The organism is Streptomyces sp. NPDC104761 (assembly GCF_055583445.1).
The window spans coordinates 253,330-309,554 of the sequence record NZ_JBVJNZ010000007.1 but is presented as its reverse complement, the minus strand read 5'-3'; the positions used below and the strand labels follow the sequence as shown (position 1 = coordinate 309,554).

The 56,225-nt window shown below is 72.4% G+C and carries 52 protein-coding genes and 1 pseudogene (3 of these 53 cut by a window edge); 27 read left to right on the top strand and 26 right to left on the bottom strand.

Annotated elements, in window-relative coordinates; all coding sequences use genetic code 11:
- Window positions 1-21: the end of a damage-control phosphatase ARMT1 family protein gene (locus ACZ63F_RS21275; protein WP_469712901.1), read on the top strand. Its footprint begins 1,140 nt before the window's first position; the window shows 21 of its 1,161 coding nt (coding positions 1,141-1,161); the start codon falls outside the window, past its left edge; its stop codon occupies window positions 19-21.
- On the opposite strand, the gene ACZ63F_RS21270 is transcribed toward ACZ63F_RS21275, so the two are convergent.
- Window positions 1-1,258 carry the 5' portion of a cytochrome P450 gene (locus ACZ63F_RS21270; RefSeq protein WP_469712900.1) on the bottom strand. It extends 8 nt beyond the left edge of the window, so 1,258 of the gene's 1,266 nt are visible here — the first part of the coding sequence; the start codon lies at window positions 1,256-1,258; its stop codon lies beyond the left edge, outside the window. The two genes, ACZ63F_RS21275 and ACZ63F_RS21270, sit on opposite strands and share 29 nt — an antisense overlap.
- Before the next feature lie 181 nt (window positions 1,259-1,439).
- On the opposite strand from ACZ63F_RS21270, the gene cyc2 reads away from it, so the two are divergent.
- Window positions 1,440-3,602: a germacradienol/geosmin synthase Cyc2 gene (gene cyc2, locus ACZ63F_RS21265; RefSeq protein ID WP_469712898.1), complete on the top strand. Its 2,163-nt coding sequence runs from the start codon at window positions 1,440-1,442 to the stop codon at window positions 3,600-3,602.
- Window positions 3,603-3,912: 310 nt separating this feature from the next.
- On the top strand, window positions 3,913-5,691 hold the full coding sequence (gene murJ / locus ACZ63F_RS21260; RefSeq protein ID WP_469712896.1) for a murein biosynthesis integral membrane protein MurJ: 1,779 nt from the start codon (window positions 3,913-3,915) through the stop codon (window positions 5,689-5,691).
- A 41-nt stretch (window positions 5,692-5,732) separates the two neighbouring features.
- On the opposite strand, the gene ACZ63F_RS21255 is transcribed toward murJ, so the two are convergent.
- Complete coding sequence (locus ACZ63F_RS21255; protein ID WP_469712894.1) at window positions 5,733-6,467, bottom strand: CTP synthase C-terminal region-related (seleno)protein; 735 nt, start codon at window positions 6,465-6,467, stop codon at window positions 5,733-5,735.
- 95 nt (window positions 6,468-6,562) lie between these two features.
- Between ACZ63F_RS21255 and ACZ63F_RS21250 the strand changes: the two genes are divergently transcribed.
- From ACZ63F_RS21250 to ACZ63F_RS21235, 4 genes are all read left to right on the top strand, one after another.
- Window positions 6,563-7,447, top strand: a complete 885-nt coding sequence (locus ACZ63F_RS21250) for a LysR family transcriptional regulator (RefSeq protein ID WP_469712891.1) — start codon at window positions 6,563-6,565, stop codon at window positions 7,445-7,447.
- A 91-nt stretch (window positions 7,448-7,538) separates the two neighbouring features.
- Window positions 7,539-8,093 carry a PDZ domain-containing protein gene (locus ACZ63F_RS21245; RefSeq protein ID WP_469712889.1) on the top strand — a complete coding sequence of 185 codons (555 nt, stop codon included), beginning with the start codon at window positions 7,539-7,541 and terminating at the stop codon, window positions 8,091-8,093.
- Between the two features lie 189 nt (window positions 8,094-8,282).
- Window positions 8,283-9,410: an aminopeptidase P family protein gene (locus ACZ63F_RS21240; RefSeq protein WP_351961955.1), complete on the top strand. Its 1,128-nt coding sequence runs from the start codon at window positions 8,283-8,285 to the stop codon at window positions 9,408-9,410.
- Between the two features lie 62 nt (window positions 9,411-9,472).
- Window positions 9,473-10,429 carry an aminoglycoside phosphotransferase family protein gene (locus tag ACZ63F_RS21235; protein WP_469712887.1) on the top strand — a complete coding sequence of 319 codons (957 nt, stop codon included), beginning with the start codon at window positions 9,473-9,475 and terminating at the stop codon, window positions 10,427-10,429.
- Between the two features lie 38 nt (window positions 10,430-10,467).
- Here ACZ63F_RS21235 and treZ read toward each other — a convergent pair whose 3' ends face one another.
- Entirely contained in the window at window positions 10,468-12,213 is a 1,746-nt protein-coding gene (treZ, locus tag ACZ63F_RS21230; RefSeq protein WP_469712885.1) for a malto-oligosyltrehalose trehalohydrolase, read from the bottom strand.
- A 176-nt stretch (window positions 12,214-12,389) separates the two neighbouring features.
- Here treZ and ACZ63F_RS21225 point away from each other — a divergent pair, with 176 nt between their 5' ends.
- The 3 genes from ACZ63F_RS21225 (at window position 12,390) to ACZ63F_RS21215 (ending at window position 14,864) form a co-directional block, all read left to right on the top strand.
- Complete coding sequence (locus ACZ63F_RS21225; protein WP_469712883.1) at window positions 12,390-12,941, top strand: FHA domain-containing protein; 552 nt, start codon at window positions 12,390-12,392, stop codon at window positions 12,939-12,941.
- Between the two features lie 184 nt (window positions 12,942-13,125).
- Entirely contained in the window at window positions 13,126-14,451 is a 1,326-nt protein-coding gene (locus ACZ63F_RS21220) for a M14 family zinc carboxypeptidase (RefSeq protein WP_469712881.1), read from the top strand.
- Window positions 14,448-14,864, top strand: coding sequence for an SSI family serine proteinase inhibitor (locus ACZ63F_RS21215; protein ID WP_469712879.1), 417 nt, complete (start codon window positions 14,448-14,450; stop codon window positions 14,862-14,864). The genes ACZ63F_RS21220 and ACZ63F_RS21215 overlap by 4 nt, the downstream gene beginning before the upstream one ends.
- 48 nt (window positions 14,865-14,912) lie before the next feature.
- On the opposite strand, the gene ACZ63F_RS21210 is transcribed toward ACZ63F_RS21215, so the two are convergent.
- The 3 genes from ACZ63F_RS21210 to glgX form a co-directional block, all read right to left on the bottom strand.
- Complete coding sequence (locus tag ACZ63F_RS21210) at window positions 14,913-16,172, bottom strand: M14 family zinc carboxypeptidase (RefSeq protein ID WP_469712878.1); 1,260 nt, start codon at window positions 16,170-16,172, stop codon at window positions 14,913-14,915.
- A 273-nt stretch (window positions 16,173-16,445) separates the two neighbouring features.
- Window positions 16,446-18,797 carry a malto-oligosyltrehalose synthase gene (gene treY / locus ACZ63F_RS21205; RefSeq protein ID WP_469712876.1) on the bottom strand — a complete coding sequence of 784 codons (2,352 nt, stop codon included), beginning with the start codon at window positions 18,795-18,797 and terminating at the stop codon, window positions 16,446-16,448.
- Between the two features lie 159 nt (window positions 18,798-18,956).
- Entirely contained in the window at window positions 18,957-21,065 is a 2,109-nt protein-coding gene (gene glgX, locus ACZ63F_RS21200; protein ID WP_351961962.1) for a glycogen debranching protein GlgX, read from the bottom strand.
- Window positions 21,066-21,262: 197 nt separating this feature from the next.
- On the opposite strand from glgX, the gene ACZ63F_RS21195 reads away from it, so the two are divergent.
- From ACZ63F_RS21195 to ACZ63F_RS21180, 4 genes are all read left to right on the top strand, one after another.
- A complete protein-coding gene (locus tag ACZ63F_RS21195; protein WP_469712875.1) occupies window positions 21,263-22,078 on the top strand; it encodes a Tat pathway signal sequence domain protein in 816 nt (271 codons plus the stop codon).
- A 64-nt stretch (window positions 22,079-22,142) separates the two neighbouring features.
- Entirely contained in the window at window positions 22,143-23,483 is a 1,341-nt protein-coding gene (locus ACZ63F_RS21190) for a copper amine oxidase (protein ID WP_469712874.1), read from the top strand.
- A gap of 102 nt (window positions 23,484-23,585) precedes the next feature.
- Window positions 23,586-24,827: an SAV2148 family HEPN domain-containing protein gene (locus ACZ63F_RS21185; RefSeq protein ID WP_469712872.1), complete on the top strand. Its 1,242-nt coding sequence runs from the start codon at window positions 23,586-23,588 to the stop codon at window positions 24,825-24,827.
- Between the two features lie 115 nt (window positions 24,828-24,942).
- Entirely contained in the window at window positions 24,943-25,662 is a 720-nt protein-coding gene (locus ACZ63F_RS21180) for an exonuclease domain-containing protein (protein ID WP_469712870.1), read from the top strand.
- 97 nt (window positions 25,663-25,759) lie between these two features.
- On the opposite strand, the gene ACZ63F_RS21175 is transcribed toward ACZ63F_RS21180, so the two are convergent.
- On the bottom strand, window positions 25,760-26,623 hold the full coding sequence (locus ACZ63F_RS21175; protein WP_469712869.1) for a phosphotransferase enzyme family protein: 864 nt from the start codon (window positions 26,621-26,623) through the stop codon (window positions 25,760-25,762).
- Window positions 26,624-26,822: 199 nt separating this feature from the next.
- Here ACZ63F_RS21175 and ACZ63F_RS21170 point away from each other — a divergent pair, with 199 nt between their 5' ends.
- The 3 genes from ACZ63F_RS21170 to ACZ63F_RS21160 are packed head-to-tail and all read left to right on the top strand — an operon-like array spanning window position 26,823 to window position 29,844.
- The gene (locus ACZ63F_RS21170; protein ID WP_469713083.1) at window positions 26,823-27,737 is read left to right on the top strand and encodes a carbohydrate ABC transporter permease; all 915 of its coding nucleotides are present in this window, start codon (window positions 26,823-26,825) and stop codon (window positions 27,735-27,737) included.
- Window positions 27,734-28,567 carry a carbohydrate ABC transporter permease gene (locus ACZ63F_RS21165; protein ID WP_469712867.1) on the top strand — a complete coding sequence of 278 codons (834 nt, stop codon included), beginning with the start codon at window positions 27,734-27,736 and terminating at the stop codon, window positions 28,565-28,567. Before ACZ63F_RS21170 ends, ACZ63F_RS21165 begins: the two co-directional genes overlap by 4 nt.
- Window positions 28,567-29,844, top strand: coding sequence for an ABC transporter substrate-binding protein (locus ACZ63F_RS21160; RefSeq protein WP_469712865.1), 1,278 nt, complete (start codon window positions 28,567-28,569; stop codon window positions 29,842-29,844). The genes ACZ63F_RS21165 and ACZ63F_RS21160 overlap by 1 nt, the downstream gene beginning before the upstream one ends.
- A 75-nt stretch (window positions 29,845-29,919) precedes the next feature.
- Here the strand turns inward: ACZ63F_RS21160 and ACZ63F_RS21155 are convergent, their stop codons facing one another.
- Window positions 29,920-32,166 carry an MMPL family transporter gene (locus ACZ63F_RS21155; protein WP_469712863.1) on the bottom strand — a complete coding sequence of 749 codons (2,247 nt, stop codon included), beginning with the start codon at window positions 32,164-32,166 and terminating at the stop codon, window positions 29,920-29,922.
- A gap of 394 nt (window positions 32,167-32,560) precedes the next feature.
- Between ACZ63F_RS21155 and ACZ63F_RS21150 the strand changes: the two genes are divergently transcribed.
- Window positions 32,561-33,112 (top strand): DUF1697 domain-containing protein, encoded by a 552-nt coding sequence (locus tag ACZ63F_RS21150; RefSeq protein WP_469712861.1) that lies wholly within the window; start codon window positions 32,561-32,563, stop codon window positions 33,110-33,112.
- Between the two features lie 59 nt (window positions 33,113-33,171).
- Window positions 33,172-34,188, top strand: a complete 1,017-nt coding sequence (locus tag ACZ63F_RS21145; protein ID WP_469712859.1) for a ketopantoate reductase family protein — start codon at window positions 33,172-33,174, stop codon at window positions 34,186-34,188.
- 295 nt (window positions 34,189-34,483) lie between these two features.
- On the opposite strand, the gene ACZ63F_RS21140 is transcribed toward ACZ63F_RS21145, so the two are convergent.
- The 15 genes from ACZ63F_RS21140 to ACZ63F_RS21070 form a co-directional block, all read right to left on the bottom strand.
- Window positions 34,484-35,224 carry a sirohydrochlorin chelatase gene (locus tag ACZ63F_RS21140; RefSeq protein ID WP_469712858.1) on the bottom strand — a complete coding sequence of 247 codons (741 nt, stop codon included), beginning with the start codon at window positions 35,222-35,224 and terminating at the stop codon, window positions 34,484-34,486.
- A 5-nt stretch (window positions 35,225-35,229) separates the two neighbouring features.
- On the bottom strand, window positions 35,230-36,108 hold the full coding sequence (locus ACZ63F_RS21135) for an ABC transporter permease (protein WP_469712856.1): 879 nt from the start codon (window positions 36,106-36,108) through the stop codon (window positions 35,230-35,232).
- Complete coding sequence (locus ACZ63F_RS21130) at window positions 36,095-36,880, bottom strand: ABC transporter ATP-binding protein (RefSeq protein ID WP_469712855.1); 786 nt, start codon at window positions 36,878-36,880, stop codon at window positions 36,095-36,097. Before ACZ63F_RS21130 ends, ACZ63F_RS21135 begins: the two co-directional genes overlap by 14 nt.
- A 35-nt stretch (window positions 36,881-36,915) precedes the next feature.
- On the bottom strand, window positions 36,916-38,025 hold the full coding sequence (locus ACZ63F_RS21125; RefSeq protein WP_469712854.1) for an aliphatic sulfonate ABC transporter substrate-binding protein: 1,110 nt from the start codon (window positions 38,023-38,025) through the stop codon (window positions 36,916-36,918).
- A gap of 231 nt (window positions 38,026-38,256) precedes the next feature.
- A complete protein-coding gene (locus ACZ63F_RS21120; RefSeq protein ID WP_469712853.1) occupies window positions 38,257-39,600 on the bottom strand; it encodes a sulfate adenylyltransferase subunit 1 in 1,344 nt (447 codons plus the stop codon).
- A gap of 2 nt (window positions 39,601-39,602) precedes the next feature.
- Window positions 39,603-40,541, bottom strand: a complete 939-nt coding sequence (gene cysD / locus ACZ63F_RS21115; RefSeq protein ID WP_469712851.1) for a sulfate adenylyltransferase subunit CysD — start codon at window positions 40,539-40,541, stop codon at window positions 39,603-39,605.
- Window positions 40,538-41,074 (bottom strand): adenylyl-sulfate kinase, encoded by a 537-nt coding sequence (cysC, locus tag ACZ63F_RS21110; protein ID WP_352366263.1) that lies wholly within the window; start codon window positions 41,072-41,074, stop codon window positions 40,538-40,540. The genes cysD and cysC overlap by 4 nt, the downstream gene beginning before the upstream one ends.
- A 92-nt stretch (window positions 41,075-41,166) precedes the next feature.
- Window positions 41,167-41,877 (bottom strand): phosphoadenylyl-sulfate reductase, encoded by a 711-nt coding sequence (locus ACZ63F_RS21105; protein WP_469712849.1) that lies wholly within the window; start codon window positions 41,875-41,877, stop codon window positions 41,167-41,169.
- On the bottom strand, window positions 41,874-42,053 hold the full coding sequence (locus ACZ63F_RS21100; protein WP_351328653.1) for a hypothetical protein: 180 nt from the start codon (window positions 42,051-42,053) through the stop codon (window positions 41,874-41,876). The genes ACZ63F_RS21105 and ACZ63F_RS21100 overlap by 4 nt, the downstream gene beginning before the upstream one ends.
- On the bottom strand, window positions 42,050-43,744 hold the full coding sequence (locus tag ACZ63F_RS21095) for a nitrite/sulfite reductase (RefSeq protein ID WP_469712848.1): 1,695 nt from the start codon (window positions 43,742-43,744) through the stop codon (window positions 42,050-42,052). Before ACZ63F_RS21095 ends, ACZ63F_RS21100 begins: the two co-directional genes overlap by 4 nt.
- Window positions 43,745-43,870: 126 nt before the next feature.
- Complete coding sequence (locus tag ACZ63F_RS21090; protein ID WP_309500612.1) at window positions 43,871-43,954, bottom strand: putative leader peptide; 84 nt, start codon at window positions 43,952-43,954, stop codon at window positions 43,871-43,873.
- 92 nt (window positions 43,955-44,046) lie between these two features.
- On the bottom strand, window positions 44,047-44,637 hold the full coding sequence (locus ACZ63F_RS21085; protein WP_469712847.1) for a GNAT family N-acetyltransferase: 591 nt from the start codon (window positions 44,635-44,637) through the stop codon (window positions 44,047-44,049).
- Between the two features lie 43 nt (window positions 44,638-44,680).
- A complete protein-coding gene (locus ACZ63F_RS21080; protein ID WP_469712846.1) occupies window positions 44,681-46,015 on the bottom strand; it encodes a hypothetical protein in 1,335 nt (444 codons plus the stop codon).
- A gap of 209 nt (window positions 46,016-46,224) precedes the next feature.
- Window positions 46,225-47,487, bottom strand: a complete 1,263-nt coding sequence (locus tag ACZ63F_RS21075) for a GAF domain-containing protein (RefSeq protein ID WP_469712844.1) — start codon at window positions 47,485-47,487, stop codon at window positions 46,225-46,227.
- A gap of 347 nt (window positions 47,488-47,834) precedes the next feature.
- Window positions 47,835-49,472 (bottom strand): acyl-CoA dehydrogenase family protein, encoded by a 1,638-nt coding sequence (locus ACZ63F_RS21070; RefSeq protein ID WP_469712841.1) that lies wholly within the window; start codon window positions 49,470-49,472, stop codon window positions 47,835-47,837.
- Between the two features lie 127 nt (window positions 49,473-49,599).
- Here ACZ63F_RS21070 and ACZ63F_RS21065 point away from each other — a divergent pair, with 127 nt between their 5' ends.
- Complete coding sequence (locus ACZ63F_RS21065) at window positions 49,600-50,748, top strand: YihY/virulence factor BrkB family protein (protein WP_469712840.1); 1,149 nt, start codon at window positions 49,600-49,602, stop codon at window positions 50,746-50,748.
- Window positions 50,749-50,889: 141 nt separating this feature from the next.
- A complete protein-coding gene (locus ACZ63F_RS21060) occupies window positions 50,890-51,558 on the top strand; it encodes a helix-turn-helix domain-containing protein (protein ID WP_469712839.1) in 669 nt (222 codons plus the stop codon).
- On the opposite strand, the gene ACZ63F_RS21055 is transcribed toward ACZ63F_RS21060, so the two are convergent.
- Window positions 51,544-51,942: a VOC family protein gene (locus ACZ63F_RS21055; RefSeq protein ID WP_352366245.1), complete on the bottom strand. Its 399-nt coding sequence runs from the start codon at window positions 51,940-51,942 to the stop codon at window positions 51,544-51,546. The genes ACZ63F_RS21060 and ACZ63F_RS21055 overlap by 15 nt on opposite strands.
- A 128-nt stretch (window positions 51,943-52,070) precedes the next feature.
- Here ACZ63F_RS21055 and ACZ63F_RS21050 point away from each other — a divergent pair, with 128 nt between their 5' ends.
- From ACZ63F_RS21050 to ACZ63F_RS21035, 4 genes are all read left to right on the top strand, one after another.
- A complete protein-coding gene (locus ACZ63F_RS21050) occupies window positions 52,071-52,619 on the top strand; it encodes a membrane lipoprotein (protein ID WP_469712837.1) in 549 nt (182 codons plus the stop codon).
- 31 nt (window positions 52,620-52,650) lie between these two features.
- Window positions 52,651-53,301, top strand: coding sequence for a ThuA domain-containing protein (locus ACZ63F_RS21045; RefSeq protein ID WP_469712836.1), 651 nt, complete (start codon window positions 52,651-52,653; stop codon window positions 53,299-53,301).
- Between the two features lie 160 nt (window positions 53,302-53,461).
- Window positions 53,462-54,328, top strand: coding sequence for an isocitrate lyase/PEP mutase family protein (locus ACZ63F_RS21040; protein WP_469712835.1), 867 nt, complete (start codon window positions 53,462-53,464; stop codon window positions 54,326-54,328).
- Window positions 54,325-54,582, top strand: a complete 258-nt coding sequence (locus ACZ63F_RS21035; RefSeq protein WP_469712833.1) for a hypothetical protein — start codon at window positions 54,325-54,327, stop codon at window positions 54,580-54,582. The genes ACZ63F_RS21040 and ACZ63F_RS21035 overlap by 4 nt, the downstream gene beginning before the upstream one ends.
- A 93-nt stretch (window positions 54,583-54,675) precedes the next feature.
- Here the strand turns inward: ACZ63F_RS21035 and ACZ63F_RS21030 are convergent, their stop codons facing one another.
- Window positions 54,676-54,882, bottom strand: coding sequence for a hypothetical protein (locus ACZ63F_RS21030; protein WP_388717353.1), 207 nt, complete (start codon window positions 54,880-54,882; stop codon window positions 54,676-54,678).
- A 30-nt stretch (window positions 54,883-54,912) separates the two neighbouring features.
- The gene (locus ACZ63F_RS21025; RefSeq protein ID WP_469713097.1) at window positions 54,913-55,035 is read right to left on the bottom strand and encodes a hypothetical protein; all 123 of its coding nucleotides are present in this window, start codon (window positions 55,033-55,035) and stop codon (window positions 54,913-54,915) included.
- Between ACZ63F_RS21025 and ACZ63F_RS21020 the strand changes: the two are divergent.
- Window positions 55,003-55,834 (top strand): annotated as a pseudogene (locus tag ACZ63F_RS21020) (alginate lyase family protein); the annotation flags it as partial. The gene ACZ63F_RS21025 and the pseudogene ACZ63F_RS21020 overlap by 33 nt on opposite strands.
- Window positions 55,835-55,944: 110 nt before the next feature.
- On the top strand, window positions 55,945-56,225 hold the beginning of the coding sequence (locus ACZ63F_RS21015) for a carboxylesterase/lipase family protein (protein ID WP_469712831.1). 1,279 nt of this gene lie beyond the right edge of the window; the window shows 281 of its 1,560 coding nt (coding positions 1-281); the start codon lies at window positions 55,945-55,947; the stop codon falls past the right edge of the window.

Sequence of the window (56,225 nt, the reverse complement as noted above, 5' to 3'; positions counted from 1 at the left end):
GGTGCATCGGCAGCGACTTGAGTCCGTTGATGAAGTTGGACACGAGCCGTCCGGCGGGACCGGCCGGCTCCAGGACGGCCGGTGCCTGCGCGTAGAGCGTGCGCAGCTGGAGCCGGGCGAAGTGGGCTCCCAGGCAGACGTGCGGCCCGTCCCCGAAGGACACGTGCGGGTTCGGCGCCCGGGTGAGGTCGAGGCGGTCGGGCCCGGTGAAGGCCCGCTCGTCGCGGTTGGCCGAGGCGTGCAGCACGACCACCTTGTCGCCCCTCCGCATGCGCCGACCGCCCAGCTCGGTGTCCCGCGTGGCGGTACGGCGGAAGGTCAGCACGGGGGGATGCCAGCGCAGCAGCTCGTCCACCGCGCTGTCCGGGGCGATCCTTCCCGCACGCAACAGGCGGTAGGACTCCGGGTGTTCGGCCAGCGCCAGCAGTCCGCCGGGGGCGGCCGAGCGCACCGTGTCGTTGCCCGCGACGGTCAGCAGGAAGAAGAACATCTCCAGTTCGCCGTCGGCGAGTTCCGGGTCGTGGGCGAGCGCCGTCATGACGTCGTCGGCCGGGTGCCGGCGCTTGTGCGCGGCGAGTTGCCGGGCGTACCCGAACATGTCCCTGAGCATCGCGGGCGACCGCGGATTCACCGGCCTGCCCTCGCCGTCGAGCACCCCGGGGCCGGCCTCGTCCGGGTCCTGGTAGCCGATCACCCGCCGCGTCCAGTGCAGCAGCAGGCCCCGGTCGCTCTCCGGGACACCCAGCAGATCGGCGAGGTTGAGCAGCGCGTACTCGTCGGTGACGGCGGCGACCAGGTCCACCGTGCCGTCCCCCGCCCGGGCCGTCGCCAGCGCCCGGGCGAAGAGGGTCCGCGCCCGCTCCCGCACCACCGCCCCGAACCGCTCGATCCGTCCCGGAGTGAAGGCCCGGCTCACCGTCCGCCGCAGCCGCCCGTGCTGCGGCGGATCCTGGTTGAGCATCATGCGCCGGATGAACGGCAGGTCCTCCGGGTCCGGATCCCGGATCTGGGTCGCGCCGAGCCGTGACGAGTACGTCCCCGGGTCCTTGAGCACCCGCACCACGTCCGCGTGCCGGGCCACCGCCCAGAACCCCGGTCCGGCCGGCCACCCCAGCACCTCCGGCTCCCGCTGCCAGGACACCGGGTGGTGGTCGCGCAGGACGCGGTAGTCGGCGTACGGCACGGCGACCGCGTACCGGCGTGGATCGAACACATCGGGTACGGGTGGGGCTTCACCGCCGCCGGCGGAGAGGGTCATGCGACCACGGTGACCCGTGCGGCGGGGCCGGGCAAGACGGTACGGCCGGGCGAAGGAGCCCGCAGGCGCCGGGGCATGCTGCAAAGGAGGCCGTGCGCGGAATCCACGCCGGTTCACGCGATGGTGTGATCATGTGCCGTGCGGTGGATGGCCCTTGTGGCGCGCGGGTAGGGCCCCGGCCATGACGCAGCCGTTCGAACTCCCGCATTTCTACATGCCGTATCCCGCGCGGCTCAACCCGCACCTGGAGGAGGCCCGGGCCCATTCCACCGAGTGGGCCCGCGAGATGGGCATGCTGGAGGGGTCCGGGATCTGGACCCAGGCCGACCTGGAGGCACACGACTACGGCCTGCTGTGCGGTTACACCCACCCCGACTGCGACGGCCCCGCCCTGTCGCTGATCACCGACTGGTACGTGTGGGTGTTCTTCTTCGACGACCACTTCCTCGACATGTACAAGCGCACCCAGGACCGCGCCGCGGGCAAGGCCCACCTCGACCGGCTCCCGCTGTTCATGCCGCTCGACCCGGCGACGCCGGTACCGGAGCCGCAGAACCCCGTCGAGGCGGGCCTCGCCGACCTGTGGGCGCGCACGGTGCCGTCGATGTCGGTCGACTGGCGGCGGCGCTTCTCGGTCGCCACCGAGCACCTGCTGAACGAGTCGATGTGGGAGCTGTCCAACATCAACGAGGGGCGGATCGCCAACCCCGTCGAGTACATCGAGATGCGCCGCAAGGTCGGCGGCGCCCCCTGGTCGGCGGGGCTGGTGGAGTACGCGACCGCCGAGGTGCCCGCCGTCGTCTCCGGCTCGCGGCCGCTCAGGGTGCTCATGGAGACCTTCGCGGACGCCGTGCACCTGCGCAACGACCTGTTCTCCTACCAGCGCGAGGTGGAGGACGAGGGCGAGAACAGCAACGGCGTCCTGGTCCTGGAGACCTTCTTCGACTGCACGACCCAGGAGGCCGCGGACGCGGTCAACGACATCCTCACCTCCCGGCTCCACCAGTTCGAGCACACCGCCCTCACCGAAGTCCCGGCCCTCGCCGCCGAGAAGGGCCTCAGCCCCGACCAGGCGGCCGCGATCGCCGCCTACACCAAGGGCCTGCAGGACTGGCAGTCCGGCGGCCACGAATGGCACCTGCGCTCCAGCCGCTACATGAACCAGGGCGCCGTTCCCACCTCGCCCTGGCAGCGGCTCACCGGCCCCGGCACCTCCGCCGCGGACGTCGGCGCCCTACTGGCCGCGGCGGCTGCCGAGCGCCTGCGCGCCTACACCCATGTGCCCTTCCAGCAGGTCGGCCCCTCCCTCCTGCCCGACTTCCACATGCCGTACGAGGTCGAGCTCAACCCGCACCTCGACGCCGCCCGGCCCCGGCTGACCGCCTGGATGCACGGCACCGGCATGCTGTCCGAGGGCGTCTGGGACGAGGACCGGCTCGCCGCCTCCGACCTCGTGCTCTGCGCCGCGGGACTCGACCCCGACGCCGGCCCCGGGGAACTCGACCTCAGCGCCCGATGGCTGGCCTGGGGTACCTATGCCGACGACTACTACCCGCTCTGCTTCGGCACCCGCCGCGACCTGGCCGGCGCCCGGCTCGCCACGGCCCGCCTCTCCGCCTGCATGCCCCTCGCCGACGAACCCGTCCCGGTACCGGTCACCGGCATGGAACGCGGCCTCGTCGACCTGTGGGCCCGCACCACCGCCGGGATGGGCCCCGAGGACCGGCTGGCCCTCAAACGGTCCGTCGACATGATGACCGAGAGCTGGCTCTGGGAGCTGTCCAACCAGCTCCAGCACCGCATCCCCGACCCCGTCGACTACCTGGAGATGCGCCGCTCCACCTTCGGATCGGACCTCACCCTGAGCCTGGCCCGCCGCGGCCACGGCCCCGCGATTCCCCCGGAGGTGTACCGCAGCGGCCCGGTGCGCTCCCTGGAGAACGCCGCCATCGACTACGGCATGCTCGTCAACGACGTCTTCTCCTACCAGAAGGAGATCCAGTACGAGGGGGAGCTGCACAACGCCGTCCTCGTCGTGCAGAACTTCTTCGGCGTCGACTACCCGACCGCACTCCACGTCGTCCACGACCTGATGACGCAGCGGATGCAGCAGTTCGAACACGTGGTCGCGAGCGAACTACCGGTCGTGTACGACGACTTCGAGCTGCCCGCCGAGGCGCGTGCGGCCATGGACGCCTATGTCCGCGACCTGCAGAACTGGATGGCCGGCATCCTCAACTGGCACCGGCACGTCGACCGCTACAAGGCGGACCACCTCGCCCGCCGGGCCCACGGCTTCGTCCCGGACCGCCTCCCGCTCGCTCCGGTGCTTCCGGTCGGCTGACGGCGCGCGTCGCGCGGGTACCTGCCGGAGGGAGGCGCGCAGACCCCGGGCCCGCTCGGCCTGCGCCAGGTCGAAGTCGAACGGAAACGCCGCGTGTTCGGCCAGGCGGCGGTGCTGCCGGAGCAGCCGCAGGCAGTGATCGGTCGTGTCACGGAACGTAACGGCCGCCACTCACAACGGAGTCCGACGACGACGGGGAGCGGCGTGGCCCGGCGCGGGACGGCCTCGGCAGGACCGTCCCTCCTGCCGTCCCGCCGGTAGGGTGGCGTGTTCGTCGTGCAGGCCGGAGACAGGGAGCGATGGATCACGCATGGATGCTGAAGGCGACGGCAGCCGCACGGCCGCCCGCGACTTCGAGACGCTCCGGATCCGCCGGGTGCCCGGCTCCGCCGCGGGCGTGAACTCTGTCGCGACCGAGGCAATTCCGGCGCCGGGCGGAAGCTCCGGCGCCGGCGAGTCTCCCGGCCTCATGAAGTCCAGCGCTGTGATGGCGGCCGGAACCCTGGTCTCACGCCTGACCGGTTTTCTGCGCACTCTGGTCATGGGGGCCGCGCTGGGTGTGGGAACGCTCAACGACACCTACCAGGTGGCCAACACGCTCCCCACCATGATCTACGTGCTGGTCGGCGGAGGAGCCCTCAACGCGGTCTTCATCCCGCAGCTGGTGCGGTCGATGAAGGAGGACTCCGACGGAGGTGCCGCCTACGCCAACCGTCTCATCACCCTGGTCGTCACGTTCCTCGGCTCCGCGACCCTGATATGTGTCGTCGCGGCGCCGGAGTTCATCCGCGTCATGTCGCCCTCGATGGCCGCTCACCCCGACCAGATGCGGGTCGCGGTCGCCTTCGCCCGCTACTGCCTGCCCACCATGTTCTTCATGGGGATTCACGTGGTGATGGGCCAGATCCTGAACGCGCGGGGGCGGTTCGGCGCCATGATGTGGACGCCCGTCCTGAACAACATCCTGATCATCGCCGCCTTCGGGTCGTTCGCCTGGGTTTTCGGCACGGCCTCCCGCTCGGGAATCTCGGCATCGACGATCACACCGCAGGGAGTACGGCTGCTCGGTGTCGGCACCCTTCTGGGGCTGGCGGTCCAGGCACTGGCCATGGTCCCCTACCTGCGCGACTCGGGATTCCGGATCCGCCTCCGCTTCGACTGGCGTGGCCATGGTCTCGGGAAGGCTCTCGGCCTGGCGAAATGGACCTTCCTGTTCGTGCTCGTCAACCAGGCGGGCATGGTCGTGGTGACGCGCCTCGCCACCGCGGCCGGCGCGGCCGCGGAGAAGAGCGGACACCCCGGCACCGGCATCACCGCCTACAACTACGCGCTCCTCCTGTGGCAGATGCCGCAGGCCATCATCACCGTCTCCGTGATGACAGCCGTTCTTCCCCGCATCGCCCGCGCAGCCGCCGACGGCGACCACGGAGCAGTCCGGGACGACATCTCACAGGGCCTGCGTACTTCAGCGGTCGCCATCGTCCCCTGTGCTTTCGCGTTCCTCGCTCTCGGGGTGCCGCTGATCCAGCTGCTCTACGCCGGAGCCGGTGAGGAAGGCGCCCGCAACATCGGCTTCGTCCTGATGGCCTTCGCCCTGGGGCTGATCCCCTACTCGGTGCAGTACGTGCTGCTGCGCGGGTTCTACGCCTACGAAGACACCCGGACGCCCTTCTTCAACACCCTCGTCGTCGCGCTCGTGAACGCCGCCGGATCCTTCGCCGCCCATCTCCTTCTCCCCGCGCGGTGGGCCGTGACCGGCATGGCCCTCACCTACGGCCTGGCCTACGTCATCGGCGTCGGCGTCGCCTGGAAACGGCTCCGCGACCGACTCGGCGGCGACCTCGACGGCCGCCGGGTCGTGCGGACCTACGCCCGTCTCGTCGGGGCCGCCCTTCCCGCGTCCCTGGCGGCCGGATCGGTCGCCGCCTGGCTGATGACAGCGGTGCACGCCCCCGCCGTTGCCGCGGTCGCGGCACTCGCCGCGGGAGCGACCGTACTGATCGCTCTGTTCGTCCTCCTCGCACGCGTGCTGCGCATCGGCGAAGTCGACGCCATGGTGAACATGGTGCGGACGCGTCTCGGCCGCTGAACAGCACGGCCGGAGGGGAGCCGGACGGCGGGGGCTCGGCCTCACGCCGACGCGCGCACCCGCTCGCCGGCGTGCGCGACCGCTGCCCGGGCCAGTGCCCGGATCACCGGATGCGGGCGCGAGCCGTCGCCCGACAGCTCCGGCTGGAAGAGCGTGGCCAGGAAGAAGGGATGGCCGGGCAGTTCGGCGACGCGGACGTGGCCGTCCTCGTCGTGGCCCGACAGCCGGAGCCCGTGGGCGCGCAGGGTGTCGAGGTGGCGGGAGGGGCCGTACGAGCAGAAGTAGCGCTCGACCGTGCGCCCGGAGCCGATCGCCGACTCGGCCAGCGTGCCGGGTTCGATGCGCACCGCGGCCTCGTGACCGACCAGAGAGCAGGCCAGCGGCTCGATCAGGAGGTCCTCGGCGTCGGGGTCGTTCTCGGCGTGCGCGACCAGGGGCAGGCCGCAGACGTCGCGGGCGTACTCCAGGAGCGCGTGCTGGAAACCCCCGCAGGTGCCCAGGAAGGGGATGCCCTCCTCGCGGGCGGTGCGGATCGCGCGCAGTACGCCCGCCTCGCTGCGGTACGGGCTGCCCGGCAGCACCCACACCGCGTCGAAACCGCGCACCGCGTCCGCGGCCTGGGCGTCCTCGGAGGGGATCCAGTAGGCGTCGAGGACCAGCCGGTCGTGCCGGGCGAGGGCGTCGAGGAGGAGCGGGATCCGGGTGTGCGACACGACGTTGGGGGAGCGGTCCCCGACCAGGGCGATCGTGGCGCTCCGAGCTGCGGAGTTCGTCATGGGCCCATCCTGGGCGCGCGCTCCGGTTCGCGTCCAACGATGATCGATGCACTCTCGATAAGCATCGCTGATGTGATCCTGCGATCCTGTGCGCCATGGACCCGCACCTCCTGCGCACCTACGTCAGCGTCGCCCGTCTCGCCTCCTTCTCCGAGGCCGCGCGCGAGCTGGGATACACCCAGTCCGCGGTCTCCCAGCACGTCGCCGCCCTCGAACAGGACCTCGGCGCGCCCCTGCTCACCCGCCGCCCGGTGACCCCGACGGCGGCCGGTGAACGCCTCCTGGAACACGCGAGACCGCTGCTGCTGCGTCTGGAGGCGGCCCGCGCCGACGTCGTGCGGCTGGCCGCCGCGCCCGCACCCGGTTTGACCCTTGCCGCCACCCCGACGGCACTCGGCCCCACGGTCCTCGCCGCGCTCCCCGCCGCCGGCGTCACCCTGCGCGTCCTGCCCCGCGACGAGATCCCGGCCGCCGTCGCCACCGGCACCGCCGACCTGGGCCTGCTCGACGGACTCGCCGCCCCCAGCGACCCGCTGCCGCTGCCCGACGTGGCCCCCCTGACCACGCACGGCGTCGGCGAGGAACCCGTCGCCGTCCTGCTCCCCGCCGGGCACCCGCTCGCCCGCCGCCCCGGCCTGCGCCTCGCGGACCTCGCCGACGCCCGCTGGCTCGACGCACCGGACGCGGCCCCGCCGCTGAGCCGGCTGCGCACCGCGACCGGCGGCGGCGCCTTCCGCCCGGCCCTGCGCTACGACGGCTCCGACGTCCGCACCCTCACCGCCCTGACCGCCGCCGGCCACGGCCTCACCCTGCTTCCCCTGCGCACGGCCACCGGGGTCCCCGGCACGGTCGCGGTCCCCGTCACCGCACCGCGCCTCGTCCACCGCGTGGAACTGGTGTACGGCGGGACCCCCGCGGGAGCGGCGGCGGACCTGGTGGCAGACCTGCTCGACGGAGCCCGCGGCGTGGGCGAGGGCTGAGCCTTCCCGCCGTTGACGCAGGGTCAGTCTCACTCGTTCGTGTCTCGTCGCGCCCGCGTGCGCCGGGTAGAGCTCGGGGTGGAGGCGAACCATGGAACAGACCGCATTGCGTCCCAAGCCGATCCCCGGTCAGGAGCGCGGGGACAGCCCCCCACCCGACCCGGCCCGCCGCCCGCACGCCGCGCGCCGGCGCGGCCGCCACCTCAGGACCCTGCTGTTCGGAGCGTTCGTCGGCACCGTCCTGGTGCTGTCCGGGGTCGGCCTCGGCACGGTGGGCGCCACGGTGATCGGCATGAGCAGGCTGGCCGAACTGCGGCAGCACACCCCGCCGCCGACACCGCACCCCGCACCCCCGGCCACCCCCACACCCACGCCGACGGCCGCCTCGACCCTGGGCCTGGAGGCCGTGGACGCCGAGAAGGTGGGCGCGCTGGTGACGGGCGTCCACGTGCCGGGCCCGGGCTACACGGCGGGGCTGGTCAGGGGCGACGTGCTGCTCCAGTTCGGCGACACCCGCATCGACAGCGCGGCCGACCTGGTCAGGGCAGTGGCCCACGCCCGTCCGGGCAAGGAGGCCAAGCTCACGGTCCGGCACGCGAGCGGTGGTTATCAGCAGCTGACGGTAGTTCCCGGCGTCGTGACGTGACCGGGTCGGGGGCGCGGGGCGGCATCGAGATGCGGCTCCGCCGCGTGGGCGCGATCGGTCCCCCCACACCTGTACCGGCGGCACCACCGCAATCCGCGAGGGCGGCTCTGCCCGAACCGGCTCGCGCGGCCACGCCGCACCCGGCAGGATGCTCCCGGAGGCACCCTCACCCGCGCAAGGAGGCCCTGGATGACCGGCACCGCCGCCGCCCCCTTCACCGCCGACGACTACAAGTCCCGCATGACGCGAGCGGCGCACACCGCGGCGGACGCCGGGCTCGCCGGCCTCCTGATCGCCCCCGGCCCCGACATGGTGTGGCTCACCGGCTACACCCCCACCGCGGTCACCGAGCGGCTCACCCTCCTCGTCCTGGCCCCCGGCAGGGACCCCGTGCTGGTCGTCCCCACCCTGGAGGCCCCCGACGCCGAGAAGGCCGACGGCGCGGCCGTGCTGAGCCTGCGGGACTGGACCGACGGCACCGACCCCTACGCGGTGGCCGCCGGCCTGCTCGCCAAGGACGGCCGCTTCGGTATCAGCGACAACGCCTGGGCCATGCACCTGCTCGGCCTGCAGCGGACACTCCCCGACACCTCCTACGCCTCGCTCACCGACGCGCTCCCCATGCTCCGCGCCGTCAAGGACGCGGCCGAGCTCGAACTCCTCGCCGCCGCCGGAGCGGCCGCCGACGCGACGTTCGAGGAGATCCGCAAGGTTCCCTTCGCCGGCCGCCGCGAGTCCGACGTCGGCCACGACCTCGCCGACCTGCTGCGCCGCTTCGGCCACGAACAGGTCGACTTCACCATCGTCGGCTCAGGGCCCAACGGCGCCAACCCGCACCACGAGGTCGGCGACCGGGTCATCCAGGACGGCGACATGGTCGTCCTCGACTTCGGCGGCCTCAAGGACGGCTACGGCTCCGACACCACCCGCACCGTGCACGTGGGCCCGCCGTCCGCGGAGGAACGCGAGGTGCACGACATCGTGCGCGCCGCCCAGGAGGCCGGCTTCCGGGCCGTACGCCCCGGTGTCGCCTGCCAGGAGGTCGACCGGGCCGCCCGCGCGGTCATCGCCGACGCCGGGTACGGCGAGTTCTTCATCCATCGCACCGGCCACGGCATCGGCGTCACCACGCACGAGCCGCCGTACATGATCGAGGGCGAGGAGCAGCCGCTGGTGCCCGGGATGTGCTTCTCCGTGGAGCCCGGCATCTACCTGCCCGGCCGCTTCGGCGTGCGGATCGAGGACATCGTCACGGTGACCGCGGAAGGCGGCCGTCGTTTCAACAACACCACCCGCGAGATGGTCGTCGTGGGCTGACCGACCCGGCCCCGGAACCATCCGCCCGCCCCCACCCATCCCGAACGGCAACGGCGCGATCCATGACCCAGGCACCGACTCCCACCGCGGACACCGTCCGCAAGCTGGTCCGTTCACTGCTCAAGGAGAGCGCGGACGGCGCCCCGGGCCCCGAGGTGCGGCCCGTCGCGGAGGGCGGTGAACACTTCACCTGGTGGGTCGGCACCCGGCACGTTCTGCGCCTCGCCCCGGACCGGGAGGCCTCCGTCCGCCAGCGCCGCGAACTGCGGCTGCGCGACCTGATGCGGCCGCACCTGCCGGTCGCGGTCCCGGCCGGCGTGGCGCACGGCGAGTGGGCACCGGGACTGACGTACACGCTGGACACCGTCATCCCGGGGGGCACGGCCGAGGAGCACGACGTCTCCGCGGTGGGCGAGGCGGACCTGGCCGGTCTGCTCACCGGGCTCCGCGAGGTTCCGGTACGGCAGGCCGAGACGCTCGGCGTGCCGCGCACCCCGCCGCGTTCCCTGGAGGCGCTGCGCAGGATGGCGGTGCCCGCCGCCGAACGGCTCGCCGCCGCCGACGAGTTCGACCCGTCCCGGCTGCTCCAGCTGACCCCGCCGGGCGCCGCACAGCTCGCCGCCCAGGCCGGTACCGCCGTGCTGGTCCACCACGACCTCAGGGGCGAGCACCTGGTGGTCAGCGCCGACGGCAGGGTGCGCGGCGTCCTCGACTGGACCGACGCGGCGGTCGGTGACCCCGCCGAGGACATCGGCGGGCTCGCCCTCGCGGTCGGCTCCGGCGCGGCCGTCCGCGCGGCCACCCTCGCCGGCTACGGCGCCCGACCCTGTCTGCGCGGCCTGTGGCTGGCCCGCTGCGACACCGTCATCCGCCTCACCGACCGCCTCGAAGGCCGCGACGACAGCCCCCTGCCGCTGCTGCGCACCCAACTCCGGCGCGCCTGGGAGACGATCCTGCTGGAAAGGGTGACGGAGCTGCGCGAGGACACCGAGGGCACCGAGGACGACGAGGAGCTGTAGCGGGACGCCCGCAGCCCCGGGTCCGGGCCGAGCCGCGGTCAGGCCAGGGTGAGCACCACGCACGACTCGCCCGGCACCCGCAGCACCCCGTCCGGGTCCGGTGCCGCCGTGGTGTCCCACGCGGCCAGGACCTCCACCCGCCCGGTGCCGAGCGGGATCTCGGCCGGCTCCTTGCCCAGGTTCACCGCCACCCGCACGTCCCCGCGCCGGAACGCCAGCCAGCGTGCCGCCTCGTCGTACGCCACCTTGGTGTCGGCGAGATCGGGATCGGTGAGGTCCGGCTGCTCGCGGCGCAACGCCAGCAGGCGGCGGTACCAGGCCAGCACGCGCGCGTGCGGCTCGCGTTCCGGCTCCGACCAGTCCAGGCAGGAGCGGTCCCGGGTGGCGGGGTCCTGCGGGTCGGGCACGTCCTCCTCGGCCCACCCGTGCGCCGCGAACTCCCGCCGCCTGCCCCGCCGTACGGCCTCCGCCAGGTCCGGGTCCGTGTGGTCGGTGAAGAACTGCCAGGGGGTGCCGGCCGCCCACTCCTCGCCCATGAACAGCATCGGCGTGAAGGGCGCGGTCAGGCTCAGCGTGGCCGCGCAGGCCAGCAGGCCGGGGGAGAGGGCCGCGGAGAGCCGGTCGCCCTGGGCGCGGTTGCCGACCTGGTCGTGGGTCTGGGTGTAGCCGAGCAGCCGGTGCCCGGCCACCCGCGCGCGGTCCAGCGGGCGGCCGTGCCGGCGGCCGCGGAAGCTGGAGTACGTGCCGTCGTGGAAGTAGCCGCCGGTGAGCGTCTTGGCGAGGGCAGCGAACGGGGCGCGGGCGAAGTCGGCGTAGTAGCCCTGGGACTCGCCGGTCAGCGCGGCGTGCAGGGCGTGGTGGAAGTCGTCGTTCCACTGCGCGTCCAGGCCGAACCCGTGCTCCGCGCGCGGGGTGATGACCCGCGGGTCGTTCAGGTCGGACTCGCCGATGAGGAACAGCGGCCGGCCCGACTCGGCCGCCAGGCCGGCCACGGCGGACGACAGTTCCTCCAGGAAGTGGCACGCGCGCGTGTCGCACAGGGCGTGCACCGCGTCCAGGCGGAGCCCGTCGATCCGGTAGTCGCGCAGCCAGGCCAGCGCGCTGCCCACCAGGTACGCGCGCACCTCGTCCGATCCGGGCGCGTCCAGGTTCACCGCCGAGCCCCAGGGCGTCTGGTGCGCGTCCGTGAAGTAGGGCCCGAACGCGGGCAGGTAGTTGCCGGAGGGGCCGAGGTGGTTGTGCACGACGTCCAGGACGACACCCAGACCGAGTTCGTGGGCCCGGTCGACAAAGCGTTTCAGCGACTCGGGGCCGCCGTACGGCTCGTGCACCGCCCACAGCGAGACGCCCTCGTACCCCCAGCCGTGCCGCCCGGGGAACGGGCACAGTGGCATCAACTCCACGTGTGTGACCCCCAGTTCCCGCAGGTGGCCGAGGCGGGCCGCGGCCGCGTCCAGGGTGCCCTCGGGGGTGTACGTGCCCACGTGCAGCTCGTAGAGGACCGCGCCGGGCAGCGCCCGCCCCGGCCAGTCGGCCCGCCACTCGTGGCGCTCGTGGTCGACGACCGCGCTCAGCCCGTCGGGCCCGTCCGGCTGGCGGCGGGAGCGCGGGTCGGGCAGCACCGGGCCGTCGTCCAGCGCGAACCCGTAGCGGGTGCCGTCCTCGGCGGCCGCCTCCCCGGTCCACCACCCGGACCGGTCCGGGTCGCGCTCCAACGCGCGCGTGGCGCCGTCGCAATGGAGCGTCACGCGGTCTGCCTGCGGTGCCCACACCTCGAACTGCACGGACGGTCCCCTTCGTCTGGCTCATCGTGAGGTAGTACGTCCATCGTGCCGTGAAAAGAGATCAATCCGCTTTGAATTGCGGCTTTGCGGAACGGGTGTCGCCGTCCCTACGCGCGCGTGACGGCCGTTTCCCCGTTTTCTGGACACCCGGGGTTCACTGACCCAGAATCGGCAGCGTGACGTCGTCCTTCGAGTTCCACACCTACCCCGCGAGGCTGTCCGACGCGGAGCGCGACAAGGTACTGAGCGTGCTGCGTGACGGCGTCGCCATGGGACGGCTGTCGCACGACACGTTCGTGCGCCGCATGGAGCTGGCGCTCGCCGCCCGCCGCGCCGACGAACTCGCCGCGCTCACCGCCGACCTGCCGCAGGAGAACCGCTTCGCGCGCCTGCTCTTCGGCACCGTCGAGGCCGTCTCCGGCTTCACCGTACGGCTGCGCCGGGCCTGGCAGGCCGAGCGGCTGCCCAAGCTGCTGCTTCCGCATCCGGGCAACGGCCATCCGCTGCGCATCGGCCGCGACCCCGCCAACGGGCTGCGGCTCAACCACGAGACCGTCTCGCGGGTGCACGCCGAACTCCGCCGCCAGGGCGGCCTGTGGGTCCTCAGGGACCTCGGCTCCACCAACGGCACGACCGTCAACGGCCGCCGGGTGACCGGCGCCGCCGTCGTCCGCGAGGGCGACCAGGTCGCGTTCGGCCGCGTGGCGTTCCGGCTCGCGAGCGGCTGAACCGCGGGCCCGTCCGCCGCTCGGCCGGCCGTGTCCCGCGCGTTGGCCGAAAAGCGATTGTCCGTCGCGGTGTTGACGTACCCCGCAAGTCGTGACTGACTGTGCGTGAAGCGTGTACACCATGTGAATCGACGGCGCCGCTCTGTGGAGGTGTGACCTGCCGTCCCTCCTCCGCTACCCGTCCGTGGACGAGCTCGCCGCGCGGGCGGCCGCACTGGTCGCCGACCGCCCCCGGGACGCCCGGCTGCGCCGGGCCGGGACCTCCCGCGCGGGCACCCCGATGTGGCTGCTTTCCATCGGTCACGGCACCCGCCACGTCCTCGTCGTCGCGGGCCCGCACGCCAACGAACCCGTCGGCGGCGCCACCGTGCTCCGCCTCGCCGACCGGCTCCTCGCCGACCCGAGGCTCACCGAGGACGCCGACGTCACCTGGAACCTGCTGCTGTGCCTGGACCCCGACGGCGCACGGCGCAACGAGGGCTGGCTGGCCGGGCCGTACACCCTGGGCCACTACTTCCGGAACTTCTTCCGGCCCGGCTTCCTGGAGCAGCCCGAGTGGCTGCCCGACGGGGCGGCCGCCGCCGCGCTGCCCGAGACCAGGGCCCTGCTCGGCCTCCAGGACGAGCTGCGGCCCTTCCTCCAGTGCTCGCTGCACGGCGTCGACGTCGGCGGCGGCTTCGTCGAGCTGACCCGCGAGCTGCCCGGCCTCGACCGGCGCCTCGCGCACACCGCGACCCGGCTCGGCATCCCCCGCGAACTCGGCGCCTACGACACCCTGTACTGGCCCACCCTGGGCCCGGCCGTCTACCGCGTCCCGCCGCCCCGCCGGGGCGGCCTGGCGGCCGCCATCACCGAGGCAGCCGTCGAGTCCACCTGGTTCCACCCGCACCGGCACGGCACCGTCACCGCCATCGTCGAGGCGCCCATGTGGGGCGTGGCGGCCGTCCAGGACGGCACACCGCCCGCCGACCGGGACGCGGCGCTGCGCTCGGTCAGCCGGACCCTGCGGCGCGACACGGAGCTCCTGGACGGCGTCCTGGCCCGGGTCAGGCCGCAGCTGTCCGCGGCGCCGGACGCGGCCCGGCTGCTCGCGCCGGTCGACGACTACCTGCTGGTGCGCCCCGGCCTCGCGGACGCCTGGGACCCCGACACGGACGCCGGCAGCGCCCGCCCGCTGCCCCCGCTCAGCTCCGCCCACCTGGCCGCCCTGCGCATCGCCGGGCGCCGGCTGGCCCTGCGCACCGCCGGGATGCTGCACCAGCTGCTGCGCAGCAGCGGCCACGACCCGGCCGCCGCCCTGCCCGACCTGGACCGGCTGATCGACACCTGGTGCGCGGACTACCACGACGCCCTCGGCGCGCGCTGGATCCCGGTCGCGCGCCAGGCCGAGTACCAGACGCGGGTGGTCCTGAGCGCCTTCGAACTGGCACGCCGCCACGCGCGCGTGGCGGCCCGATCGGGTGAGCCGGACTGGGGAAGCGCGCCCGTCGTGCCGATGCACGGGGAATGACACATCTCAGCAAAGCGACAGCGGCCTGCGGTGCCCTGCTGGCCGCGGCCGCCCTCCTCGCCGCCGGCCCGGCCCAGGCCGCGCCGGCCGCGACGCGCGGAGGCGACTACCTGTACCTGACCGTCACCCAGGGCGAGAACCAGTCGGGCGACGCGCACGGCGCCGTCCTGCTGTGCGACCCGCCCCAGGGGTACTCGCGCGCGGCCGAGGCCTGTGCCGAACTCGCCGCGACGGGCGGTGACATCGCCCGCATCACCCCGGCCAAGGACGCGATGTGCCCGATGGTCTACGCCCCGGTGACCGCCCAGGCGCGCGGGCAGTGGAACGGCAGGCCGATCGAGTACCGCGAGACGTTCCCGAACGCCTGCCAGATGGCGGCCAGGACCGGACCGGTCTTCGCCCTCGACGACTGAGCCCGCGGGCGGCGTGCGGCCCCCGGGGCCAGGCCCCGGGAGCGGGCCTCACGCCGCCTGCTCACGTGCGTGCTGCGCGGCCGCCAGCACCGTCCTGGACTGATGCTCCACCTGACGCTCCAGCGGCACCCAGCGGGCCTGGAAACGCTCGCCGTAGGCCTCGCACCAGGAGGCCACCAGTTCCTCCAGCCGCGGTGCCGCGCGGTCGTCCGCCTCCCGCAGCACCCGCAGCAGCATCGACGCGGCCCGCAACGGCAGCCGCCGCCCGAAGGCGTCCACGCTGCCGACGTACGCCATCGTGGTGTCGACCGGCGGGCGCCGGATCCAGTCCTCGGCCAGCCCGGGGATCAGCCCCAGCGCCCACCGGGCGGCCCGCAGCAGCGGCCCGTCCAGGCCGCTCGGACCGTCCAGCCTGGGCAGCGCCTCGGCCAGCACCCGCTCCACCTCCCGCGAGTCCCGCAGCAGCCGGAGCGCCAGCCGCCGCATCGCCGCCGCGGGGGCCGGGTGCGGCGCCGGGTCGTCGACCAGGTCGCTCGCCCACATCGGCACCTCGACCACCGCGGTGAGACCGCCGTACCGGTGCGCGTGGTACCAGGTGCTGTGCCGTGCGTCGTCCGGCATGCTCGGGTACGCCACCCCCGTCTCCGGACCCGGCATCACCCGCACCCCGGGCCCGGAGTGCGGCCAGCCCGCGGCGTCCGAGGCGCCCGTCTCCACCGGGATGTGCAGCTCCGCCGCGGACTTGGCGAACGGTTCGGCGAGCCCCGGCACGTCCCTCGTCAGCTGCACCCAGCTGCCGCCCAGATCGGTGCCGTGCAGGGTCACCTGGAGGTAGGGGCGCAGTTCGTCGATCACCCCGAGCAGGGCCCGGGTCTCGGGCGGCAGCCGGTCCGGCGGCAGCACCGACGGGGACCACTCCGGCTGCTCCGGGCCCGCCGGCCGGTAGAAGCCGAGGTGGTAGTCGAAAAGGCTGCGCGGGGCCGGGGTGACGTGCAGGCTCGCCCCGTCCGGGTCCGCGCAGAGCAGGAAGTGCCAGGAGTTCTCGGCCCGCAGCTCCCGCTCGTTCAGCACCCGTTCGGCCAGCACCTGGAGGGTGCCGCCCCCGGTCGGCTCGTTGGCGTGGGCACCCGCGACCACCAGGACCGCCCGCCGGGCGTGTCCGACGGACAGCAGGTGCAGCGGTCTGCCCGCGCGGGAGACGCCGATCTGCCGCAACGTGCACAGGCCGGGCCGGTGCGCGGCCAGCGCCCGGGCGGTGGCGACGAGTTCGGGAACACTGGGGTAACGCAGCTCCGGCAGGAGACTCACCCCCGACTTGTCCGCCCGGCTTCGCATTCCCCAGTCCCGCACGGCATAGGTGAACTGTCAAGAACCTCCCGGGGGAGGCTCCAGGGGGCGCCCGGAGGCACGTGCCGTCGGCCGGTGGGGCTGATGGGCGCCGACCGGCGTGCGAAGCCACTACGGGGCGCGGAACGGCTCCGCGCGCCGATAACCGACGCGGTCGGCGCCCGGCGAGTTTCAGCAAACCGACGGATCAGCCACATCTTCACTCGTACGAGTGAATTCTGGTGCCGATTCCCGTCAGCCCTCGTCCTCCACCCGCTCCAGCAGCGCCACGGGCAACCCCTCGAAGAGCTCGCCCACGCGCGCGTGCCCCGTGAACTCCCGCCCCGGCGCCAGCACGTCGGCCCACCGGCCCGGCGGCAGCGGCAGGACCGTGTCCCGCCAGCCGCCCGCGTCGGCCAGCCGCAGCGACAGCCGGGTCACCGCCGTGACCGCCTCCCCGGAGCGCGCGAACGCAAGGCAGTGCGCCGCGGCCGGCCCCTCGGCGGCCAGCGGCGTGTACGTCGCCGTGCCGCCGAAGACGTCCGGGCGCCGCGCCCGCAGCCGCAGCGCCGCCGCCGTCACCGCGTCCTTCTCGCCCGGGTGTTCCGGCGGGAAGGCGACCGGCCGCCGGTTGTCCGGGTCCACCAGCGCCCGGTACTCGCCCTCCGTGCCCTGGTAGACGTCCGGCACCCCCGGCATCGTCAGGTGCACCAGGGCCGTCCCCAGCACGTTCGCCCGCACATGCGGCTCCAGCGCGGCCCGGAAGGCCGCCACGCGCTCTCCTGGCGCCCCGCACGGCCCCGCCGCGACGAACGACACCACCGCCTCCTCGTACGGCGGCTCCTGCTCCGTCCAGCTCGTGTACAGGCCCGCCTCCCGCACGTGCTTCACCAGCGCCCCCCGGACCCGCTCCGGATCCGCCGGGCCGAGCCCGAACACCGTCTGCCAGGCCGCCCAGGCCAGCTGCGCGTCCGGCACCCCCGCTTCGTCGCGGGTCACCTCGGCCAGCACGCCCGCCCAGCGCTGCGGGCACTCCGTCAGCACCGCCAGGGCGGCCCGCACGTCGGCACTGCGCTTGGTGTCGTGCGTCGTCACCACGGTCCCCGTGAGCGGCCAGTCGCGCTGCACGCGCGCGCAGTACGCGTGAAAGGCGTCGGGGGTGACGCCGGGGGCGCCGGGGTCCCCGCCCACCTCGGTCGCCGACAGCAGCGGCACGTAGCGGTAGAACGCCGTGTCCTCCACGGACTTGGCCCGCAGCGCCGAAGCGGTCTGCGCGAACCGCGTCCGGAACTCCGCGACCCCCGGCCCGTCCCCCGCCAGGAGCAGCCCGCGCACCACGTCCACCGCCCCGCCCTCCGCGGGCACCACGAAGGCCCGCCGGGCCTCCTCGGCGGCCTCCGCGGTGACCACGGCGGCCACGTCGCCGGAGGCGTACGGCCGGTACACCCGCATCCGCACCAGCAGCTCCTGCAGCGCGGCGCGCAGCGCCCAGGGCGCCCGGTCGCGCAGCGCGGGATCCGGCGACGTCGCGCACACGCGCGTGGCCGCCCGCGTCAGCCGGTCCGTCTCGGTCGCCAGCTCGATCGTGATCACGTGGTACGCCGCCCGCCGCACCGTGGCCGCCCAGTCGCCGCCCCGGTCCGTCTGCGGGGCCGCGAAGCTCCGGTAGTCACCGAGCAGTTCAGCGGCGCCCACGGGATCCGTGAACACGCCGTCCACGTGCCGCAGGGCGTCGTACCCGGTGGTCCCGGCGACCGCCCACCCGGCCGGCAGGCGCTCGCCGTCGGCCAGGATCTTCTCCACCACCGTCCAGCGCCCGCCGGTCGCCTCGTGCAGCCGCGCGAGGTAGCCGTCGGGGTCGGCGAGGCCGTCGGGATGGTCGACGCGCAGCCCGTCCACCACGCCCTCGTGCAGCAGCTGGAGGATCTTGGCGTGGGTGGCCTCGAACACCTCCGGGTCCTCCACCCGCACCCCGATCAGCTCCGAGATGCTGAAGAACCGGCGGTAGTTCAGTTCGGTCCGGGCCAGCCGCCACCACACCGGGCGGTACCACTGGGCGTCCAGCAGCTCCGGCAGCGGCAGGTCCGCGGTGCCGTCGCGGAGCGGGAAGGCGTGTTCGTGATAGCGCAGCACGTCCCCGTCGACCGCCAGCTGCTCCAGCACCTCGCCGACCGGGCCGCCCAGCACCGGCACCAGCAGCTGCCCGCCCTGCGCCTCCCAGTCGATGTCGAACCAGCGCGCGTACGGCGACTTCGGACCCTCCCGGAGCACCTCCCACAGGGCGTGGTTGTGCCGGGGGGACATCGCCATGTGGTTCGGCACGATGTCCACGACGAGGCCGAGGCCGTGCTCCCGCGCGGTGCGGGCGAGTGCCCGCAGCCCCTCCTCGCCGCCGAGCTCCTCGCGCACGCGCGCGTGGTCGACGACGTCGTACCCGTGCGTGGAGCCGGGGACGGCCTCCAGGACGGGGGAGAGGTGGAGGTGGGAGACGCCGAGCGAGGCGAGGTACGGCACGGCGGCTTGGGCGGCCGAGAAGGGGAAGCCGGGCTGGAGCTGGAGTCGGTAGGTGGCTGTCGGCACGGTGAAGGCGGTTCGCTCGGCTGTCATGCGGACGTATGTACCCGTCTGGTCGGCTTCTGTGTCACGGAGTGCGGCACCCCGCCCGGAAGGGGCGCCGGGCCGTACCGACTCTGCGGCTCCGCCGCGTGGCCGCGACCGGCCCCCACCGGCCCGCGTCTGCCCAACGGCCCGTCGGAGCACGCATCCCTACGCCGGCCTTTTCAGCACGGTCAGGCTTCGGCCCACCAACGTCAGACGTTCGCCGCCGTCCACCTTCGGCCCGGCCGACACCGGCTCTGCCTGCGCCGTGTCGACCACGACCTCCCACTGCCTGCCGTGGTTCACCGGCACCACGAAGTCCAGGGGCTCCGGCGACGCGTTGAACATCAGCAGGAACGAGTCGTCGGCGATCCGCTGGCCCCGGGTGTCCGGTTCCGAGATCGCGTTGCCGTTGAGGAAGACCGTGAGGGCCGACGCCTGGGCCGAGTCCCAGTCCCGCTGGACCATCTCGTGGCCCTCGGGGGTGAACCAGGCGATGTCGGAGAGCTCGTCGTGGGTGCCCTCCACCGGGCGGCCGTGGAAGAAGCGGCGGCGCCGGAAGACCGGGTGCTCCTTGCGCAGCCGCGCCATCGCGCGCGTGAAGGCCAGCAGCCCGCTGTCGTCGTCGGGAGCCGGCCAGTCCACCCAGGACACCTCGTTGTCCTGGCAGTACGCGTTGTTGTTGCCCTGCTGGGTGCGCGCGAACTCGTCGCCGTGGCCGAGCATCGGCACGCCCTGCGACAGCATCAGCGTGGCGATGAAGTTGCGCATCTGCCGTTCGCGCAGTTCGAGGATCGTCGGGTCGTCGGTGTGGCCCTCGACCCCGCAGTTCCAGGACCGGTTGTGGCTCTCGCCGTCCCGGTTGTCCTCGCCGTTGGCCTCGTTGTGCTTGTCGTTGTACGACACCAGGTCGTGCAGGGTGAAGCCGTCGTGGCAGGTGACGAAGTTGATGGAGGCCAGCGGGCGGCGGCCGTCGTCCTGGTAGAGGTCGGAGGAGCCGGTCAGCCGGGACGCGAACTCCGCCAGTGCGCGCGGCTCGCCGCGCCACAGGTCGCGCACGGTGTCGCGGTACTTGCCGTTCCACTCGGTCCACAGCGGCGGGAAGTTGCCCACCTGGTAGCCGCCCTCGCCGACGTCCCAGGGCTCGGCGATCAGCTTCACCTGGGAGACGACCGGGTCCTGCTGCACCAGGTCGAAGAACGACGAAAGCCGGTCCACCTCGTGGAACTGCCTCGCCAGGGTGGCCGCGAGGTCGAAGCGGAAGCCGTCGACGTGCATCTCGGTCACCCAGTACCGCAGCGAGTCCATGATCATCTGGAGGACGTGCGGGGAGCGCATCAGCAGCGAGTTGCCGGTGCCGGTGGTGTCCATGTAGTAGCGCGGGTCGTCCGTCAGCCGGTAGTAGGACGGGTTGTCCAGGCCCCGGAAGGACAGGGTCGGGCCCAGGTGGTTGCCCTCGGCGGTGTGGTTGTAGACCACGTCGAGGATCACCTCGATCCCGGCCTCGTGCAGCGCCCGGACCGCCGACTTGAACTCCAGGACCTGCTGGCCGCGGTCGCCCCAGGAGGCGTAGGCGTTGTGCGGGGCGAAGAAGCCGATGGTGTTGTAGCCCCAGTAGTTGTTCAGGCCCATGTCGACCAGCCGGTGGTCGTTCACGAACTGGTGGACCGGCATCAGCTCCAGGGCCGTGACGCCGAGCGCCGTCAGGTGCTCGATGACGGCCGGGTGGGCCAGGCCCGCGTAGGTGCCGCGCAGCTCCTCGGGCAGCCCCGGGTGGCGCATGGTCAGGCCCTTCACGTGGGCCTCGTAGATCACCGTGTGGTGGTACTCGGTGCGCGGCCGCCGGTCGTCGCCCCAGTCGAAGTACGGGTTGATCACCACCGACGTCATGGTGTGCGGCGCCGAGTCCAGGTCGTTGCGCTTGTCCGGGTCGCCGAAGTGGTAGCCGTACACCTCCTCGCCCCAGCGCACGGACCCGCTGACCGCCTTCGCGTACGGGTCGAGCAGCAGCTTCGCCGAGTTGCAGCGCAGCCCGCGCCCGGGGTCGTACGGGCCGTGCACCCGGAAGCCGTACCGCTGTCCCGGCATCACGCCGGGCAGGTAGGCGTGCCGGACGAAGGCGTCGCTCTCCCGCAGTTCCACCGCCGTCTCGGAGCCGTCGTCGTGCAGCAGACACAGCTCGACTCGGTCCGCGGCCTCCGTGAAGACCGCGAAATTGGTCCCGGCGCCGTCGTACGTGGCGCCGAGCGGATATGCCTCTCCAGGCCAGACCTGCATGAAGTCGACTCTTCCAGGTGTGTCCTGCGCCCGGGGGCGCCTTGGTCATGAGTCTGCCCGAAAGTAATGGAACCCCTCGTGACTTACGTCCCTCTTACCCCGCGACCAGTGCACGCAGCAGCCCGTGGGGCCGACGTGTGCCGAACCAGTGGGGCAATCACGTACTCCCTGTGACCAAGGGGGAGTAGGGGGAAGATGTGCGCAAGATAGTGCACCGCCATCTGGGCAAGGTGGTGGCCGGTGCGGGACTGGCGGTCGCGGGGACCGCCGTGATGGTCGGGATCACCCTGCCGGGCACGGCAGGGGCGAACGAGTCGGGAGGGAGCGACGGGAACGCGGCGGTGGCCGCGCAGCAGGGGAGCCAGGGGCAGGACGCCGTCGAGCCGGGCGTGGTGGAACAGGCTCCCGCCGAGGGGAAGAAGGGCACGGGCAGCGACCCGCTGACCGACGACGAGACCAGGCGCGTCGAACAACTCGCCCTGACCAAGCAGATGTTCAGCGCCGGGGAGAACGTCGAGGGCCGGCGCGGCCCGCAGCGGCTCAGCGTCGATCTCGCCGAGCCGGACGCGAACGAACTGGACAGCCCAGACGCGCCGCGCCGCGCGGACGTGACGTTCTACGACTACCGGGACGACACCCTCGTCACCCGGACCGTCAACCTCGACACCGGCAAGGTCGAGCACACCACCAGCAGCAAGGGCGTCCAGCCGCCGCTCAGCCACGACGAGAACGTCGAGGCGCTCAAACTGCTCGTCGCCGACCCGCTCGGCGCCGGCCTGAAGGCGGACTTCAAGGACGCCACCGGCACCGCCCTGACCGACCCGGCACAGCAGCTGCTGCTCAACAGCGCGGTCTACCGCGCCACTCCGGGCGCCCAGCCGGCCGCCCTCGACGCCTGCGGCGAACACCGCTGTGTGCGGCTCTTCCCCAAGGTGAAGAACGGGCCGTGGATCGACGCCAGGTCGCTCATCGTCGACCTGAGCGCGCGCAAGGTCGTGAAGCTCGGCCACTGAGCCGGCCCCTCCGTTCACCTTTCACCTTTCACCCTGCATCTCCCGTACCAGGAGTCACTTCGTCATGCACGTGAACCTGCGCGCGAGCACGCGCGTGCCCAGAATCCGCCATGCCCGCAGGACGGCCGCCGTGGGCCTGTCCGCGGTCGCGCTGGCCGCCGGCGCCACGACCGCGGCCGGACCCGCCGTCGCCCAGCCGAAGCGGGCCGCCGCGGCCGCCGCCGACTGCTCGGCCGCCTACCGCATCGAGCAGAAGCTCTCCACCGGCACCACCTGGCGGATGTGCTGGCGCTACGACAGCAAGGCCGGACTGGTCCTGGAGCACATCTCCTACCAGCCCAAGGGCGAGTCGGCCCCCATCAAGGTCCTCTCCAGCGCCCGCCTCGCCCAGATCGACGTCCCCTACGACGACGGCAGCGTCGAGTACGACGACCTGACCGGCTTCGGCTTCGCCCAGGGCCTGGTGCCGCTCGACTCGGCCGAGTGTCCCGGCGGCACCATCAGGACCGTCAAGGTCCCCGAGGCCTGGGATCCGGCCCACCCCGACGTCAACGGCCTGTGCACCACCACCCGTTCACGCGGCCACGCGTACCGGATGCAGGCCGACACCGGCAACAAGGTGTACCAGGCGCAGGGCAAGGACCTGCTGATCTACACCGTCAACAAGGTCGGCTGGTACGAGTACATGACCGAGTGGCGGTTCCAGGACGACGGCACGATCAACATGAACGTCGGCGCCACCGGCAGCCTCTCGCCGGGCGACTACGACGCCGGGGACGGCCGCGGCTGGCCGATAGGCAAGGGCGCCACGGCCTACGCCACCAGCCACGCCCACAACGTCTTCTGGAAGCTGGACTTCGACCTCGACGGCTCCTCCAAGAGCCGTATCGAGCAGTACGACTCGAAGGTCAGCGCCCCCGTGCACGGCCAGGAGGCGCCCACCGACAAGACCACCCGCACCGACGTCACCAAGGAACTCGCCGGTGACGCCGAGAACATGCGCTGGTGGCGCGTGGTCAGCACGGCCGGCAAGAACAAGGACGGACACGCGCGGTCCTACGAGATCGTCCGGGGTGCCAGCAACAAGTACCCGGGCCACGCGTTCACTTCGCACGACGTCTACTTCACCCAGTACGACAAGTGCGAGCAGTTCGCCAGCAACAACCCGGGCTGCCCGAGCGGTCATCCCAAGACCGTCGACAAGTTCGTCAACGGGCAGACCCTCACCAACCCCGTGGTCTGGGTGAACGTCGGTTTCCACCACATCGCGCGCGACGAGGACCAGCAGCCGATGCCGGTCCACTGGCAGGGCTTCTCCATCGCCCCGCGCGACGTCACCGCTATGAATCCGCTCACTCCGGCAGCCCTTGCTGATCAGAACGGACAGCCCGGAAACGGTAGTTGAGAAACGACCTGTCCATCCGGCTGCACCGCCGACCACTCCCGGAGTACCCTTCCTTGATCGTTGGCACAGGGAGAGCTCGGGGGAGCGGAAGGCGGTGCACGGGTGGGCTCGGGAGGCCTGGAGCTGCCCCCTGGTGACGAGGGTCACGAGGGGAACTCCACAGACGTCCCGCCCGGCGCGGTGTCCCTGGCCCGGCCGATGGACGCCACGGGCTCCATCGGGCCGGAGCTGGAGTGGGACGCCGACGCCTGGCTGGAGGTGCGTACGCGCGCCCAGCGGGCCGGCCGGGCCTACATCTGGCTGAACCTCGTCGAGCAGCGGATGCGGGCGGTCGTGGCCGCCGTGCTGCGGCCCATCTACGAACCCGTCCACGGCGACGAGTGGGTGGTCGCCGCGGCCGGTCCGGCCGGCCAGGAGTGGGTCCAGCGGGCCGTCGCCGTGCGCGAGGTCAGCCGCCGCAAGGGGTACCTGCTCGACCCCGCCGACGACAACGTGCTCAGCTTCCTCACCCTGCCGCAGCTGCGCGAGCTGATGGTCCAGCACTGGCCGTGCTTCGAGCCGTACTTCGACGAGCGCCGGGACGTCGAACTCGCCCTGGACGAGCTGGAGGTGACCCGCAACGTCGTCTCCCGCAACCGGGCGCTGTCCGGGGCCGTCCTCGACCAGGCCGAGCGCGCCTCCGCCCGGCTCCTGGAGATGCTCGGCGCGGGCGGCGACGTGCCCTCGGCGCGCCGGCTCCCGGTGGACGCGGTGGAGGACCTGGTCGGTGACCGCTACGGCGACGTGGTCGCCGTCCATCCCGACCGGGTCCGCCTCATGCGCCAGTTCCCGGCCGAGGACCTCTTCGGCGGCGCCCGCCGCCTCGACGCCATCGGCATCGGCCTCAACCTGCTCGTGCAGAACTTCTCCGGCCGCCGTCTGGTCCGCCTCGCCGAGACCGGCTGCCGGGTCCGCCTCCTCTTCCTCAACCCCGCCTCCAGCGCGGTCAAGCGCCGCGAACGCGAACTCGGGATGAAACGGGGCGAACTGGCCCGTTCGGTCGAGATGAACATCCTCCACATGCGCCGCGTCCGCTCCCGCCTGCGCGACCCGGGTGCCTTCGAGATCCAGGTGTACGACGACACCCCCCGCTTCTCCGCCTACCTGGTCGACGGCGACGGCACCGACGGCGTCGCGGTCATCCAGTCCTACCTGCGCGGGGCGCGCGGGATGGAGTCACCGGTGCTGGTGCTGCGCAACGGCAGCAAGGTGGTCAGGTCGGACGACGTCGTGGAGACGGGCCTCTTCCCGACCTACCGCGAGGAGTTCGAGACGGCTTGGGCGGATTCGCGCCCGGTGTCCTGACGTGCGTGTGCGACGCTGACGCGCCGGTAAGCGGAACGCGGTCCTCTGATTGTCAGTGGGGCATGCGAGGGTGGAGACCACTGGGGGAAAGCACCACCAAGAAGGGGGGCCGCCCATGGGCTGGCACCAGGAGCTCCTGATCGGCTTCGACCTGGAGACGACGGGTACGGATCCGCGCGAGGCACGGATCGTCACGGGGGCCGTGATCGAGGTCAGGGCCGGGCAGGAGCTGGGCCGCCGCGAGTGGCTGGCGGATCCCGGCGTGGAGATCCCGGCCGACGCGGTGGCGGTGCACGGCATCAGCAACGAGCGGGCGGCTGCCGAGGGCAGACCGGCCGACCAGGTCGCCGACGCCCTCGCGGACGTCCTGACCGGCTACTGGAGGACGGGCGTCCCGGTCGTGGCCTACAACGCGACCTTCGACCTCACCCTGCTCTCGGCGGAGCTGCGCCGGCACGGGCTCCCGTCCCTCTCCGACCGCCTCGGCGGCCTCGACCCGGCACCGGTCGTCGACCCGTACACCATCGACCGCTGGGTCGACCGCTACCGCCGCGGCAAGCGGAACCTGGAAGCGGTGTGCGCCGAGTACGGCATCACCCTCGCCGCCGCCCACAACGCCTCGGCCGACGCCCTTGCCGCGGCCCGGCTGGCCGGCGCGATAGCCGAGCGGCACCCGAAGATCGCGGTGCTGGGTCCTGCCGAGCTGCACCGGCGGCAGGTGGAGTGGTACGCGGAGTGGGCGGCGGACTTCCAGCGGTTCTTGCGGGGCAAGGGGGAGGCCGACGCGGTGGTGGACGGGGCGTGGCCCCTGCGGGAGCTGGCCGACGTCGTCTGAGTGCCGGGGCGGCTGGGTTGACCGTTCGCCGCGGGCCGGTGGGGGCTGGTCGCGCAGTTCCCCGCGCCCCTTTGGGGCGCTGCTCAGCGGGCGTTTCTCAGAAGGAATACCACCGCACCGACTCGTCTCCCTCCCGTAGCGAAGTCACCCGGCGTTCGAACTCGGCCAGTGCCTGGGGGTTGCTCGGTGCGTGCTGGGCGACCCACGCACAGCTGGCCGTCTCCCGGGCTCCGCGGAGCACGGAGCACCCCTCCCACTCCCGCACATCCCATCCGTAGGCCTCGGCGAACGAGTCGTAGGCGTCGGCCGGCAGCCCGTACCTGTCCCGGGACAGTGCCATCACCACCAGGTCGTGCTCGCGCAGGTCCGAGGAGAAGGTCTCCAGGTCGACCAGGACCGGGCCGTCCGGGCCGACGTGCACGTTGCGGGGGAGCGCGTCCCCGTGGATCGGTCCTGGCGCCAGACGGGGCGTCAGCGCGGCCGCGGCCGCCGCGAAACCGTCCCGGCGCTCTCGCAGATACGCCGCGTCGGCGGGGGCGATCGCGTCGCCGGCCAGCCGCAGCCAGCGCTCCACACCGCCCAGCAGCTCGCGGGGCGGCAACGCGAAGGGAGGAGCGGGCAGTGCGTGCACGATCCGCAGCAGCGCGGCCAGATCCCGCGGCTCGGCCGGCCGCACCGGGTCCGGCAGCCGGTGCCACACCGTCACCGGGTGGCCGTCGACGAGCAGCGCCTTCGGCTCGGCGGCGCGTACGGCGGGTACGTCCGCCTCCGCCAGCCATCCGGCGATCTCCAGCTCCCGCCGGGCCCGGTCGAGGAGCTCGGCGTCCCGGCCGACCTTCACCACCAGGTCCCCGGCCGCGAACACCGCGTTCTCGCCCAGGGCCAGGAGCGGGGCGTCGGCCGCCGCACCGGGCAGCACACCCGCCGCGGCCAGTACGTCCCGCGCCGTTGCCTCGTCCATCGCCCGCCTCCGTGTCCGTTCCGGCGCCCGGGTGCCCGCCGCTGTGCGGGTGCACACGGCGTCGCCTTCTCGCCGTCCGGCGGCCAGTCTCGCATCCACAAAGGTCGGAGGGTGTGCGCGGTGCCTTGACGGGACAACCGGCCTTCACGACCATGTCCAGGCCCGACCGGGCCGCGCAAAGGGGGACGACGTGGCATTGGTGACCGACGTGGCGAGTGCGGGGCGGCGGCCGGCCGCCGACCGTGTCAACGGCCGCGGCGCATGGTTCCTGGTCCTGCCCGCCCTGATCCCGATCCTCGTGCTGAGCGTCGGTCCGCTGCTCTACGGGCTCCTGCTGGCGTTCACCGACGCCCAGTCGGGCCGGACCGCGGCGACGCGGTGGATCGGCGGTCTCAATTTCCGGGACCTGCTGCACGACACCCTCTTCTGGGAGTCGTTCCGGATCGGCCTGGTCTGGGCCGTCGGCGTGACCGTGCCCCAGTTCCTGCTCGCTCTGGGCCTCGCCCTCCTGCTCGACCAGGAGTTACGGCTGCGCTGGCTGGCCCGCGCGCTCGCGATCGTGCCGTGGGCGATGCCCGAGGTCGTCGTCGGCATCATCTGGCGGCTCGTCTACAACCCCGACGCGGGGGTCCTCAACGAGACCCTGCACGACCTCGGCCTCGGCGACGGCCGGGACTGGCTGAGCGGTCTCGGCACCGCCCTGCCCGCCGTGATCGTCGTCGGCGTCTGGGCGGGGATGCCGCAGACCACCGTCGCCCTGCTGGCCGGGCTCCAGAACACCCCGCGCGAACTGCACGAGGCGGCGGCAGTGGACGGCGCCGGCGCCTGGCGCCGCTTCCGCGCGGTCACCTGGCCCGCCCTGCGACCCATCGCCCTCGCCGTCACCGCACTCAACCTGATCTGGAACTTCAACTCCTTCGCCCTGGTCTACGTCCTGACCAACGGCGGCCCCGGCGGCAAGACCCGGCTGCCGATGCTCTTCGCCTACGAAGAGGCCTTCCGCTACGGCCAGTTCGGGTACGCGGCGGCGATGGGCTGCGTGATGGTCGCGGTGATCGCGGTGCTGCTGGCCGTCTTCCTGACGGGCCGGCTGCGGGGAGGCGAGGACGCGTGAGGACCCGTACCGCAGCCCGCGCCGGCCAGTACGCGGCCCTGCTGGCCTACCTGGTCTTCCTGGCCTTCCCGCTCCTGTGGCTGCTCTCCACCGCCTTCAAGTCCCCCCAGGAGCTGGGCAGTCTGCATCCCACCTGGATCCCCCGGCACCCCACCCTGGCCAACTTCCGCCAGGCCTTCGACGAACAGCCCCTGCTGCGGGCCGGCCTCAACTCCCTGCTCGCCGCGCTCGGCGCCGCGCTGGTCGCCGTCGTGCTCGCGACCCCGACGGCCTACGTCATGGCCCGGCGCCGCACCGTGCTCTCCCGGGCGGCGACCGGATGGGTGGTGGTCAGCCAGGCGTTCCCGTTCGTCCTGGTGATCATCCCGCTGTTCCTGGTGCTGAAGAACCTGCGGCTCATCGACTCCCTGTTCGGGCTGGTGATGGTGTACGTGGTGTGGGCACTGCCGTTCGCGCTGTGGATGCTCGTCGGCTACGTCCGAGCGGTGCCCGTGGAACTGGAGGAGGCGGCGGCCGTCGACGGGGCCGGGCGGCTGCGGACGCTGGTGTCGGTGACGGCACCACTGCTGGCGCCCGGGATCGTGGCGACCGGGCTGTTCGCCTTCGTCACCGCGTGGAACGAGTTCTTCTTCGCGCTGGTGCTGCTGAAGACACCGGAGAAACAGACCCTGCCGGTCGTCCTCACCCACTTCATCGGCGCCGAGGGCGTCGCCGACCTGGGTCCGCTGGCGGCGGCCGCCTTCCTCGCCACCCTGCCCTCGCTGGTCGTCTTCGCGCTGGTCCAGCGGCGGATCTCGGGCGGGATGCTCGCCGGGGCGGTGAAAAGCTGATGCGCACCAGGATCGGCACGGCGGTCCTCGTACTCCTCCTGCTGCTCGCGGGCTGCACCTCCGCCGCCCGCACCGGCGGCCCCATCACCCTGCGGTTCCAGTCCCTGGCCTGGCAGGACGAGTCGGTCGCCGCCAACAAGGAGCTGGTGAAGGAGTGGAACGCGACGCACCGGGACATCAAGGTCGAGTACGTCCAGGGGAGCTGGGACAGCGTCCACGACCAGCTGCTCACGTCCTTCGAGGGCGGTGAGGCACCGGACATCATCCACGACGCCTCCGACGACCTCGCGGACTTCGCCTACGGCGGCTACCTCGCCGACCTCACCGGCCTGCTGTCCGACCGCCTGAAGTCCGACATACCGCAGCGCAGTTGGCGGACGGCGACCTTCGGGCACGGCATCTACGGCGTGCCCTTCCTCCAGGAACCGCGGGTGCTGATCGCCGACAAGACCTGGCTCGCCAAGGCCCGCGTGCGCATACCCACCCCCGAACACCCCTGGACCTGGGCCGAGTTCCGGCAGATCACCAAGCGGCTCAGCCGCGACGGGAAGTACGGCGTCGCCTGGCCGCTCAAGGAGCCCGTCTCCGCCACGCTCAACCTGTCGCTGTCGGCGGGCGGGCAGCTCTTCCACCGGGGCGCCGACGGCAAGGTGACCGTGCGGTTCGGGTCCGCCGACCAGGTCGTGCCGCGCACGGTCCACGACCAGGTGAACGCCGACCACAGCGCGCCCGGCTCCACCCTGGGCAGCGGTGGCTCGGACACCCTGCCGGGGTTCTTCGCCGGCAAGTACGCGATGGTCCCCCTCGGGTTCTCCTACCGTCAGCAGATCGTCCAGCAGGCACCCAAGGGCTTCGACTGGGAGGTCCTGCCCGCCCCGGCCGGCGCGGACGGCCTCGAGCAGGGCGTCAGCCCGCAGACGCTGTCCGTCGCGGCGGACAGCCCGCACAAGAAGGAGGCGGCGGAGTTCATCGACTTCCTGCTGCGGCCGCAGAACATGGTCCGGCTGGCCCTCGGCGACTGGATGCTGCCCACCGGCACCCAGGCACTGCGGGACCCCGCCCTGCACACCGCCACGTACGGCTGGGCCACCGGCACCGCCCTGGCCGGACACCTCAGCCCGGCCCCCGCCCAGACGGTCCGCGGCTACCCCGAGTGGAAGGACAAGGTGGCCACCCCGGCCCTCCAGGAGTACTACAGCGGGGCCATCGGCCTCGGCGCACTCCGCCGCCGCCTGGAGAAGGACGGCAACCTGGTGCTGGCCCGCTACCAGCGCTGAGGCCCACGAGGGACAGGGCCCGTCGGCTCCCCCGGAGACCGACGGACCCTGTGTCGAAGGGCGTTGCCGCCGGGCTCAGACCGGCAGCCGCTCCTGCTCGCCCCGCGTCACCGGCGCCTCGGCCTCCGGCGACTCGTCGTGCGTCAGGTCGGGCAGCCACCGCAGCCAGCTCGGCAGGTACCAGTTGCGCTCGCCGAGCAGGGCCATCACCGCCGGCAGCAGCACGCCCCGGATGACGGTCGCGTCGATGAGGACCGCGGCCGCCAGGCCCACGCCCATCTGCTTCATGGACTGCATGGACAGCGTGCCGAAGATCGCGAACACGGCGACCATGATGACGGCCGCGCTGGTGACGACCCCGGCCGTGGTGACCACGCCGTGCTGGATCGCCTCCCTGGTGGACCGGCCGCGCAGCCGGGCCTCACGGATCCGGGAGACCACGAACACGTGGTAGTCCATGGACAGGCCGAACAGGATCACGAAGAGGAACAGCGGCAGCCAGGTGACGATCGCGCCGACTCCCTCCGCGCCCACCAGCGAGGCGCCCCAGCCGTGCTGGAAGACGGCGACGAGGATGCCGTAGGCGGCGCCCACCGAGAGCAGGTTGAGCAGGATCGAGGTGACCGCGACCGTCAACGAGCGGAAGGACAGCAGCATCAGGAGGAAGGCGAAGACGACCACGAAGGCGAAGACCGGGACGACCGAGCCGAGCAGCTGGTCGTTGAAGTCCTGGTTGCCCGCGACGTTACCGGTGATCGGGGCCTGCACGCCGTCGATCTTGCCGAGCGTGGCGGGCCGTACCTCGTCGCGCAGCGTGTGCAGGCTCTTGCCGGCCTTGTCCAGGTCGGAGCCGCCGACCAGCGGGACGGTGATCAGGGCGACGTTCTGGGCGTCGTGCAGCTTGATGTCGACGGGCCCGCGCGAGGCGCCCGAACTGATCGCCCGCTCCTTGAAGTCGGTCAGCGCCTGCCGGACCTCGGGGGCGTTGATGCCCTTCGCCCTGACGACCACCTCGGCGGGCTCGGAGCCGCCGGGGAAGGCCTGGTTGACGCGGTCGTAGGTCTGCACGATCGGCAGCGAGTTCCCGAACTCCTGGTCCAGGGTGAGCTGTGAGGTCTTCATGCCGAGGGCGGGAGCGGCGACCGCGAGCAGGGCGCCGACCGCGACGAGCACGGAGACCAGCGGCCTGGCGAGGACCCCCCGCAGCACGGCCGTCCAGAAGCGGCTCTCGGACGGGCCGTGGGCCCGCTTGCGGCGGCGCAGGAACGGGATGCGGCCCTTCTCGACCCGGTGGCCGAGCAGGGAGAGCAGCGCGGGGAGCACCGTCACGGAGCCGACCATGGCGACCGCGACGACCATCAGGGAGGCCAGGCCCATCGCCTCGAACTCGGCGAGACCGGTGAACAGCATGCCCGCCATCGCCACGCACACCGTGACACCGGAGACGATGATGGCCCGGCCGCTGGTGGCGGCGGCGATCCGCAGCGCGGCGTCCGCGCCCCGGCCGGCCTCCCGTTCCTCGCGCTCCCGGCGCAGGTAGAAGAGGCAGTAGTCGACGCCGACGGCCATGCCGACCAGCAGCATCACGGAGTTGGCGGTGTCGCTCATCGGCTGCAGATGGCTGACCAGGCCCATCAGGCCCATCGTCGCCATGATCGCGGTGATCGCCAGACCCACCGGCAGCAGGGCCGCCACCAGCGCGCCGAACGCGATCAGCAGGATGCCGAAGGCCACCGGCACGGCGGAGTACTCGGCCCGCTGGAAGTCCTTGCCGAAGGCGTCGTCGTACTGCTTGTTCATGCTGGCGCCGCCGATCTCCTCGATCCGCAGCGTGCCGTGCGCCTTCTGCACCCCGGCCACCGCGTCCAGCACCGGTCCCACCCGGTCGCCGGCGGTCTCGGAGTCGCCGCGCATGTCGAACTGGACCAGTGCGCTGCGGCCGTCCTTCGAGATCGTTCCGGTGACGTAGGGCGAGGTGACGTCCGTGACCCTGCCGGTGCCGTCGACGGCCTTCACGACGTCCGAGACGGCGGCCTTGAACGCGGTGTCCGTGGCCCTGACCGACGGGTCCTTGGCCTGGATCAGGACGGTCTCGCTCGCGGGTTCCTTGATGCCCGCGTCGTCGATGATCTGCGCTGCGGTGTGGGTCTCGCCCTTGAGCTGGTCGCTCTCGTCGACGTCGACCCGGCCGGCCGCCGAGCCGAGCCCCATCGCCAGGACGACGAACAGCACCCATACGCCGACGGCGGCCCAGCGGTGCCGGGCGCTCCAGCCGCCGGCCCGGGCGGCCAGCCCCCGCACCCGCGTCTCTCCGTTCCCCATGACGGAATCCATGACGGGAATGCCCCCTCGTGTGCGGTGACGGCCCCGGCCGCCACGATCTCTTCACGACTTCGTTCGTTCGATTCGAAGGTATGGGCCGGACAAGACCGACTCCTCGTGCTGCCCGGTGAGGTCGGGCGGCCGTCTCTCGTCGCCTGGGAGGATGTCGGGCCCTTACATCTATCCACCCATCTCGGGGGTGATGATCAGGGACGTCCCTTCCGACGACGGGGATCCTCTTTGTGATTGCGAAACCTTGTTGAACAAGTCACAGGTGCGTGTAGGAGTTGATCCGGACCGGTCCGATCGGCCAGAGTTTCGGGCAGCCCGGCATGCCCGGCACGGCCGTCGCGCCAACCCCCACGGGGCACGACGGCCGTTCTAAGGTGTTCGAATGACGAGGTATGCGGCGCTGTTGCGCGGGATCAACGTGGGCGGCAGCAAGAAGCTCCCGATGGCCGAACTGCGCACGCTGATGAGCGGACTGGGGTACGACTCGGTCCAGACCTACCTGCAGAGCGGACAGGCCGTCTTCACCGCCGCCGACGCGGACGCCGACTCCCTGGCGGCGGAGCTGACCGGGGCGATCGAGGAGCGGTTCGGCTTCTTCGTCGACGTGCTCGTCCGCGACCACGCCTACCTGAAGGCGGTCGAGGCGGCCTGCCCGTTCCCGGCCGCCGAACTGGCGGCCAAGCAGCTCCACGTCACGTACCTCTCCGCGCCGGTCACCGCGGAGCGCTACGCGGACATCGACCCGGCCGCCCACCTCCCCGAGGAGTTCCGGGTGGGCGACCGGGCCCTGTACCTGTACGCCCCGGACGGCCTCGGCCGCTCCAAGCTCGCCGAGGCGCTGTCCAGGCCCCGGATCCACAAGGGGCTGACCGCCACCACCCGGAACTGGAACACGGTGGTCAAACTGGTGGAGCTGACGGCCCCGGAAGCGTGACCGACGGCCGCCCCGCCCCTGCCCCGGGGGCGGGGCGACGGCTGTGCGAGGCTCCTCCCATGCGCTACATCATCATCGGAGCGGGCGCCGTCGGCGGCGCGGTCGGCGGGCGGCTGGCCGGCGCGGGACACGAGGTCGTCCTGGTGGCACGGGGCGCGCACCACGCGGCGCTGCGGGACGCCGGGCTGCGGCTGACGGTGCCGGACGGCGAGTACACGTACCGGCTGCAGGCCGTCACCGGGCCCGGGGAACTGGGCGGGCTGCGCGCGGACGACGTCCTCGTCCTCGCCGTGAAGACACAGGACACCGTGAGCGCCCTCCAGGCCTGGGGGCCGGCGCCGGTCGCGGGCGGTGGCACGGCGGCGGAGCGGCTGCCCCTGTTCTGCGCCCAGAACGGCGTGGAGGGCCAGCGCCTGGCCCTGCGCGTCTTCCGGCACGTCTACGGCGTCTGCGTCTGGCTGCCGTCGACCTTCGTCGAACCCGGCGTCGTCTCCGCGGGCGGTGCCCCCCTCACCGGCATGCTGCACCTCGGCCGCCACCCGCACGGCACCGACGCGACCGCCCGGCTGGTCGCCGCCGACCTGGAGAAGTCCCACTTCGAGGCACCGGTCGTGCCCGACGTGGCGCGCTGGCAGTACGCCAAGCTGCTCTCCAACCTCGGCAACGCCCTGGAGGCGGTCGCCGGGCCCATCGCCGACGACGCGGCCGTGGCCCTGTTCCAGCGGGTGCGGGCCGAGGGCGAGAGGGTGCTCGACGCCGCCGGTATCGCGTACGCGAGCGTCGAGGAGCAGAAGGCGCTGCGTGGCCACAAGGTGGACCTGGTCCCGCTGGCCGGTGCCCCGCGCGGCGGCGGCTCCTCCTGGCAGTCCCTCAGCCGCGGTACCGGCACCATCGAGGCGGACTACCTCAACGGCGAGATCGGGCTGCTGGGCCGCCTGCACGGCGTTCCGACGCCGCTCAACGACCTTCTGCAGCAGCTCGCCAACACCTTCGCGCGCGAGCGCCGGGAGCCCGGCTCGATGCCGTTCGGGGACCTCGCGCGGCTCGCCGGTGAGGCCGCCTCCACAACCGGTTGACACAGGGAGCTGGTCACGTGCTGCGCCGTCGTGGCTGATCGCGCAGTTCCTCGCGCCCCTGAAGGGGCGCTAGAGGTGACGCGCCCCAAAGGGGCGCGGGGAACTGCGCGAGCAACCCCAACGGCGCGGCGGTTGGCGCGGACCGGTGCAGTCCCCGGTGTGACAGGTTCGCCGGGCGCGACGCAGAAGTAAGTGTGCCGACCACGGTGTGACGCTCGCGAGAGCCCGCCGCGGGCCGGCCTGTTCGCGGTCCGACGGACAGGGGAGCGCCGGACCGCGAACTCCAAGCGCCGGATCAGGCCCCGACGGCCGCCAGGGCCGGGGTGCGCGCCGCGTCGTACCGTTCCAGGAGCACCCGCGCCACCTCGGGCGCCGGACCGAGCACCTCGGCCAGTACGTCCGCCTCCGCCGCACCCCGCGCGATGCGGTCCGGCAGGAAGCCGGGGGCGAGGACGTACGGGGCCACCGCGACCCGGGCGCAGCCCAGCTCCCGGAGCTCGCGTACCGCTTCCTCGGTGCGGGGCAGGGACGCGGAGGCGAACGCGGGCCGCACGGCGCACCAGCCGGAGCGCTGCCACTCCCGCGCCAGCCGTGCGATCACGGCGATCGCCTCCGGGTCGCTGGACCCCGCCGAGGCCAGCACGACCCCGGTCGAGGACCTGTCGGCGGAGGTCAGTCCGGCCTCGTGCAGCCGCCGTTCCAGGGCCGACAGGAGCAGCGGCGACGGGCCCAGCACCTCCGCCTGCCGGATCCGCAGCCGCGGCGGCGCGTTTCGCAGTACCGCCGGGATGTCCGCCTTCGCGTGGAAGGCGCGGGTCAGCAGCAGGGGGAGGGCCACGACGTCACGGACGCCCTCCGCCGCCAGGGACTCCAGTACCCCGTGCACGGACGGGACGGTGAAGTCCAGGAAGCCCGTCTCCACGCGCAGCCCGGGCCGCAGCGACCGTACCCGGCGCACCAGGGCGTGGACGCTCGCGGCGTGCCGCGGATCACGGCTGCCGTGGGCGATGACGAGGAGAACGGGCTTCGTACGCATGGACCTCAGCTCTTCACCAGCAGGCCGCGGCTGCGCAGCACCCACCGCTCCAGCGGACTGAAGATCAGCAGGTCGATCGCGATGCCGACGAACAGGATCAGGATGATGGCCTCGAACACCATCGCCATGTCGCTGGCGGTCCGCGCGTTCTCCAGGAGCTGGCCCAGGCCCACGCCGAGGTCGGGGAAGCTCGCGATGATCTCCGCCGCCATCAGCGAGCGCCAGGAGAACGCCCAGCCCTGCTTCAGACCCGCCACGTAGCCGGGCATGGCGGCCGGCAGCACGACGTGCCAGATGCCCTTGACGCCCGTCGCGCCCATGGTGCGCCCGGCCCGCAGGAACAGCGGGGGCACCTGGTCGACGCCGGACACCAGGCCGTTGGCGATGGAGGGGACCGCGCCGAGCAGGATCACGGCGTACATCATCGAGTTGTTCAGGCCCAGCCAGATCACGGCCGGCGGCACCCACGCCACCGACGGCAGCGACTGGAGACCGGACAGGATCGGGCCGATCGCCGCGCGCACGAACCTCACCCGCGCCACCAGCAGCCCCAGCGGGGTGCCGATGAGCAGCGCGAAGAGGAAGCCGAGCAGGCCGCGGCTGACGCTGGTCCAGATGTAGCCGAGCAGGTCGCCCTTGAGCCAGGCGTCCTTGAACGCGTCACCGACCGCCGACGGCGACGGCAGCTTGGACGGGTCGTCGACGACCGGGACGAGGAGCGTCCAGACCACGAGGACCACGGCGAGCGCGATGATCGGGGGCAGGATCTTGCCGGTGAAGGTCTGGCGGAGGGTCGGGCGGCTGGTGGCCGTCGTCTCCAGGGCGTCGAGGCCGGCCTCGACACTTCCGGCGTCCTTGGCCGGCGTCGTCTCAGTGCTGGCCATGGCGGCGGATCTCCCCACGCAGTACATCGGTGATCTCGAGGGACAGTTCGGCCACCGGCGCGTCCTCGATGCGGCGCGGCTGCGGGATGCCGACCTCCCACTCGCGGGCTATCCGGCCAGGCCGGGACGACAGCAGGATCACCCGCTGGGCGAGCCGCACCGCCTCGCGCACGTTGTGCGTGACGAACAGGACGGAGACGCCGGTCTCCTCCCAGATCCGGGTCAGCTCGTCGTGCAGCACGTCACGGGTGATGGCGTCCAGGGCCGAGAACGGCTCGTCCATCAGGAGCAGCCGGCTCTCCTGGGCGAGCGAACGGGCCAGGGCCGCCCGCTGGCGCATGCCACCGGACAGCTCGTGGACGCGCTTGCCGTGGGCGCCCTTCAGCCGGACCAGTTCGAGCAGCCGCTCGGCCTTGTCCCGGCGGTCCTCCTTGGGAACCCCCCTGAGCTTCAGGGCGAGTTCGATGTTCTTGCCCGCGGTCAGCCACGGGAAGAGGGCGTGCTCCTGGAACATCAGGGCGGGCCGCCCGTCCGTCGCGATGGAGCCCGCGGTGGGCCGGTCGAGCCCCGCCACCAGGTTCAGCAGCGTGGACTTGCCGCAGCCCGAGGCCCCCAGGAGGGTGACGAACTCGCCCGGCGCGACATCGAGGGTGATGTCGTCCAGGACGAGCTGCTGCCCGCCCGGAGTCGCGAAGGACTTCGAGACATGCTCAAGGCGTGCCGCGTACTCGACCGACTCGTCGGCCTTGGCGAGTGTCGTGGTCGTGGCCATGGTCGTCACCTCCTGGGATCTCGTCGGGACCGGCGTCAGCTGCTGCCGAGACCGGCGGCGTCGACCGGGCTCTGGCCGTCGGCCTTCAGCACCTTGTTGAGGATCGTCAGGTCGTAGATGTTCTTGAGCAGCGGGTCGGTGAGCAGACCGGCCTTGACGGCGTGCTGCGCCTCGGTGTTGAGGGTGGAGGCCAGCGGGTCGTCGGTGAACTTGATGGACGGCCAGGCCGAGTTCAGGACGTCGTCGGGCAGCGCCTTGCCGGAGTCGACCGCCAGCTGCTTGTTGGCCGAGGCCTTCGCCGCGTCCGGGTTGGCGTTGATCCACTTGTTGGTCTCGACCGAGCCCTTGAGGACCGCCTCGACGACCTTCGGGTGCTCCTTGAGGAACTTCTGCGACACGATGATGTTCGTGATCACGAACTTCTTGTCGGGCCACAGCGTGGACTCGTCGAGCAGCACCTTGCCGCCCTCGGCGACCAGCTTGGACGCGGTCGGCTCGGGCACCCAGGCGCCGTCGACGGAACCGGCCTTGAAGGCGTCCGGGGTGATCTTGTTGTCGGTGCGGACGACCGTGACGTCACCCTTGCCGCTCTGCGCGTCGACCTTCCAGCCCTGGTCCGCGATCCAGTTGAGGAACGCCACGTCCTGCGTGTTGCCCAGCTGAGGCGTCGCGATCTTCTTGCCCTTGACGTCCGCCAGCGACTTGATCTTCTTCGGGTTGACGACCAGCTTCACGCCGCCGGACGCCGAGCCGCCGATGATCTTCAGGTCGGTGCCGTTGGACTTGGTGTAGCCGTTGATCGCCGGGGAGGGGCCGATCCAGCCGATGTCGATCGACCCGGAGTTGAGCGCCTCGATCTCGGAGGGACCCGCGTTGAAGATCGCGTACTTCGCCTTGGTGGCGCCGAGCTCCTTCTGGAAGAAGCCCTTCTGGTTGCCGACCAGTGCGGTCGCGTGGGTCAGGTTGCCGAAGTAGCCGATCTTGACGGTGTCGAGACCGTCGATCTTCTTGGCCCCGGCGGCGACCTTGGTGGTGTCGCTCTTGTCGGAGTCCGACCCGTACCCGCAGGCGGCGAGCGTGAGCAAGGGGAGCGCGGCGAGCGCGGCTATGCCGCGGCGAAGGAACTTTGAGCGGTTGACAGGCACGGGAGGCTTTCCTCTCGTTGGCCCGGCGGTCACGGTCTTTCAGGTCGTGGCCGGGAGGTCGGCAGGTCTTCGTCGCATCCGGGACGGCGGGTGGGGGGCCAGGGCGCGCAGGCGGTGCGCGTACGTCATCGCGCACATCGCGCCACCCCGCCCTGCCCGCTCCCGAGGGCGCCGCTGCCGACGCGGCCGCCCTCCTTCGCGAACGTCGAGTAGACGTCGGTCATCGTCATGTCAGAAGTCCCAGCCGTCGTCTTCGGACTCGTCCTTGACCGGCTCGGGGGAGGCGAACGACTCGCCGACCATGCCCGCGGTGAGCGTGGTGCCGTCGGCGGGGTCGATCAGGATGAACGAGCCGGTGCGGCGCGAGTCGGCGTAGGAGTCGACCGGCAGCGGCTCGGCGGTGCGGATCTTCACCCGGCCGATGTCGTTGGCGACGAGCTGTCCCGGGTGCGGGTGCAGGGACAGGTCGTCGAGCGTGAGGCGGGACGGGATGTCCTTGACGACTGCCTTGACCGTGCGGGTGCCGTGCTTGAGCAGCACCCGGTGGCCGACGGTCAGCGGCTGGTCGGCGACGTGGCAGACGGTCGCCTCGACGTCCTGGGTGGTCGCCGGGGCGTCCTTCGTCGGCACGATCAGGTCGCCGCGCGAGACGTCGATGTCGTCGGTGAGCAGCAGGGTCACCGACTGCGTCGTCCAGGCCGCGTCGACCGGCTCGCCGAGCAGGTCGATGCCGGAGATCGTCGTGGTACGGCCGGACGGCAGGACCGTGACCGCCTCGCCGACGTGGAAGGTGCCGGCCGCGATCTGGCCGGCGTAACCCCGGTAGTCCGGGTGCTCGGCGGTCTGCGGGCGGATCACGTACTGCACGGGCAGCCGCGCGTGGCAGTGGCTCAGGTCGTGGGCGACCGGGACGGTCTCCAGGTGCTCCAGGACGGTCGGGCCGCCGTACCAGTCCATGTGCGCGGACGGCTCCACGACGTTGTCGCCGACGAGCGCCGAGATCGGGATCGCGGTGACCTCGGGGACGCCCAGCTCGGTGGCGTACGCCGTGAACTCCTCGGCGATCGCCGCGAAGACCGTCTCCTGGTAGTCGACCAGGTCCATCTTGTTGACGGCGAGGACGACGTGCGGGACGCGCAGCAGGGCGGCGATCGCGGCGTGCCGGCGGGTCTGCTCGACGACCCCGTTGCGGGCGTCGACCAGGATGACGGTCAGCTCGGCGGTGGAGGCGCCTGTGACCATGTTGCGGGTGTACTGCACGTGGCCGGGCGTGTCGGCGAGGATGAAGCGGCGCTTCGGGGTGGCGAAGTAGCGGTAGGCGACGTCGATGGTGATGCCCTGTTCGCGTTCGGCGCGCAGGCCGTCGGTGAGGAGGGCGAGGTCGGGGGTGTCCTGGCCGCGGTTGGCGGAGGCGCGTTCGACGGCCTCCAGCTGGTCGGTGAGGACCGACTTGGAGTCGTGCAGCAGCCGCCCGACCAGGGTGGACTTGCCGTCGTCGACGGAGCCCGCGGTCGCGAACCGCAGCAGGGTCGTCTCGGCGTGGCCGAGGTCCGCGGTGCTGGTGGTGGTGCTCATGGTTAGAAGTACCCCTCGCGCTTGCGGTCTTCCATCGCGGCCTCGGAGAGTTTGTCGTCGGCGCGGGTGGCGCCGCGTTCGGTGAGGCGGGAGGCGGCGATCTCGGCGATGACCTTGTCGATGTCGTCGGCGTGGGAGTCAACCGCGCCGGTGCAGGACATGTCTCCGACGGTCCGGTAGCGCACCTGCCGTTTCTCGACGGTCTCGCCGTCCTTGGGGCCGCCCCATGCGCCGGCGGTCAGCCACATGCCGCCGCGCATGAACACCTCGCGTTCGTGGGCGAAGTAGATCTGGGGGAGTTCGATGTCCTCGCGGGCGATGTACTGCCAGACGTCGAGTTCGGTCCAGTTGGAGAGGGGGAAGACGCGGACGTGTTCGCCGGGGGCGTGGCGGCCGTTGTAGAGGTTCCACAGTTCGGGGCGCTGGCGGCGTGGGTCCCACTGGGAGAATTCGTCGCGCAGGGAGAAGACGCGTTCCTTGGCGCGGGCCTTTTCCTCGTCGCGGCGGCCGCCGCCGAAGACGGCGTCGAACTTCTCGCTCTGGATCTTCTCGGTGAGGGGCACGGTCTGCAGCGGGTTGCGGGTGCCGTCGGGTCGTTCGCGCAGCACGCCGCGGTCGATGTAGTCCTGTACGGAGGCCACGTGGAGGCGCAGTCCGTGCTGTTCGACGGTGCGGTCGCGGTATGCGAGGACTTCGGGGAAGTTGTGGCCGGTGTCCACGTGGAGCAGGGAGAAGGGGATCGCGGCGGGGGCGAACGCCTTCAGGGCGAGGTGGAGCATGACGATGGAGTCCTTGCCGCCGGAGAAGAGGATCACCGGCCGTTCGAACTCGCCGGCCACCTCGCGGAAGATGTGGACCGCCTCGGACTCCAGAGCGTCCAGATGGGACAGGGCGTACGGGGTGCCCGTGCCCTCCCCGTGCGCCGCAACGGTCGTCGTCATGCCAGTCCCTTCCCGCTCAGCAGGGCGTACACGGACGCCGCGGACTCCTGCACGCTCTGGTGCTGTGACTCGATCCGCAGATCGGGCGTCTCCGGCTCCTCGTACGGGTCGTCGACGCCGGTCAGCCCGGTCAGCTCGCCCGCGGCCTGCTTGGCGTACAGACCCTTCACGTCGCGTACGGAGCACACCTCGACCGGGGTCGCCACGTGCACCTCGACGTACGCGGTGCCGTTCTCCGCGTGGCGCTTGCGGACCGCGTCGCGGCTGTCCGCGTAGGGGGCGATCACCGGGACGAGCGCCTTGACGCCGTTGCGGGCCAGCAGTTCGGCGACGAAGCCGATGCGCTGCACGTTGGTGTGCCGGTCCTCGCGGCTGAAACCGAGGCCCGCCGAGATGAACTCGCGGATCTCGTCGCCGTCGAGTACCTCGACGAGGTGGCCCTCCTCGCGCAGCCGGCCGGCCAGCTCGTACGCGATGGTGGTCTTGCCGGCGCTCGGCAGACCCGTGAGCCAGACGGTGGCTCCGGTCGTCACGTCGTTCTCCTGGTTCGTCGATGGGGGCGTCGGGTGGGTCGTCTGGTGGAGCGTGTGGTGGGTCGCCTGCGTCGCGGAGCGCCCGGCGGTCGTCATCCGTGCAGTCCGCACTCGGTCTTGGCCCGCCCGGCCCAGCGGCCGGCCCGTGCGTCCTCGCCCTCGAGGACCCGGCGGGTGCAGGGGGCGCAGCCGACCGAGGTGTAGCCGTCCATCAGCAGGGGGTTGGTCAGCACGCCGTGTTCGGCGACGTAGGCGTCCACGTCGTCCTGGGTCCAGCGGGCGATCGGGGAGATCTTGACCTTCTGCCGCTTCTCGTCCCAGCCGACGACCGGGGTGTTCGCCCGGGTCTGCGACTCGTCGCGGCGCAGCCCGGTCGCCCAGGCCGCGTACTTCGTCAGGCCCTGCTCCAGCGGCTGCACCTTGCGGAGCCTGCAGCACAGGTCGGGGTCGCGGTCGTGCAGCTTCGGCCCGTACTCCGCGTCCTGCTCGGCGACCGTCTGGCGCGGGGTGAGGGTGATGACGTTGACGTCCATCACGGCCTCGACCGCGTCCCGGGTGCCGATGGTCTCCGGGAAGTGGTAGCCGGTGTCGAGGAAGACGACGTCGACGCCCTTCTGGACGCGGGAGGCCAGGTGGGCCACCACGGCGTCCTCCATGGAGGAGGTCACGCAGAAGCCCTTGCCGAAGGTGTCCACCGCCCACTGGAGGATCTCCAGGGCGGAGGCGTCTTCGAGGTCACGGCCGGCCTGCTCGGCCAGCGCCTTCAGATCGTCGGTCGTACGGTCTTCCTGAGCCGTGGTCATATCTGTTCCCCTCCAGCTTCGGAGTGCTTCAGTCCCCGGGCGAGCAGCCCGAGGAACTTCAGCTGGAATGCGCGGTTGCAGGCCGCGCATTCCCAGGCGCCGTGGCCCTGTTCGCTGGGACGCAGGTCCTCGTCGCCGCAGTAGGGGCAGTAGAAGGGGGCCGCCCGCTCGCTCATGAGAGGGCCTCCTCACTGGCGCGGGCGGCCCAGGCGGCGAACCGCTCGCCGTCCGCGCGCTCCGCCTGGAAGCGCCTGAGCACCCGCTCGACGTAGTCCGGCAGCTCCTCCGAGGTCACCTTGAGACCGCGGACCTTGCGGCCGAACCCGGCCTCCAGGCCGAGCGCGCCGCCCAGGTGCACCTGGAAGCCCTCGACCTGCTCGCCCTTGTCGTTCAGGACCAGCTGGCCCTTGAGACCGATGTCCGCGACCTGGATACGGGCGCAGGCGTTCGGGCAGCCGTTGATGTTGATGGTGAGCGGCTCGTCGAACTCGGGAAGCCGGCGCTCCAGCTCGTCGATCAGGGTGGAGCCGCGCTGCTTGGTCTCGACGATCGCGAGCTTGCAGTACTCGATGCCGGTGCAGGCCATGGTGCCGCGCCGGAACGTGGACGGCCGGGCGGTCAGGTCCAGCGCCTCCAGGGCCTCGACCAGCGACTCGACCTGGTCCTCGGCGACATCGAGGACGATCATCTTCTGCTCGACGGTGGTCCGCACCCGGCCCGAGCCGTGCGCCTCGGCGAGATCCGCGATCTTCGCCAGGGTGGCGCCGTCCACCCGGCCGACCCGCGGGGCGAACCCGACGTAGAAGTTGCCGTCCTGCTGCCGGTGCACGCCGACGTGGTCCCGCCAGCGCGACACGGGCTCGGCGGGCGCGGGGCCGTCGACGAGGGAGCGCTTGAGGTACTCGTCCTCCAGGACCTGGCGGAACTTCTCCGCGCCCCAGTCGGCGACCAGGAACTTCAGCCGGGCGCGGGTGCGCAGCCGCCGGTAGCCGTAGTCCCGGAAGATGCCGATCACGCCGGCCCAGACGTCCGGGACCTCGTCCAGCGGCACCCAGGCACCGAGCCGGACGCCGATCTTCGGGTTGGTGGACAGGCCGCCGCCCACCCACAGGTCGAAGCCGGGACCGTGCTCGGGGTGCTCCACGCCGACGAACGCGATGTCGTTGATCTCGTGCACCACGTCAAGGAGCGGCGAGCCGGAGATCGCGGACTTGAACTTGCGCGGCAGGTTGGAGAACTCTTTGCTGCCGATGTACCGCTTGTGGATCTCGTCGATCGCCCAGCTGCCGTCGATGATCTCGTCCTCGGCGATGCCGGCGACCGGCGAGCCGATGACGACACGCGGGGTGTCGCCGCACGCCTCGGTGGTGGACAGGCCGACCGCCTCCAGGCGGTTCCAGATCTCGGGGACGTCCTCGATGCGGATCCAGTGCAGCTGGATGTTCTGCCGGTCGGTGACGTCCGCGCTGCCCCGGGCGAACTCCTGCGAGATCTCGCCGATCACCCGCAGCTGCTGCGTGGTCAGCCGGCCGCCGTCGATCCGCACCCGCAGCATGAAGTACTTGTCGTCCAGCTCCTCCGGCTCCAGGATGGCGGTCTTGCCACCGTCGATGCCGGGCTTGCGCTGCGTGTACAGGCCCCACCAGCGCATCCGTCCGCGCAGGTCGTTGGGGTCGATCGAGTCGAAGCCGCGCTTGGAGTAGATCGTCTCAATGCGTGTCCGCACATTGAGACCGTCGTCGTCCTTCTTGAACTGTTCGTTGCCGTTGAGCGGGGTGAAGTGCCCCATGGCCCACTGACCCTCGCCACGGTGACGGCTCACCTTGCGGCGGGGCGCGGAGGCGGGGTTCTGCGGGGTGGCGGCCATGGCGATATACGTCCTTCAGACGGCGGGGAAGCGGCTCTGACCTGCGCTTGCGGGCGCGCGGGGGCATGTCTGCGCGGCACTGCGCAAGGAGAGGTCTGGACAGGAAGGCGCGGCGGTGCTGTGCTCTCAGCCCGCCGGACAGATGGCGCTGGACATGCGGCCGAGGTCGACGTGCCGCCGACTCACCAAGGCAATTCCAGTTCCAGACATGACGGAAGCGTGTCACGCGGATCTCCGGCCAGTCCACCATTGTCCGCGATTCGGACCCATCTATTCTGAATGGTGAGACGCAGTGCTGTGGGTCACGCCCCGTCCCGCGCGCTGGTGTACGCCCCGGGCCACGGTCCGGGCGTCGGGACGTCCGGTTCCTCCTCGACCTTCGTGTCGAAGAGCCGGAACCCCCGCCGCTGGTAGTTCGCCATCGCGTGCTCGCCGTCCAGGCTGCACGTGTGCAGCCACACCCGCTTCGTCGGCGGCAGCCCGTCCCACCGCTCCGCCAGGTCCCATGCCCGTGCGGCGCCGTACGAGAGCAGGTGACCGCCGATGCGGCGGCCCCGGAAGGCCGGGACCAGGCCGAAGTAGACGATCTCCACCACGCCGTCGTCCTGCGGTTCGAGTTCCACGTAGCCCGCCGGGGTGCCCCGGTCGTATGCGACCCAGGTCTCCACGCCCGGCCGCGCCAGGTGCTCCTGCCAGCGGGCGTGGCTCCAGCCCAACCGGTCGGTCCAGCGGATGTCACCGCCGACCGAGGCGTACAGGAAGCGGCTGAACTCGGGGGAGGGCACCTCGGCGCGGACGATCCGGACCGCGTCGCCGTCGGGGGCGGCGGCGGGCAGGAGGTCGGCGGGGGAGGTCTGCTCCAGGGACCAGGTGGTCACGACGATGCTGCTCATGGGGGCCAGGCAATCATCCCGGCCCCGGACGTGTCGACGGCTGTTATCCGAGTGACGCGTCGATCGAGCGCAGCGGGACCGAGAACAGCATCCGGTCCGTGACCGACCAGACCTCGCCCGTGTCGGGGGCGTAGGAGAGCGAACCGGTGCCCTCGGCCCAGCAGCGGTGCGAGGCGTCCGAGCCGCAGCGGGTCCCGTCCGCGCCCCTGGTGTCCTGCCGCCACAGGCTGCCGTGCCCGTCCATGGCGCCGGGCAGGTGCCCGACGTACCACTCGGAGCCGGTCGCGCCCGGCGGCCGGTAGGACAGGACGCCCCGGATCTCCGAGGCCCCGGTCCGGTACGCCTCGACCGCGTCCGCCCGGCCGGAGGCGTCCGTGGCGAGCAGTCCGGCACGCCGCGGGCTCTCGTCGAACGCGTACCGCCACAGCCGGGCGTTCCGGCCGCTGCCCGCGGGCGTCCACTCGCCGAGGACCAGGCTGTCCGGGGCCGTCCCCCGGTCCACGGAGAGCGCGCTCGGGCAGGGGGCGCCGGTCCGGGAACAGGCCCCGGCGGTGAACCGGTACGAGCCCACGGCGGGCATCACGTACCGGAAGCCGTCGGCCGACCAGCCGTCGGAGACCCGGCCGACCGCGTCGGTCAGCACCGAGGCGCGCTGGATGCGGTTCAGGTCGTAGACGTAGAGTGCGTCGGCGCTGCCCTGCACGGTGGTGACCAGCAGCCGGTCCCCGTACCAGGCCATGCCGGAGATCTGCGAGGTCAGGCCCCGGTAGTCGCTGCCGCCCCCGGTGGGCACGGTCAGCAGGACCCAGGAGTAGGAGGGGTGCGCGGGGTCGTTCGCGTCGATCACCGCGACCCTGGCCAGGCCCCGGGAGGCGGCGGGCCCGGTGGAGGTGCTGTGCGTCCAGCCGGCCAGCATGACGCGGTTGGCGCCCCACAGGCCGTCGTCGTCCGCCTCCGAGGAGGTGGTCACCGAGGCCGGCCGCCAGTCGTCGGTGAGGGTGTCGGTGGGGTCCCAGCAGTACGCCTCCGTGGCGGCCGGGGTGACCGGCAGCGAGTCCCGGTCGTCGGAGCCGCAGTCGGCCGCCCGGCGCAGGGTGTGGTCGGAGGCGGCGAGCACGTCGGCGACCCCGACCGTGCCGCCCATCGCCGAGGCGAGCCGGTCCAGCGAGCGGCGCGGTACGAGGTGCTCCCGCAGCTGCAGCCGGGCGGTGTCGGCGGTGGCGGTCAGGGGCTTCAGCGCGCCGGGGTCCTCGGCGACCGTGGCCTGCGAGGCGCTGACGATCGTGGCCGCCGCGGTGAGCGCCAGCGCGGTGCCGGCCAGGGCAGCGCGCAGGGCCGCGCCCCGTCTGCGCCGCCGGTGTCTGCCGCGATGCTTCATGTCTCCTCCCGAGGCGGGCCAACTGCGCCTGATGGTCCAAGCGTTGACCATGGAGCAGGTGGGGAGCCCGTACCGGGATGCTACGGCAGCCGGGGCCGCCGTACCTCGAAGACCCCGCAAATATGCGGAACATACCTTCCCGGGTGCCCCGGATGCGTCACCCACGGCTGTGTGCATACGGCCGTGTGGAGACAGCTGTGTCAGGTACGTCAGGGCGTCCGGGACGCCGTGACCGCCGGGGCGGTCGAGTGCGGCAGCAGGTCGCGCGGGTCGTCGGGGAGCAGCACCTCGACCTCCGCGTCCTCCCGGAAGCGGTACGGCCGGTGTTCGAGCAGCGCCCCGAGGTACCGCCGGATCCTGGACATCTCGGCGCGTACGGTCACGGTCCGCGAGGCGTCCCCGAAGACGTCCTCGGCCAGCCCGGCCGCGCTGCGCCCGCCCCGCCGTACCGCCAGCAGGTACAGCAACTCGGCGTGCCGGGGACTGAGTTCACGGGACCACGAGCCAGCGCCGCCGCCGACCGTCACCGACGGCCGGCGCGGCCGGGCCAGATCGAGCACGAGCCGGCCGCCGCCCGCCGGCGCCGGCTCGTCCACCGCCCGCAGCAGCCAGCCACCGGCCAGCGGCTCCACCGCGCACAGCCCGAGCGCGGGCAGCCACCGGCGGCCCGGCGACAGCGACTTGGGCAGCGCGAGCCGCCGCGGGTACGGCATGCCGGTGACCGCCGCGGTCCAGCCGTCGGCGTCCACCACCAGTGCCCGCCCGCCCAGCCGGGCCAGCACCGGCGCCGCGACCGCCCGCAGCCGCTCCAGCGCCTCCAGGTGCAGTTCCCGCAACCGGGCCTCGGCGAGCTTCGCCACCGAGTTCACCCAGGCCAGGGTCGCCGGATGCATCGTCTCCAGCGGGCCGCTGACGTCCACCACCCCGAGCAGGCTGCCGTCCCGGGGGTCGGTGATCGGGGCGCCGGAACACGTCCAGGAGACGTGCGAGCGGACGAAGTGCTCGGCGGCGAAGACCTGCACGGGCCTGCGCACCACCGCCGGGGTGCCGACCCCGTTGGTCCCGACGACGTCTTCGCGCCAGTCGGCGCCGAGTTCGAAGCCCAGGCCGTCCGCCTTGCGCAGCACCGGCGAGGATCCCTCCCGCCACAGCACCCGGCCGTCGGCGTCCGCCACCACCATGATGTGCTGGGCCACGTCCGCGACCGAAAGCAGTCCCTCGCGCAGCACCGGCAGCACGTCCCTGAGCCGTGACTCCTCACGTCTGCGCCGGACTTCGTCGGCGGACAGCAGCCCCGCCCGGAAGTCGTGGTCGGGGTCGACACCGCTGCGCAGCATCCGCCCCCAGGACTGTTCGATCACCGGCCGGGGCGAGACGCGCCCCCGCTGTCCGGCGAGTCTGGCCTCGCGCACCTCGCTCAGTACCCGCGCCGCCTGCGCCGCGTCCTTCGCGGCGAGTCGCGCCACGTCCATCGGCGGGTTCCCCACTGAGGTCCTCCCGGATACGCCTCGGAAAAGGCATCGATGAGTCGCTGTCAAGCCGTCCGGGCGGCGGTTTCCGGTCCGACTGCGCGTCTTATACTGCCGTTTTCCGGTGCCGGAGGCACACAGTCCACGCACAGTCACCGATATGTTGCAACCCCTTGCAACCCTGGTGGACCGGCCGGGGGTGGCCGAAACTTGAGCCGACGCCGTGGCGTCACTGGCCTGACATGGGCCGAAGAGGCGGGGGTGGTGCCGTGTCGGCGCAGCACCACCCCCGCCTGCGGCGCGTCGACCGTCGCCGCAGGCGCCCCTTCGGGCAGGGCGAGTCCCCGATGTCAGAAGGTGACCCGGGATCGGTCCACTACCGCCCTGAGGTCCAGGCCGCTCGGCAGCGTGCCGAAGGTCGAGCCCCGGTCGTTGCCCAGCCTTGACGCGCAGAAGGCGTCCGCGACCTGCGGTGGTGCGAAGCGGACCAGGAGCGAGCCCTGGAGGACCGTTGCCAGGCGTTCCACGAGGCGTCGGGCCCTGGCCTCCATGCCCTCCAGGTCGGCGAGTTCGGAGAAGAGGTCCTTGACGGCGCGGTCCAGGCGGTGGTCGGCGCCGTGGGCGCGGCCGATCTCCTGGAGGTAGGCGTCCAGGGCGCCCGGTTCGCGGCGCAGGGCGCGGAGCACGTCCAGGGCCTGGATGTTGCCGGCGCCCTCCCAGACGGAGTTGAGCGGGGACTCGCGGACCAGCCGGGGCAGGCCCGACTCCTCCACGTAGCCGTTGCCGCCCAGGCACTCGGCGGCCTCCACGACCAGCGGCGCGCAGCGCTTGGTCACCCAGTACTTGGCGGCCGGCAACGCCAGCCGCAGCAGGGCCCGTTCGCTCTCGCTCCCGTCGTCGTAGGCGGCGGCCAGCCGCAGCGCGAGCGTGGTCGCGGCCTCCGACTCGACCGCGAGGTCGGCCAGGACGCTGCGCATCAGCGGCTGGTCGGCGAGGACGGCGCCGAAGGCCTCCCGGTGCGTGGCGTGGTGCACGGCCTGCGCCACCGCCTGCCGCATCAGTCCCGCCGAGCCGAGCACGCAGTCCAGCCGGGTCGCGGCGACCATCTCGATGATGGTCCGCACCCCGCGCCCCTCCTCGCCCACCCGTCGCGCCCAGGTCCCGTCGAACTCGACCTCGGCGGACGCGTTCGACCGGTTGCCGAGCTTGTCCTTGAGCCGCTGGAGGAGGAAGACGTTGCGGGTGCCGTCCGCCAGGACGCGCGGCACGAGGAAGCAGGTGAGACCGTCCGGCGCCTGGGCCAGCACCAGGAAACCGTCCGACATGGGCGCCGAGCAGAACCACTTGTGCCCGGTCAGGGTGTACGTGCCGGCCTCGGCGAGCGGGGCGGCGGTGGTCGTGTTCGCCCGGACGTCGCTGCCGCCCTGCTTCTCCGTCATGCCCATGCCGAACAGGGCGCCGGCCTTCCGCGCGGCCGGCCGCAGCTCACGGTCGTAGACCGTCGAGGTCAGCAGCGGCTCCCAGGCGGCGGCCTGCTCCGGGTCGGTGCGCAGCACGGGCACCGCCGCGTTGGTCATCGACAGCGGGCAGCAGTTGCCGGCCTCCACCTGGGTCCAGACCAGGAAGGCGGCGGCACGCCGGACGTGCCCGGACGGCCGCGTCCACCCGGTGGTCAGGCCCGCGCCGACGCCCTTGCCGAGCAGCCGGTGCCAGGCGGGATGGAACTCGACCTCGTCGATCCGGTGGCCGTAGCGGTCGTGGGTGCGCAGCCGCGGTGGGTTCTCGTTCGCCTGGGCCCCCCACTCCTGCACCTGCGCCGAGCCGGCCGAGACGCCGAGCCCCGACAGCTCGGCGCGCACCTCGTCGAGCAGCTCCGGGTCGGTGTGCCGCTCGACGGCCTCGGCCAGGGCCCGGTCGGCACCGAACAGGTCGTACCCGACCAGCGGAGGCGGCTGGTTGGTCACGGTGTGCGTGGTGTTGCCTGCCATGTCTGCGAACCTACCCGGGAAGGCGGCGGTGGCATCCAGCCTGACACAACGGCCCCGGTCACCGCGCCCGCCCCGACCGGAGCCCCGTGAGGTGAGCAGGGCCCCGGACGGCGGATACCGTTAGGGCGTGCAGCCAGCAAGCGATACCCCCGAGCGGCCCTCCGGCCGGCTCCACCGGGCCAGGGCCCTCTACCGGAACGTCTCCAAGCGCAGGACGGCCTGGCTGCTGCTCAAGGACACCGTCAATTCCTGCATGGAGTACCGCATCCTCGGCCTCGCCGCCGAGGCCGCCTTCTTCACCCTGCTGTCCGTTCCGCCGCTGCTGCTCAGCCTCATCGGACTGCTCGGCTACGTCGACGCCTGGACCGGCGCCGACACCATCGCCAGCCTGGAGAGCAACCTTCTGGAGGCCTCCCGCACGGTCCTGTCCGACAAGGGCGTCAAGGAGATCGCCGAGCCGATCCTGCACGACGTGATGAAGGGCGGCCGCCCCGACGTCATCTCCATCGGCTTCCTGTTCGCCCTGTGGTCGGGCTCCCGCGCGGTGAACGTCTTCATCGACACGATCACCGTGATGTACGGCCTGGACGGCGTCCGGGGCATCGTGAAGACCCGGATCGTCTCCTTCCTGCTCTTCATCGCCGCGCTGCTGATCGGCTCGGTCGCGCTCCCGCTGATGGTGGCCGGGCCGGACGCGGTGGTCGGGATCGTGCCCTGGTCGGAGACGCTCGTCCAGGTCCTGTACTGGCCGGTCGTGATCGTCCTGTCCATCGTCTTCCTGACCACGCTCTACCACGTCTCCGTGCCGGTGCGCTCCCCGTGGATCGAGGACGTGCCCGGCGCCCTGGTCGCCCTGGCCATGTGGGTCCTCGGCAGCTTCCTGCTGCGCATCTACCTGACCAACACCATCGAGGGCGCGACGATCTACGGCTCCCTCGCCGCGTCCGTCGCCGTGCTGCTGTGGATCGGCGTCTCGGCCTTCGCCGTGCTGGTCGGCGCCGCCGTGAACGCCGCGATCGACCGGGTCTGGCCGGCCGCCGCGACGGCGGCGGCGCGCGCCGCCAACGAGCGGCTGCGGGGGGCCCAGGTCGCCGAGTACGTGGCCCGCGCGGCCGCGGCGGCCCGGGAGGCGGGGCCGGACGACCCCGACGACCCGGACATGCCGTCGGAGTTCCCGGAGCGGTGGTCCCGGTTCCTGCCGCCGGAGGACGTCTCCGCGCGGTTGCGGGCGCATGTGAAGAGCAGCCATCCGCCGCCGCGGAAGCCGGAGGCCTGAGGGGCCGGCCCGGGTTCGACGCGTGGGGTCGCCTTGCCGGGGGGTGCGGGCGCGTCGTGGTTGCTCGCGCAGTTCCTCCCCCGGCCTTCGGCCCGGGGTACCCCCAGCGCCCCCTGAAGAGGCGCGTCTACGCTGGCGTGTGTGTACAAGGAGCGGGTGTCGCGGCTGCCAGGGGCGGTCGCGTGGGTGAACACCCCGGCCGGAGGCGGGCGTGTGCTGCCCGACGGCTGTATGGATCTGCTCTGGCATGACGGGCGGCTGCTCGTCGCCGGGCCCGATACGCGTGCCCACGTCACAGAGGGCGCCCAGGGGGCGTGGGTGGGCCTCCGTTTCTTTCCCGGTACCGCGCCCGCCCTCCTCGGTGTGCCGGCCTGCGCGCTGCTAGATCAGCGGGTCGAGCTGAGTGACCTGTGGCCGGCCGGAGAGGTGCGGCGGCTGCGGGACCGGGTCGCGGGTGCGGGTGATCCGGCCGCCGCGCTGGAGGAGATCGCTCTGGAGCGGGCCGTCCCGCCCGATCCGTCGCTGCGGCGGCTCGTCGAGGCCCTGGACGCCGGGCGGTCCGTGGCGGCCGCCGCCGACGGACTCGGGCTCGGCGCGCGGCAGTTGCATCGGCGCAGTCGCGCCGCCTTCGGCTACGGGCCCAAGACGCTCGCCCGGGTGCTGCGGATGCAGCGGGCGCTCGCGCTCGCCAGGGCCGGGGTTCCGCTCGCCGAGACGGCGGTGCGGGCGGGGTACGCGGACCAGCCCCACCTCTCCCGTGAGGTACGGGACCTGGCGGGGCTGCCGTTGCGCGGGCTACTCGGCGGGTAGCGGCGCGAACAGGTCCACGCCGTTGCCGTCGGGGTCGTGCACGGTGGCGTACCGCTGGCCCCAGAACGCGTCCCAGGGCTTGAGCTCGCCGTGGTACCCGGCGCCGACCAGGTCGTCGTAGAGGGCGTCGACCCCGGCGGGCGAGTCGCAGCGGAAGGCGAGACCCACCCGGCCGCCGTCGGCCGGCGGGCGCCAGGCCGGGTGGAAGGAGCGGATCGTCGCCTCGGTGTCCAGGGCCAGGGTGAGCCCGCCGGGCAACTCGGCCTCGACGTGCGGCTGTTCCTCGGCGCCGGGCGGGAACTCCAGGCCGAGGCGGCGGTAGAAGGCGAGGGCGGCGGCCAGGTCGGAGGTGACGAGACCGATCACGGCGAATCGTGGAGTCATGCCGTCACGGTAGGCGGCGGCCGGCCGCCGGTCTTGAAGGAATCGGACACGCGGTGCGGCGGAAGGCCACCGGGCCGTGCGGGAAAAAGGCGGTCCCCTGTGGAACGCCTGTGCGGCACGATGGGCGCATGATCCGTGCCGCGCGCGTCCTGCCGCCCCTGCTCCTCGCCGCCGCCCTGCTCACCGGGTGCGGCACCGAGAAGGCGGGCCCCGGCGCCCCGGGGGGCTCCGGTGCCCCTGCCGATCCGGCCGAACTGGCCTCCAGGGAAGCGGCGTTGGGGATGGCCCCGGAGATGGTCTACGTCACCGACGCGCCGGGCTTCACCCTCGCCCAGCAGTCCGTCGGCGTCCAGGGCGACGACGGCTTCTCCGCCTCGTACGCGGACGAGAAGGGCGCCGTCATCCACCTCTACACCGACCACCTGCGCTACGCCGGGCAGCACACGTACGAGGTGTCGGAGAAGGACTGCGTGGTGTGGCTGGAGGGCGAGGGCGGGGTCTCCGACGCGGTGCTGGGCAAGGCGCTGCGCGCCGTCCACCGCCCCACCGCCGCCGAACTCGACACCCTGCTGCCCACCCCCGACCCGGCCTTCACCGACGACCAGCCGGTGCAGCGCGGCGACCTGCCGAGCGACGGCGGGGCACCCGACAACAGCGTGCCGACGCCGGGCCTTTGAACCGGCCCCGGCCGTGGGCGATCATGCGGGCATGGCCCCTCGACTGCTCGTCCACACCCGCACCACCGGCTACCGGCACGACTCCATCCCCGACGCCCTCGCCGCCCTGCGGGAGTTCACCGGTGCCGGCATCGACGCCACCGAGGACCCGGCCGCCCTCGAACAACCCCTCGACAAGTACGCGGCCGTCGTCTTCCTCTCGACCAGCGGCGAGATCCTGACCCCGGCGGGGCGGGCGCGGCTCGCCGCCCACGTCGAGGCCGGCGGCGGCTTCGCGGGCGTGCACGCGGCGGCCTGCACCGAGGACGACTGGCCGTACTACGGCGAACTCCTCGGCGCCCGCTTCGACCGCCACCCGGAGTACCAGCCCGGCCGGGCGCTCGTCGAGGACCACGACCACCCCGCGACCCGGCACCTGCCCGCCGTCTGGGACTTCACCGACGAGTGGTACGACTTCCGCGACAACCCGCGCGGCCGGGTCCGGGTCCTGCTGCGCGCCGACGAGACGTCGTACGAGGGCGGCGGGATGGGGGACGACCATCCGCTCGCCTGGTGCCGCGAGCAGGGGGCCGGACGGGTGTTCTACACCGCCCTCGGTCACGCCCCCGAGGCCTACCGGGATCCGGGCTTCCTGGCCCACCTGTACGGGGGTGTCGCCTGGGCCGCACGGCTGGTCCAGTGACGTTTCTCCGGTGAACCGGATCCGCCATTGGGGTGAGTAAAGGTCGCGCACGGAGATAGTCACGTGCGTATCTAGAGATGCTCTTGTCTTGGCAAAGGGCTGCAGAGACGCGGAGGCCGGTCGCGCCGCCGCGCCACCCACCCACAGGAGGAGCCGGACCTTGACTTACGGGAAGAAGCTGCGCGAGCAGATCGCCGGGCCGGGGACCACCCCGCTGATCGGCGTGTACGACATGTACTCGGCGTCGATCGCGGCCAAACACTACGACGGGATGTTCGTATCGGGCTTCGGCTTCGCCGCCTCGTACTACGGCCTGCCGGACATCGGGTTCATCGCCTGGCCCGACATGGTGGCCTTCGTCCAGCGGCTGCGGGGCGCGTTCCCGCACCACCACCTCCTCGTCGACATCGACGACGGCTACGTCGACCCCGAGGTCGCCTGCCACGTCGTGGAGGGACTGGAGCGGATCGGCGCCTCCGGGGTGATCCTGGAGGACCAGAAGCGGCCGCGCCGCTGCGGGCACGCCGACGGCAAGCAGGTGCTGCCGCTCGAGGAGTACCTGGACAAGCTGGAGAAGGTCCTGGAGACCCGCCAGGACCTGGTCGTCGTGGCCCGCACGGACGCCACCGACGAACACGACATCCTGCACCGCGCGGAGCGCCTCGCCGCCACCGACGCCGACGTCATCCTCGTCGACGGGGTGCGCAGCGAGGAGTGGATCCGCCGGATCCGCAAGGTCGTCGGCGACAAGCCGCTGCTCTTCAACCAGATCGCCGGCGGCAAGTCGCCCCGGCTCTCGCTCACCGAGCTGGACGAGCTCGGCGTCGACGTCGCGATCTACTCCACGCCCTGCCTGTTCGCCGCGCACGAGGCGATGGACTCGGCGCTGAGCGAGCTGAAGTCCGCGGACGGCCGGCTGCCGAAGGTCGACGCGGCCGGCGGCGTGGGCGTCAAGACGTCCACCACCCTGCTGGAGCGCAACATCGCCCGCGAACGGCTCGACGAGCCCGAGGGCGTGGGCGTGTGACGAACCCGGGGGCGCGGCTGCGTGCGGCCGCGACGGTCGCCGCAGCCCTGCTGGGCGGGGCCGCGGCACCGGCCTGTGCGGGCGGGAGCCTGATCACCGTGCTCGACAACTCCCACGCGGACTCCATCCTGGAGGTGGACCGCACGGCCAACATCCAGGCCGGGAGAGGGACGGCCGGCAGCGACCACGACGGCAGCGCCGTGGACGCGATCCAGGCGCTGATGGGGCAGCCGCGTCCCAACGACGACGACTGAGCAGGCGGCCGGGCCTGATCGGCCGGTGGGGAACTGCGGGACCGTTGTGGCTGGTCGCGCAGTTCCCGGCGCCCCGTCGAGGCGCTTTGCGCCTCAGTCCTCGGTCAGGTCCGGCAGGCCGTTCTCGTCCAGCTCCACGTCCTCCTTCGGGTCGTGCTCGTCGGTCGGGGTGGCGGCCACCGTGGCGTGGTGCTGAGCCGGGGCGACCGTCAGGGTCGTGGCCCGGGCGGTGCCCAGGGCCGTGGTCACGGCCGCTGCGGCCAGCAAACAGGCCGCAGCGGTGCGCAGGGTGAGTTTCATGCCCCGGAAACGATCTTGATCAAGGCGCGGTCACCGTCGTACGTCCGAACGGGCCGCCGGCGCCGCCGTGCTCGCCCGCTCCACCAGCCTGGTCGACAGCTCGGTCCGGGTGCCCTCCGGGCGGCCGACGCGGCCCCGTCGGCCTTCACCCACCCCGGCATGCTGCACAACGCCGGTGACATCAACCGCGCCAAGGTGCGGGTCGCCGCCGGCACCGAGCCCTGGCTGTCCGGCTGGAACAGGCTGACCGCCAACTCCCACTCCCAGTCGACCTGGACCAACCGGGCCACCGCCACCGTCGTCCGCGGCGGCGACGGACAGAACTACAGCCTCCTCTACGGCGACATCGCCGCCACCTACCAGAACGCCCTGCGCTGGAAGGCCGGCGGCACCGAGGCCAACGCCGAGTGCGCCGCGGACATCCTCAACGCCTGCTCGACGACGCTGACCACGGTCACCGGGAACGCCGACCGGTTCCTCGCGGCCGGCCTCTACGGCTGGCAGTTCGCCAACGCCTGCGAGCTGATGCGCGACTACGACGGCCTCGACCTCGCCGCCGCCCAGGAGATGCTGGCGAACGTCCTCCACCGCCGTCACCTACGTCAAGTCCGTCGCCGGCAACGGTTCCATCGAGCACGCCGTGCCCTACCTGTACACCGACTCCGACGGCTACGCCCTCGGCCAGTGGCAGGAGTCCGGGCGCGACCAGGGCCACACCGTCATGGGCATGGGCCGGATGGGCGCGATCTGCGAGATGGCCTGGAACCAGGGCGACGACCTCTACTCCTACGACGACAGGAGGCTCATGAAGGCCGCCCAGTACGTCGCCAAGTACAACATCGGCGACGACGTCCCCTTCACCACCTACACCTGGGGCACCGGAGGCGACTACGGCTTTGACAGCGGCGGCTACGACCAGCTCGGCTTCGGCACCCTGATGTACGCCAAGTAGCCGCGTGCATCCGCCCGGCCGCCGTGTGTGCCGGAATACTGGAGGACGCTGTGGTGCTCTTTTCCTGTCGGCGTTTCCGGTGCACGCGGCGGGAGGAGCTGGTGGGGCGGATGACGGCAGAGCGGACGGGCCCGAAGGACCCCGTGGCGGGCACCCCGTACGGGGCGGTGCGCGGCAGGTGGGAACACGGGGTCGCGGTGTTCCGCGGCATCCCGTACGCCGCCCCGCCCTTCGGGGAGCACCGGTTCCGTCCGCCCGTGCCGCCCGAGCCCTGGGACGGCGTCCGGGACGCGGGCGCGTTCGGGCCGACGGCGCCCAAACCGCCGTACTCACCGGCGTTCGCGCGGTACCTGTCCGACCCGGTGATCCCCGGCGACGCCTGCCTCAACCT

Coding starts and splice junctions, on each gene's coding strand:
- ACZ63F_RS21075 (WP_469712844.1), bottom strand. CDS start 47,487: ATGGACGTGGCGCGACTCGCCGCGAAGGACGCGGCGCAGGCGGCGCGG.
- ACZ63F_RS21105 (WP_469712849.1), bottom strand. CDS start 41,877: ATGACCACGGCTCAGGAAGACCGTACGACCGACGATCTGAAGGCGCTG.
- ACZ63F_RS21190 (WP_469712874.1), top strand. CDS start 22,143: ATGCACGTGAACCTGCGCGCGAGCACGCGCGTGCCCAGAATCCGCCAT.
- ACZ63F_RS21255 (WP_469712894.1), bottom strand. CDS start 6,467: ATGACGAACTCCGCAGCTCGGAGCGCCACGATCGCCCTGGTCGGGGAC.
- ACZ63F_RS21240 (WP_351961955.1), top strand. CDS start 8,283: ATGACCGGCACCGCCGCCGCCCCCTTCACCGCCGACGACTACAAGTCC.
- ACZ63F_RS21135 (WP_469712856.1), bottom strand. CDS start 36,108: ATGGCCAGCACTGAGACGACGCCGGCCAAGGACGCCGGAAGTGTCGAG.
- ACZ63F_RS21090 (WP_309500612.1), bottom strand. CDS start 43,954: ATGTCTGGAACTGGAATTGCCTTGGTGAGTCGGCGGCACGTCGACCTC.
- ACZ63F_RS21160 (WP_469712865.1), top strand. CDS start 28,567: ATGCGCACCAGGATCGGCACGGCGGTCCTCGTACTCCTCCTGCTGCTC.
- ACZ63F_RS21245 (WP_469712889.1), top strand. CDS start 7,539: ATGGAACAGACCGCATTGCGTCCCAAGCCGATCCCCGGTCAGGAGCGC.
- ACZ63F_RS21050 (WP_469712837.1), top strand. CDS start 52,071: ATGATCCGTGCCGCGCGCGTCCTGCCGCCCCTGCTCCTCGCCGCCGCC.
- ACZ63F_RS21150 (WP_469712861.1), top strand. CDS start 32,561: ATGACGAGGTATGCGGCGCTGTTGCGCGGGATCAACGTGGGCGGCAGC.
- treY (WP_469712876.1), bottom strand. CDS start 18,797: ATGACAGCCGAGCGAACCGCCTTCACCGTGCCGACAGCCACCTACCGA.
- murJ (WP_469712896.1), top strand. CDS start 3,913: ATGGATGCTGAAGGCGACGGCAGCCGCACGGCCGCCCGCGACTTCGAG.
- ACZ63F_RS21045 (WP_469712836.1), top strand. CDS start 52,651: ATGGCCCCTCGACTGCTCGTCCACACCCGCACCACCGGCTACCGGCAC.
- ACZ63F_RS21250 (WP_469712891.1), top strand. CDS start 6,563: ATGGACCCGCACCTCCTGCGCACCTACGTCAGCGTCGCCCGTCTCGCC.
- cyc2 (WP_469712898.1), top strand. CDS start 1,440: ATGACGCAGCCGTTCGAACTCCCGCATTTCTACATGCCGTATCCCGCG.
- ACZ63F_RS21235 (WP_469712887.1), top strand. CDS start 9,473: ATGACCCAGGCACCGACTCCCACCGCGGACACCGTCCGCAAGCTGGTC.
- ACZ63F_RS21155 (WP_469712863.1), bottom strand. CDS start 32,166: ATGGGGAACGGAGAGACGCGGGTGCGGGGGCTGGCCGCCCGGGCCGGC.
- glgX (WP_351961962.1), bottom strand. CDS start 21,065: ATGCAGGTCTGGCCTGGAGAGGCATATCCGCTCGGCGCCACGTACGAC.
- ACZ63F_RS21175 (WP_469712869.1), bottom strand. CDS start 26,623: ATGGACGAGGCAACGGCGCGGGACGTACTGGCCGCGGCGGGTGTGCTG.
- ACZ63F_RS21055 (WP_352366245.1), bottom strand. CDS start 51,942: ATGACTCCACGATTCGCCGTGATCGGTCTCGTCACCTCCGACCTGGCC.
- ACZ63F_RS21080 (WP_469712846.1), bottom strand. CDS start 46,015: ATGAAGCATCGCGGCAGACACCGGCGGCGCAGACGGGGCGCGGCCCTG.
- ACZ63F_RS21030 (WP_388717353.1), bottom strand. CDS start 54,882: ATGAAACTCACCCTGCGCACCGCTGCGGCCTGTTTGCTGGCCGCAGCG.
- ACZ63F_RS21140 (WP_469712858.1), bottom strand. CDS start 35,224: ATGCGTACGAAGCCCGTTCTCCTCGTCATCGCCCACGGCAGCCGTGAT.
- ACZ63F_RS21085 (WP_469712847.1), bottom strand. CDS start 44,637: ATGAGCAGCATCGTCGTGACCACCTGGTCCCTGGAGCAGACCTCCCCC.
- cysD (WP_469712851.1), bottom strand. CDS start 40,541: ATGACGACGACCGTTGCGGCGCACGGGGAGGGCACGGGCACCCCGTAC.
- ACZ63F_RS21070 (WP_469712841.1), bottom strand. CDS start 49,472: ATGGCAGGCAACACCACGCACACCGTGACCAACCAGCCGCCTCCGCTG.
- ACZ63F_RS21120 (WP_469712853.1), bottom strand. CDS start 39,600: ATGAGCACCACCACCAGCACCGCGGACCTCGGCCACGCCGAGACGACC.
- ACZ63F_RS21145 (WP_469712859.1), top strand. CDS start 33,172: ATGCGCTACATCATCATCGGAGCGGGCGCCGTCGGCGGCGCGGTCGGC.
- ACZ63F_RS21095 (WP_469712848.1), bottom strand. CDS start 43,744: ATGGCCGCCACCCCGCAGAACCCCGCCTCCGCGCCCCGCCGCAAGGTG.
- ACZ63F_RS21180 (WP_469712870.1), top strand. CDS start 24,943: ATGGGCTGGCACCAGGAGCTCCTGATCGGCTTCGACCTGGAGACGACG.
- ACZ63F_RS21215 (WP_469712879.1), top strand. CDS start 14,448: ATGACACATCTCAGCAAAGCGACAGCGGCCTGCGGTGCCCTGCTGGCC.
- ACZ63F_RS21130 (WP_469712855.1), bottom strand. CDS start 36,880: ATGGCCACGACCACGACACTCGCCAAGGCCGACGAGTCGGTCGAGTAC.
- ACZ63F_RS21100 (WP_351328653.1), bottom strand. CDS start 42,053: ATGAGCGAGCGGGCGGCCCCCTTCTACTGCCCCTACTGCGGCGACGAG.